Source organism: Halomonas sediminis (assembly GCF_044871105.1).
Classification (GTDB): domain Bacteria; phylum Pseudomonadota; class Gammaproteobacteria; order Pseudomonadales; family Halomonadaceae; genus Vreelandella; species Vreelandella zhuhanensis.
On sequence record NZ_CP085246.1, the window covers coordinates 628,150 to 685,820 of the forward strand.

The 57,671-nt window shown below is 58.6% G+C and carries 48 protein-coding genes and 1 pseudogene (2 of these 49 only partly in view); 31 read left to right on the forward strand and 18 right to left on the reverse strand.

The genetic code is table 11. The features are described 5' to 3' along the window. The 5 genes from LG290_RS03075 to LG290_RS03095 all read right to left on the reverse strand — a co-directional run. Positions 1-643, reverse strand: the start of a protein-coding gene (locus LG290_RS03075; protein ID WP_499836206.1) for a monovalent cation/H+ antiporter subunit D. The gene continues 881 nt to the left of window position 1, outside the view; only the first 643 of its 1,524 coding nucleotides appear in the window; its start codon is at positions 641-643; its stop codon lies off the left edge, out of view. Beyond that, a complete protein-coding gene (locus LG290_RS03080) occupies positions 640-978 on the reverse strand; it encodes a Na+/H+ antiporter subunit C (RefSeq protein WP_499836207.1) in 339 nt (112 codons plus the stop codon). Before LG290_RS03080 ends, LG290_RS03075 begins: the two co-directional genes overlap by 4 nt. Beyond that, positions 978-3,773: a monovalent cation/H+ antiporter subunit A gene (locus LG290_RS03085; RefSeq protein ID WP_499836208.1), complete on the reverse strand. Its 2,796-nt coding sequence runs from the start codon at positions 3,771-3,773 to the stop codon at positions 978-980. The genes LG290_RS03080 and LG290_RS03085 overlap by 1 nt, the downstream gene beginning before the upstream one ends. A 47-nt stretch (positions 3,774-3,820) precedes the next feature. After that, a complete protein-coding gene (locus LG290_RS03090; RefSeq protein WP_499836209.1) occupies positions 3,821-4,921 on the reverse strand; it encodes a pyridoxal phosphate-dependent aminotransferase in 1,101 nt (366 codons plus the stop codon). 140 nt (positions 4,922-5,061) lie between these two features. Beyond that, positions 5,062-6,270: an E22 family MetX-like putative esterase gene (locus tag LG290_RS03095; RefSeq protein ID WP_499836210.1), complete on the reverse strand. Its 1,209-nt coding sequence runs from the start codon at positions 6,268-6,270 to the stop codon at positions 5,062-5,064. A 180-nt stretch (positions 6,271-6,450) separates the two neighbouring features. Between LG290_RS03095 and LG290_RS03100 the strand changes: the two genes are divergently transcribed. After that, on the forward strand, positions 6,451-7,341 hold the full coding sequence (locus tag LG290_RS03100) for an NAD-dependent protein deacetylase (protein WP_499836211.1): 891 nt from the start codon (positions 6,451-6,453) through the stop codon (positions 7,339-7,341). Here the strand turns inward: LG290_RS03100 and LG290_RS03105 are convergent. Next, the gene (locus LG290_RS03105; protein WP_499836212.1) at positions 7,338-7,964 is read right to left on the reverse strand and encodes a DNA-3-methyladenine glycosylase; all 627 of its coding nucleotides are present in this window, start codon (positions 7,962-7,964) and stop codon (positions 7,338-7,340) included. The two genes, LG290_RS03100 and LG290_RS03105, sit on opposite strands and share 4 nt — an antisense overlap. A gap of 162 nt (positions 7,965-8,126) precedes the next feature. Here LG290_RS03105 and LG290_RS03110 point away from each other — a divergent pair, with 162 nt between their 5' ends. The 9 genes from LG290_RS03110 (at position 8,127) to LG290_RS03150 (ending at position 18,240) form a co-directional block, all read left to right on the forward strand. Beyond that, positions 8,127-9,620 (forward strand): protein adenylyltransferase SelO, encoded by a 1,494-nt coding sequence (locus LG290_RS03110; protein ID WP_160417434.1) that lies wholly within the window; start codon positions 8,127-8,129, stop codon positions 9,618-9,620. A 169-nt stretch (positions 9,621-9,789) separates the two neighbouring features. Further along, entirely contained in the window at positions 9,790-10,908 is a 1,119-nt protein-coding gene (locus LG290_RS03115) for an ABC transporter ATP-binding protein (protein WP_160417433.1), read from the forward strand. Between the two features lie 114 nt (positions 10,909-11,022). Next, positions 11,023-12,084 carry an ABC transporter substrate-binding protein gene (locus tag LG290_RS03120; protein WP_499836213.1) on the forward strand — a complete coding sequence of 354 codons (1,062 nt, stop codon included), beginning with the start codon at positions 11,023-11,025 and terminating at the stop codon, positions 12,082-12,084. Between the two features lie 94 nt (positions 12,085-12,178). After that, a complete protein-coding gene (locus LG290_RS03125) occupies positions 12,179-13,429 on the forward strand; it encodes an ABC transporter permease (RefSeq protein ID WP_499836214.1) in 1,251 nt (416 codons plus the stop codon). A gap of 3 nt (positions 13,430-13,432) precedes the next feature. After that, positions 13,433-14,257, forward strand: coding sequence for an ABC transporter permease (locus LG290_RS03130; RefSeq protein WP_499836215.1), 825 nt, complete (start codon positions 13,433-13,435; stop codon positions 14,255-14,257). 150 nt (positions 14,258-14,407) lie between these two features. Beyond that, positions 14,408-15,403 (forward strand): DNA polymerase IV, encoded by a 996-nt coding sequence (gene dinB, locus LG290_RS03135; RefSeq protein ID WP_499837012.1) that lies wholly within the window; start codon positions 14,408-14,410, stop codon positions 15,401-15,403. Positions 15,404-15,505: 102 nt separating this feature from the next. Further along, positions 15,506-16,318 (forward strand): alpha/beta fold hydrolase, encoded by an 813-nt coding sequence (locus LG290_RS03140; RefSeq protein ID WP_499836216.1) that lies wholly within the window; start codon positions 15,506-15,508, stop codon positions 16,316-16,318. 11 nt (positions 16,319-16,329) lie between these two features. Then, positions 16,330-16,581 carry a YkoF family thiamine/hydroxymethylpyrimidine-binding protein gene (locus tag LG290_RS03145; protein WP_114488745.1) on the forward strand — a complete coding sequence of 84 codons (252 nt, stop codon included), beginning with the start codon at positions 16,330-16,332 and terminating at the stop codon, positions 16,579-16,581. Between the two features lie 102 nt (positions 16,582-16,683). Beyond that, the gene (locus tag LG290_RS03150; RefSeq protein WP_499834726.1) at positions 16,684-18,240 is read left to right on the forward strand and encodes an IS1182 family transposase; all 1,557 of its coding nucleotides are present in this window, start codon (positions 16,684-16,686) and stop codon (positions 18,238-18,240) included. A 127-nt stretch (positions 18,241-18,367) separates the two neighbouring features. Here LG290_RS03150 and LG290_RS03155 read toward each other — a convergent pair whose 3' ends face one another. The 3 genes from LG290_RS03155 to LG290_RS03165 form a co-directional block, all read right to left on the reverse strand. Beyond that, on the reverse strand, positions 18,368-19,381 hold the full coding sequence (locus tag LG290_RS03155) for a sensor domain-containing diguanylate cyclase (protein ID WP_499836217.1): 1,014 nt from the start codon (positions 19,379-19,381) through the stop codon (positions 18,368-18,370). Between the two features lie 118 nt (positions 19,382-19,499). Next, positions 19,500-20,033 carry a hypothetical protein gene (locus LG290_RS03160; RefSeq protein ID WP_499836218.1) on the reverse strand — a complete coding sequence of 178 codons (534 nt, stop codon included), beginning with the start codon at positions 20,031-20,033 and terminating at the stop codon, positions 19,500-19,502. A 309-nt stretch (positions 20,034-20,342) separates the two neighbouring features. Then, positions 20,343-20,954 carry a LysE/ArgO family amino acid transporter gene (locus LG290_RS03165; protein ID WP_499836219.1) on the reverse strand — a complete coding sequence of 204 codons (612 nt, stop codon included), beginning with the start codon at positions 20,952-20,954 and terminating at the stop codon, positions 20,343-20,345. Positions 20,955-21,111: 157 nt separating this feature from the next. Between LG290_RS03165 and LG290_RS03170 the strand changes: the two genes are divergently transcribed. Next, positions 21,112-21,981, forward strand: a complete 870-nt coding sequence (locus LG290_RS03170) for a LysR family transcriptional regulator ArgP (RefSeq protein ID WP_499836220.1) — start codon at positions 21,112-21,114, stop codon at positions 21,979-21,981. A gap of 132 nt (positions 21,982-22,113) precedes the next feature. Here LG290_RS03170 and gabT read toward each other — a convergent pair whose 3' ends face one another. The 6 genes and pseudogenes from gabT to LG290_RS03200 form a co-directional block, all read right to left on the reverse strand. Beyond that, complete coding sequence (gene gabT / locus LG290_RS03175; RefSeq protein ID WP_499836221.1) at positions 22,114-23,388, reverse strand: 4-aminobutyrate--2-oxoglutarate transaminase; 1,275 nt, start codon at positions 23,386-23,388, stop codon at positions 22,114-22,116. A gap of 32 nt (positions 23,389-23,420) precedes the next feature. Next, positions 23,421-23,819 (reverse strand): annotated as a pseudogene (locus LG290_RS03180) (aldehyde dehydrogenase family protein); the annotation flags it as partial. 6 nt (positions 23,820-23,825) lie between these two features. Further along, positions 23,826-25,049 carry a CaiB/BaiF CoA transferase family protein gene (locus tag LG290_RS03185; protein ID WP_160417422.1) on the reverse strand — a complete coding sequence of 408 codons (1,224 nt, stop codon included), beginning with the start codon at positions 25,047-25,049 and terminating at the stop codon, positions 23,826-23,828. Positions 25,050-25,061: 12 nt separating this feature from the next. Next, entirely contained in the window at positions 25,062-26,240 is a 1,179-nt protein-coding gene (locus LG290_RS03190; protein ID WP_499836222.1) for an acyl-CoA dehydrogenase, read from the reverse strand. Positions 26,241-26,363: 123 nt separating this feature from the next. Continuing rightward, a complete protein-coding gene (gene csiR / locus LG290_RS03195) occupies positions 26,364-27,050 on the reverse strand; it encodes a DNA-binding transcriptional regulator CsiR (protein WP_160417420.1) in 687 nt (228 codons plus the stop codon). Positions 27,051-27,168: 118 nt separating this feature from the next. Next, positions 27,169-27,915 (reverse strand): sulfite exporter TauE/SafE family protein, encoded by a 747-nt coding sequence (locus tag LG290_RS03200; RefSeq protein ID WP_499836223.1) that lies wholly within the window; start codon positions 27,913-27,915, stop codon positions 27,169-27,171. 236 nt (positions 27,916-28,151) lie between these two features. Between LG290_RS03200 and LG290_RS03205 the strand changes: the two genes are divergently transcribed. The 3 genes from LG290_RS03205 (at position 28,152) to LG290_RS03215 (ending at position 31,755) form a co-directional block, all read left to right on the forward strand. After that, positions 28,152-29,111, forward strand: a complete 960-nt coding sequence (locus LG290_RS03205) for a TAXI family TRAP transporter solute-binding subunit (RefSeq protein WP_160417418.1) — start codon at positions 28,152-28,154, stop codon at positions 29,109-29,111. 131 nt (positions 29,112-29,242) lie between these two features. After that, a complete protein-coding gene (locus LG290_RS03210; RefSeq protein WP_499837013.1) occupies positions 29,243-29,686 on the forward strand; it encodes a DUF1850 domain-containing protein in 444 nt (147 codons plus the stop codon). A gap of 59 nt (positions 29,687-29,745) precedes the next feature. After that, positions 29,746-31,755 (forward strand): TRAP transporter permease, encoded by a 2,010-nt coding sequence (locus tag LG290_RS03215; RefSeq protein ID WP_499836224.1) that lies wholly within the window; start codon positions 29,746-29,748, stop codon positions 31,753-31,755. A 28-nt stretch (positions 31,756-31,783) separates the two neighbouring features. Here LG290_RS03215 and LG290_RS03220 read toward each other — a convergent pair whose 3' ends face one another. Further along, the gene (locus tag LG290_RS03220) at positions 31,784-34,312 is read right to left on the reverse strand and encodes a penicillin-binding protein 1A (protein WP_499836225.1); all 2,529 of its coding nucleotides are present in this window, start codon (positions 34,310-34,312) and stop codon (positions 31,784-31,786) included. 192 nt (positions 34,313-34,504) lie between these two features. Between LG290_RS03220 and pilM the strand changes: the two genes are divergently transcribed. The 12 genes from pilM (at position 34,505) to eno (ending at position 51,399) form a co-directional block, all read left to right on the forward strand. After that, positions 34,505-35,590, forward strand: a complete 1,086-nt coding sequence (gene pilM, locus LG290_RS03225; RefSeq protein ID WP_499836226.1) for a type IV pilus assembly protein PilM — start codon at positions 34,505-34,507, stop codon at positions 35,588-35,590. After that, positions 35,587-36,171 (forward strand): PilN domain-containing protein, encoded by a 585-nt coding sequence (locus tag LG290_RS03230; protein WP_499836227.1) that lies wholly within the window; start codon positions 35,587-35,589, stop codon positions 36,169-36,171. Before pilM ends, LG290_RS03230 begins: the two co-directional genes overlap by 4 nt. Continuing rightward, entirely contained in the window at positions 36,168-36,824 is a 657-nt protein-coding gene (locus tag LG290_RS03235; protein ID WP_160417413.1) for a type IV pilus inner membrane component PilO, read from the forward strand. The genes LG290_RS03230 and LG290_RS03235 overlap by 4 nt, the downstream gene beginning before the upstream one ends. Beyond that, the gene (locus tag LG290_RS03240) at positions 36,821-37,396 is read left to right on the forward strand and encodes a pilus assembly protein PilP (RefSeq protein ID WP_499836228.1); all 576 of its coding nucleotides are present in this window, start codon (positions 36,821-36,823) and stop codon (positions 37,394-37,396) included. The genes LG290_RS03235 and LG290_RS03240 overlap by 4 nt, the downstream gene beginning before the upstream one ends. Beyond that, positions 37,393-39,426 (forward strand): type IV pilus secretin PilQ, encoded by a 2,034-nt coding sequence (locus LG290_RS03245; protein WP_499836230.1) that lies wholly within the window; start codon positions 37,393-37,395, stop codon positions 39,424-39,426. The genes LG290_RS03240 and LG290_RS03245 overlap by 4 nt, the downstream gene beginning before the upstream one ends. Then, positions 39,426-39,974 (forward strand): shikimate kinase AroK, encoded by a 549-nt coding sequence (gene aroK, locus LG290_RS03250; RefSeq protein WP_499836231.1) that lies wholly within the window; start codon positions 39,426-39,428, stop codon positions 39,972-39,974. The genes LG290_RS03245 and aroK overlap by 1 nt, the downstream gene beginning before the upstream one ends. Next, entirely contained in the window at positions 39,971-41,077 is a 1,107-nt protein-coding gene (aroB, locus tag LG290_RS03255) for a 3-dehydroquinate synthase (protein ID WP_499836232.1), read from the forward strand. Before aroK ends, aroB begins: the two co-directional genes overlap by 4 nt. A gap of 460 nt (positions 41,078-41,537) precedes the next feature. Next, positions 41,538-45,980 (forward strand): glutamate synthase large subunit, encoded by a 4,443-nt coding sequence (gene gltB / locus LG290_RS03260; protein ID WP_499836233.1) that lies wholly within the window; start codon positions 41,538-41,540, stop codon positions 45,978-45,980. Between the two features lie 24 nt (positions 45,981-46,004). After that, on the forward strand, positions 46,005-47,423 hold the full coding sequence (locus LG290_RS03265) for an FAD-dependent oxidoreductase (RefSeq protein ID WP_499836234.1): 1,419 nt from the start codon (positions 46,005-46,007) through the stop codon (positions 47,421-47,423). 104 nt (positions 47,424-47,527) lie between these two features. Continuing rightward, positions 47,528-49,183, forward strand: a complete 1,656-nt coding sequence (pyrG, locus tag LG290_RS03270) for a CTP synthase (RefSeq protein ID WP_499836235.1) — start codon at positions 47,528-47,530, stop codon at positions 49,181-49,183. Positions 49,184-49,188: 5 nt separating this feature from the next. After that, complete coding sequence (gene kdsA, locus LG290_RS03275) at positions 49,189-50,055, forward strand: 3-deoxy-8-phosphooctulonate synthase (protein WP_499836236.1); 867 nt, start codon at positions 49,189-49,191, stop codon at positions 50,053-50,055. A gap of 51 nt (positions 50,056-50,106) precedes the next feature. After that, positions 50,107-51,399 (forward strand): phosphopyruvate hydratase, encoded by a 1,293-nt coding sequence (gene eno, locus LG290_RS03280; protein WP_499836237.1) that lies wholly within the window; start codon positions 50,107-50,109, stop codon positions 51,397-51,399. Positions 51,400-51,793: 394 nt separating this feature from the next. On the opposite strand, the gene fdxA is transcribed toward eno, so the two are convergent. Beyond that, complete coding sequence (gene fdxA / locus LG290_RS03285) at positions 51,794-52,117, reverse strand: ferredoxin FdxA (RefSeq protein ID WP_114486907.1); 324 nt, start codon at positions 52,115-52,117, stop codon at positions 51,794-51,796. A 146-nt stretch (positions 52,118-52,263) separates the two neighbouring features. Next, entirely contained in the window at positions 52,264-54,864 is a 2,601-nt protein-coding gene (mutS, locus tag LG290_RS03290; protein ID WP_499836238.1) for a DNA mismatch repair protein MutS, read from the reverse strand. On the opposite strand from mutS, the gene LG290_RS03295 reads away from it, so the two are divergent. The 5 genes from LG290_RS03295 to alaS form a co-directional block, all read left to right on the forward strand. After that, entirely contained in the window at positions 54,827-54,958 is a 132-nt protein-coding gene (locus LG290_RS03295; protein ID WP_268877316.1) for a hypothetical protein, read from the forward strand. The two genes, mutS and LG290_RS03295, sit on opposite strands and share 38 nt — an antisense overlap. 88 nt (positions 54,959-55,046) lie before the next feature. Continuing rightward, positions 55,047-55,568, forward strand: coding sequence for a CinA family protein (locus LG290_RS03300; protein WP_499836239.1), 522 nt, complete (start codon positions 55,047-55,049; stop codon positions 55,566-55,568). Positions 55,569-55,682: 114 nt separating this feature from the next. Then, positions 55,683-56,795: a recombinase RecA gene (gene recA, locus LG290_RS03305; protein WP_160417402.1), complete on the forward strand. Its 1,113-nt coding sequence runs from the start codon at positions 55,683-55,685 to the stop codon at positions 56,793-56,795. A 3-nt stretch (positions 56,796-56,798) separates the two neighbouring features. Beyond that, positions 56,799-57,251, forward strand: coding sequence for a regulatory protein RecX (locus tag LG290_RS03310; protein ID WP_499836240.1), 453 nt, complete (start codon positions 56,799-56,801; stop codon positions 57,249-57,251). Between the two features lie 126 nt (positions 57,252-57,377). Further along, positions 57,378-57,671: the start of an alanine--tRNA ligase gene (gene alaS / locus LG290_RS03315; protein WP_499836241.1), read on the forward strand. Its footprint extends 2,316 nt past the window's final position; only the first 294 of its 2,610 coding nucleotides appear in the window; it begins with the start codon at positions 57,378-57,380; its stop codon lies off the right edge, out of view.

Below are 57,671 nucleotides of genomic sequence, written 5' to 3' on the forward strand. Positions count from 1 at the left end.
CCAGCAGGATTAGGCTAGCGGCGGCGAGCAGCGGCGCATCTTCCGGCGGAGCCTCTGCCACCCTCAAGGCCAGGTCCGCCATGTTGAGGGTGCCGGAGAGGCCGTAGAGGGTGCCCAAGGCGATCAGGAAGAGCGCGGAGCCCACCAGATTGATGATTACGTAGTGGAGGCCGGCACGGCTGCGGGCGCGGCCGCCACCGTGCAGCAGCAAGGCATAGGAGGCGATCAGCAGGATCTCGAAGAATACGAAGAGGTTGAACAGATCACCGGTCAGAAAAGCGCCATTGAGCCCAGCCAGTTGGAACTGGAAGAGCGCATGGAAGTGTGCACCACGCTGGTCGGTGCCGCTGCTGGCATAGAGCAGGCAGCAGAGCCCCAGCACAGCGGTCAGCGCCAGCATGATGGCGGCGAGGCGGTCGAGGACCAGCACGATACCGAAGGGCGCCGGCCAGTCGCCGGCTTGGTAGATCAGGTAGTCGCCCGAGCCGGCCGTGGACAACGCCCAGATACCCATCAGCACCAGCCAGGCGGTGCTGGCGAATCCCAGCAGGCGTTGCAGGGCGAAAGGCGCCCGATAGAACAGCAGCTGACCGGCGCCGGTCAGCAGGGGCAGCAGGATGGGCAAGATCAGGGCGTGATTCATGCGCGATCTTCCTCAGGGTTCTCGCCGTCCACGTGGTCATTGCGTAACTCCACCGCGGCCTTGAGCGCCAGCACCACCACGAAGGCGGTCATTGCGAAGCCGATGACGATGGCAGTGAGCACCAAAGCCTGAGGCAGCGGGTCCGCCGAGCGCTGCGACAGACCGACAATGGCCGGGGCGCCAGCGACCAGGCGCCCCGAAGCGAACAGGTAGAGGTTGACTGCGTGGGAGAGCAGGGTGAGTCCCAGGATGACCGTGAAGGTGCGCGCCCGCATTAGCAGGTAGACCCCGCAGGTGGTCAGCACGCCGAGCGTGATTGCGTAGAGCAGTTCCATCAGCCGATCTCCTTGCCGGGGCCGGCCACCGTCATCAGCTTGCCGAGATTGGCCAGAATCAGCAGCGTGGCGCCGACCACGGTGGCGTAGACGCCAAGGTCGAAGAGCATGGCGGTGGCCAGTTCGAATTCACCAATCAGCGGCAGGTGCAGGTAACCGTGGGACGAAGTGAGAAAGGGAAAGCCGAACAGCCAGCTGCCCAGGCCGGTAAAGGTGGCGGTCAGCAGGCCGGCGCCGATCAGCGGCCGGAAAGGGGACAGCATGCGTTCCTGGGCCCATACCAGGCCGCCGGCCATGTACTGCAGGGTCAGCGCCGCTGCGGTGATCAGCCCGGCGATGAAGCCGCCGCCGGGCAGGTTGTGGCCGCGCAGGAAGATATAGGCCGAGACCAGCAGGGCAATGGGCAGCACCAGCCGGGCCACGGTACTGAGCATGATCGGGTGCGGCTCGGCCACCCAGTGGGCGGGATTGGTCTCGACCACGCGCGCCTTGAGGTGCAGGTCGTGGGTAAAGGCAAACACTGCTACGGCGGCAATGCCCAGCACGGTAATCTCGCCCAGGGTATCGAATCCGCGGAAGTCCACCAGGATGACGTTGACCACGTTGGTGCCCCCGCCGCCGGGGACGCTGTTGGCCAGGAAGAAGTCGGAGATCGTCTCCTGGGGACGGGTGAGGATGGCGAAGCTGAAGGCTGCCACGCCAAGGCCCATCAGCACGGCGATAGTAAGGTCACGGCCCATCCTGAAGCCGCTCGATTCCCTGGGCGAGGTTTGAGGCAGGAAGGAGAGTGCCAGCATCATGATCACCACCGCCATCACTTCCACCATCAGCTGGGTCAGGGCCAGGTCGGGCGCCGAGAAGCGGGCGAAGGTGACGGTGATGAAGAGCCCGGTGACGCCGAGCAGCAACAACGCCGGCAGGCGGCGATGGTGATGGACCGTCACGCCGATCGCCGCCAGGCACAGCAGGATGGCTGCCAGCAGGGTCAGGGGGTCGAGCGGGGAGAGCGCCACGCCGCCGTCCCAGTGGGTGACGGCGAGCAGCTCCATGCCGACCACCACCACCACAGTAGCCAAGATGAAGCTCAGGTAGCGCTGCAGGGAGCCGTTCTCGAGCTGGAAGACGCGGCGCTGGGAGAGAGCGATGGCGCGGCGCATGATCCAGTCGAAAATCTCCTTGGCATCGACCTCGGGCAGCCGCGCGTGCAGGCGGAACAGGGGGTCGCGGAAATGGTAGAAGAGCACGCCACCGGCCAGGGCGAACAGGCTCATGAGCATTGGCACGCTGCCGCCCAGTGTCGAGAAATCGTAGGAATCGACAAGCGCCTGACGCGCGGCGCTGAAGGCTGGCTGGATCAGGGCGGAATAGATGTGTTCCGGCACCAGCCCCACCAGCAGCGTGGCCAGGGCCAGCAGCACGATGGGCGAGAGGGCCGCCAGCCGCGGCGAGGCGGGCGGCCATACCGGAAGGTCGATCGGCCGACCGTTGAAGAAGACGTTATGGAAGATGCGGATCGAGTAGGCCACCGAGAACAGCCCGGCCAGGGCCACCCAGAGGGGAATCACCACAACCGCCCAGTCGGGGGTGGAGAGTAGCAGGCTCTCGGTGAACAGCATCTTCTTGCTCAGATAGCCGCTCATCAGCGGCAGGCCGGCCATGGCGGCGGCGGAGATGCCGGACAGCACCATCAGAACGGGCATGAAACGCCACATGCCGTTGACTCGGCGCATGTCGCGGGTGCCGGTAGCGCGATCCACGTAGCCCGCCATCATGAACAGCGGCGCCTTGAACAGTGCGTGGCATACCAGATGGAAGAGAGCGGCCGCCAGCGCCATGGGGGTGCCCAGGCCCAACAGCAGCATGATCAATCCCAGGTGGGAAACCGTGGAGTAGGCCAGCAGCCCCTTCATGTCGTGCATGAACATGGCCACGAAGGCGCCCACCATGAGTGTCAGCATGCCGGTCAGGGTGACCAGGTGGAACCACAGCGAGGTATCGGCCAGCGCCGGGTGCAGCCGAGCGAGCAGGAACAGTCCCGCCTTGACCATGGTGGCGCTGTGCAAATAGGCGGAGACCGGCGTCGGCGCTGTCATGGCGTGGGGCAGCCAGAGGTGGAAAGGGAACTGGGCGGACTTGGTAAAGGCACCGAGCAGGATCAGATTGAGCATCAGGCCGTAGTGTTCGTAGGCGCGGATGCGCTCGCCGGCGTCGAGCACTACCGAGAGCTCGTAGCTGCCGGCGGCATGGCCCAGCAGCACGATGCCGCCAAGTAGCGCCAGGCCACCACCGCTGGTGATCACCAGCGACATGCGGGCCCCGAGCCGGGCTGCATGGTCGTGAGTGTGGTAGCCGATCAACAGGAAAGAGACCAAGCTGGTCAGCTCCCAGAATACCAGCAGGAACAGCAGGTTCTCGGAGAGCACGATGCCCAGCATGGCCGCCATGAACAGCAGGATCAGGGTGAAGAAGCGCGCCGAGGTGTTACTGCCTTCGAAATAGTAGCGCGCATAGAACAGGACTAGACAGCCGATACCGGTGATCAGCAGAGCAAAGAGCAGTCCCAGGCCGTCGAGACGGAAGGCCACGTTGAGGCCCAGTGACGGCAACCAATCGAGCTGCTGGACCACGGTCTCTCCGCCACTCATGGCGTGGGGTAGCCAGCTGAGCAGCAGCAGCAGGGAGAAAAGGGCGGGGAGGGCCGAGACCGACGCCAGCAGGCGAGATGACTGACCCCGCATCAGCGTGGGGAGACAGGCGCCTGTGAGGGGCAGCAGGATGATCAGTGCAAGCGGCATGGGACTTGTCTCCCTCATGGTGCTTTAATCAGGATGCCCCGAATTTTTTATTTCAAGGCGTTTTCAAGTATCGCCAGGCGCCCCGGTTGCAGGGCGTCCTCAACTGCCGTGATACGCAGAATATGCCCCAAGGCTGGATTGACCGGGCGTGCGATCAAGCGTCCGGCATCGAGCAATTCACGGTTGATGCGCTCGGCCAGCGCCGCACTGGGCAGGCGAATGCCGATGAAGTTGGTGGCGCTGGGCAGGACATCGGCCCCCAACCCCTGAAAGTGCGCAGCTAACCGGGTGCGACGCGTCTTTACCGCCTGGATATGCGCCTTTACCTCCTCGGGGTGGTCGAGCACCACTTCCGCCGCGGCCTGGGTCAAGGTTGAAACTGCATAATGGATGCGGACTTTCATCATCATGGCCAAGGTGTCCGGTTCGGCAATTGCATAGCCGATACGCAAGCCGGCCAGCCCATGCGCTTTCGAAAGCGTGCGCAGGCGGATTACACCGGGAATCACTTCAGAGGCAAAGGGGCTTTCGGCATCATCGCGAAAGTCATGGTAGGCCTCATCCAACAGCAGCCAGCAATCCTTGGGCAAGTCGGCGCGCAGGCGGTGGATATCCTCGTCACGATGCAAGTGGCCGCTGGGGTTGTCAGGGTTGGCCAGATATACCAACCGGGCCTGTTCGCGCTTGGCGGTCTCCAATAGCGCATCGATATCCGGGGCCAGCACACCGGGGGCTTCACGATAAGGCGTTTCGACCAGACGGCAGCCTTGGCCCTGGGCAAAGTATCCGAAGGTGGGGTAGGTCCCTTGAGCGCTGACCACTGTTGTGCCGGGTTCGGCGACGGTGCGCAACGTCAGGGCAATCAGGCTGTCGGCACCGGCATCCACCAGCAGCGCATCGAACGGGATCGTCTGCTGGCGGCTTATCCGCTCGCGCACGCCCACGGCTTCCGAATCGCCATAACAATACACATGCTCGACCATGGCATCGCCGAAATGACGCCGAAGCGCGGCATGAGGCATGTCCAGACCTTCGTTCGACCCCAGGCGATGGGGAATCTCATGGCCGAGACGCCGCTCGAGCACCTTGATGCCGGGAAACGGATTGTTGGGGCCGGAGCCGGTCAAATGCGCGGGGTAACGGGGCATAATGCGATCCTGAATCTCATGAATGATGCAGCGGGGAATCTTGCCAAGGCCTCAGCCTAAGCAGTTCCCCGCTTGGCTTCAACGCCGCTAGCAGGGAGGGGGATGTCGTCACGCCAATCCTGTAGCGTTTTTAGCGGCGTTCAGTCCTGCTCCAGAAATTCACGCAGTTGCTCGCTTGCCTGGTCGATACTCACCACACCATCCAGATGGCCCCGGTTACCTTTCAAGGGTTGAATATCCACCTGGGTGCCGTCGGCTTCTATCAGTTCCGCCGTCCGGCGCACGCCTTCGGGAGTGAATATCAGGTCTTTCTCGCTGTACAGCATGAAGGTGGGTGCATCGATTGCAGCGAGGCCTTGTTCCAGGCTATCACCGTGGCCGGCAATGAACGCCTGGTTGGCTTGAACCAGATAGAGCAGATGATTGGCGTCGGACTGTTCCGCGCGAGCGGCGGCAAGCTCATCCAGGGTCTTCTCGAGGGCATAACGGGCGTTGATATTGCGTGCAGGGTCAGCGTTCTGTTCCGCCCAGCTGCGATCAAAGGTGTCGTTGAACCATTCCGGATGATTGGCATCGATGGTGACCAGCTTGAGTGCTTCCTTTAACCCATCCAGGGGGGGGTGATCATCGTAATAATCGCCTTCGTTCCAGTTGGCATCCAGGCGAATGGGCGCCGCCCAGGTGCCGAGCTTCGTCAGCAACCAAGGATCGGTGACGCCGGCGCCGATCACTGAAATCAAGCGTTCCACCTTGTCCGGGTAGGCACTGGCCCATTCGATGGCCTGCAAGGCCCCCATGGAGGCGCCCATCACGGCATGCAGTTGGTCGATATCCTGGCTTTCCAGCAACTCACGCTGCACCTCGACGAAATCGCGAATGGTGACCATGGGGAACGCCATCCCCCAGGGCTCGCCGGTAGCCGGGTTGATCGAGGCCGGCCCGGTAGTGGTGACATTGGGGTCGTGGGCATTGAGGTTGACCAGGGTATCCGAAGAGATAATGTAGTAGCGGTCGGTATCCAGCGGCTTGCCAGGGCCGATGATTGAATCCCAATAGCCGTTGTTGTCGCCATCCTCTTGGTAACGACCGGCGGCATGGCTGGTGCCGGAGAAGAAATGGGTAATTAAAATGACGTTGTCACGGGCTTCATTGAGAGTGCCGTAAGCTTCCCAGCCCACCTTGAGATCCTGGATGGTGTCACCGCCCTGCGTTGCGTATTCCTCCATCTCGAATAGCTGTTTTTCCACTACGCCGTCCCAGGCGTAGGCGGATTGGGAGGCCAGCAGACCGGCGCCTACAAGCATTCCCCATATCAACGACGCAGCCGGGCGCTGGGCAGAAAAATTCACATCATTCGCCAAACCGCTAGATCCAGAAAACCAGGCCATAATGGCTCCTTTCAGGTGATGAGCGTCGTGGTTGTTATCCCGTGATCCCAGCATAGTCGAGCCTGGGGATTCAGGTTCAACGCGAGCATTCAGTTAAAATGCCAGCTTTGGCACCTTGCGCCATGATCAGCTGTCATACAGATGAACTCCTATTGTTTCGAGGGCCATGTCTTGCCAGAGCCTAGCGCTTTTACTACCGATAACGTGCATGCGGCCAGCGAGGCCTTGGTGGAATTTGTGCAGCGCCATCCCAGGCTGTGGGTGATTACCGGGGCGGGCGTGAGTACCGATAGCGGTATTCCCGACTACCGCGATGCGGCTGGACAATGGAAGCGCCCGCCGCCGGTACAGCATGCTGATTTCATGGGTTCCCACAGCGTTCGTCAACGCTATTGGGCACGCGCCCTGGTGGGATTCAAGGCGCTGAGCGATGCCAAGGTGGGGGGTGCTCATCAGGCACTGGCGCAGCTGGAAGCCTTGGGCCATGTGGAGCAAGTGGTGACCCAGAACGTCGACCGCCTGCATCAGCGCGCCGGCTCGCGGCGGGTGGTGGACCTGCATGGACGAGCGGATCTGGTGGTCTGCATGCAATGCGATTACCGCATGATGCGCCATGCCCTGCATGCGGAAATGGCCCACTTGAACCCGGCCTTTGCCGCCCTGGATGCCGGCCATGCTCCAGACGGCGACGCCGACCTTGAAACCGACTTCAATACCTTCCAGGTACATGACTGCCCGCGCTGTGGCGGTATCTTCAAACCCGATGTGGTGTTTTACGGTGACGTGGTGCCGGCATTAAGGCGTGAACAGGCTCAAGCCGCACTCGACCGAGCCGATGCGGTTCTGGCAGTGGGCACGTCCTTGATGGTGTTTTCCGGTTACCGCTTCTTTCGCCATGCCCACGCCCGCAAGCTTCCCCTGGCCGCGCTCAATCTGGGGGTTACCCGCGCCGACCCCCTGTTATCGCTCAAATTGAACGCCCCCTTGACCCCGGTCCTGGAAGCGACGGTCAAATGCCTGCAGTCCACCTAGCGGGCTTTAGACACCCATTCATTGCCTTTTAACCACAACCGCCAAGGGGCTTCCCGATGTTCGGATTCGGCGTAACCGATACCCACCCTGGGGCCATGGGCGATCTGTGGTTTGAAACCAGCGGATCGAGGGCTGGCCCATAGCTGAGTTCCCAAGGTCAGGTCGTGGCCATAAAGCGATTTATCCACACCCAGCGCTCGTGTCAGCTTGCCCGGCCCATTGCTAAGTTGCTTGCCTTTGGCGGAGCGTAGCAGGCGCATTTGCGGCTCCCCCAGCACCGGTTCCACGGCACGCAGCAGGACGCCACACGGATAACCGTCACGCAAAGTGATGAAGTTGAGCATGTGGTGCATGCCGTAGATCAGATATACATAGGCATGGCCGGGTGGGCCGAACATCACTTCCGTGCGCGCGGTACGCCCCTTGGCGGCATGGCAGGCACTGTCATGCGGGCCCATGTAAGCCTCCACTTCGACGATACGTGCCATCAAATGCAGACCGCTTTCCAGCTCGCGAACCACATGACATCCCAGCAGATTCTCGGCGACCACCAGGGTGTCGCGGGCATAGAAGTCGCGCGAGAGCGGGGTCATATGGGGTGGTATCGCAAGCGTGGCAGGCATTTAAGCACTCCTTGGGAAACGGCTTTCTAGCAGTGACTCGTCTAGGCTGGGTACTTTTATTCCGCCTGATTTTTCTGGGACGGAAAGCCTGACTTGGCCACTCGGGTATGTCTGTTAGGCTAATGCGTATATGCACAGTCAATACGACAACAGGAGATGCTCATGTTCCTTGATTTCGAACACCATTATCGGCAGTTGCCACAGCGTTGCTGGACGGCCTGCGATCCTACCCCGGTGCCTGCGCCACGCTTGATTGCATTCAATGCACCGCTTGCCCAGCAACTGGGAATGAAAGAGTCGCCTGACCCCGAACAATTGGCCAAGTGGGTGAGCGGCAATCAACTGCCTCCCGGTGCCGATCCTTTGGCCATGGCCTATGCCGGGCATCAGTTCGGTACCTTCGTTCCTCAATTGGGCGATGGCCGCGCCCTGTTGCTGGGTGAGGTGCGCGATGGGGAAGGGCGGCTGCGTGACATTCAACTCAAAGGTGCCGGGCGCACGCCGTTCTCCCGAGGTGGCGATGGCCGCGCACCGCTGGGTCCGGTGCTGCGTGAATACCTGGTCAGCGAAGCCATGCACGCCTTGGGGATTTCCACCACTCGAGCGCTGGCGGCGGTGACCACCGGCGAACGGGTACATCGGCGAACCTTTGAGCCCGGTGCGGTGTTGACTAGGGTGGCCTCCAGCCACATTCGGATCGGCACCTTCCAGTTTCTGGCCTACGTAGGCGATGAGAAGAGCCTGCAGGAGCTGGCCGAGCACAGCATCGAACGTCATTATCCCGAGCTTGGCGAACTGCCGAACGATCAACGTTACCTAGCCTTGTTCGATGCCATTTTGCAACGCCAAGCGGCTTTGGTGGCGCAATGGATGGGCGTCGGTTTCATTCATGGGGTGATGAACACCGACAACATGAGCGTGGCTGGAGACACCATCGATTACGGTCCTTGTGCGTTCATGGACCGTTATCATGCCGAGACCGTCTTCAGCTCGATCGATGAAGGCAAGCGCTATGCTTACCACAACCAGCCGACTGTCGCCCAGTGGAACCTGGCTCGCCTGGCGGAAACCCTGCTGCCGCTGATCGATAATGACGGTGACCGAGCCGTGGAAAGGGCGACGCAGGTCCTTCAGAGCTTCCCCGAGCATTTTCAGGCGCAACGCCAGGTCATCATGAGCGCCAAGTTGGGCCTTGAAAAAGACGACCCTGAGGCGCTTTCCCTGGGTGATGACTTTCTGGAGCTCATGCAGGCCGGGTGGATGGACTTCACCTTGAGTTTCGATCGGCTATACCAGCTGGCAGCCAGCGAAGACGACAATGCCCGGCGGGCCGCCCATGAAGCCCTCTTGGCGCTTACCCAAGCCCCCGAGCCACTTGAAGCCTGGCTTTCGCGGTGGCAAACCCATCGTCAGGAACATGCCACCCCCACACCGGCCACCCTGGCTCGAATGCGCCACGCCAACCCTTTGATCATTCCGCGCAACCACCGGGTGGAAGAGGTGATCGCCGCTGCCGTGGAGCAAGAAGATTTCACTCCCTTCGAAACATTGTTGGCTTTGGTGACACGGCCGTTCGAAGATACTCAGCAGGCACGTGACTGGGCCGTTCCGCCTGCGCCCAGTCAAGAAGTGCTACGTACTTTCTGCGGCACTTGAATCAGGTGGTAAAGCGCTGACGCGGCCTTGCGTTGAAACACTGTAAAAGGAGCTGAGCTAATCTACTTGACGTCAGAGGTGTCGACGCTTAGCTTTTAATGTAGAAATTTTGCGTGATCGTCTGAATTTTATGACGTCACCGCGCCACCTTCACGCCGCGGGAAAATCGATGCCGACTAATACGAATCTTTCCAGTTCCGATCACTCGACACCCTTGGTTCGCTTTGACGCCGTACAGAAGACTTACGATGGCGAAAATCTGGTCGTCAAGGATCTCAATCTTTCCATTCATAAGGGAGAATTCGTTACCTTGCTGGGGCCTTCAGGCTCCGGCAAGACTACCTGCCTGATGATGCTGGCCGGTTTTGAAGTACCTACCAGCGGCGATATCTTCCTCGAGTCCCAGCGCCTCAATAGCGTGCCGCCCCATAAGCGTAACTTCGGCATGGTGTTTCAGAACTATGCGCTTTTCCCGCATATGACGGTGGAAGAAAATATTCGCTACCCGCTGAAAACCCGCCGCCTGCCTGCCGCCGAAATCGAGCGTAAGGTATCCGACATTCTCGACATGATTCAGCTCAGGGAATTCGCCAAGCGGCGCCCGACACAACTTTCAGGCGGCCAGCAGCAACGGGTGGCATTGGCTCGTTCGCTGGTGTTCGAGCCGCAATTGATCTTGATGGATGAGCCTCTAGGTGCCTTGGACAAGCAGTTGCGCGAGCGAATGCAGCTGGAGATAAAGCATCTTCACAAACAGCTCGGGCTGACGGTGGTTTTCGTGACCCATGATCAAAGCGAAGCCTTGACCATGTCCGACCGAGTGGCGGTCTTCAACGATGGCGTCATCCAGCAGATCGACACCCCTACCAATCTTTACGAATTCCCTGCCAACGCTTTTGTGGCCCAGTTCATCGGTGAGAACAATACGCTGCCCGGTCGTGTCGAGTCGGTACAGGGGCGTGATTGCCGGGTGAGTTTCGGCGAAGGTTTCAGCACCGGGGCGCTGCTCGGCCCGAATCTTGCGCAAGGCGATGCCACCCGGCTTTCGATCCGCCCCGAACGAGTCAAACTCAACGGTGCCGCGACCCAACTTCCCAATCGCCTCCAAGGCAAGGTGCACGAATTCATCTACCTGGGTGATCACCTGAGGGTGCGCTGCGAGCTGGCAGGCAACGATGATTTCGTGGCTCGCGTTCCCGTGGATGATTTTTCCAGCCGCTTGCAGCCGGGCGATATCGTGGAACTCGGTTGGCGAAACGAAGATGTTCGCGCCTTGAACGCTTCCTGATAGCTGGTTTTTTGTCTAACCGCTTAGCTTTACAGAACAAAAATTGTCCACCGCACGACTTCCAACGTGCACTTTCGATACCCATGAAAGGTCGCTTGCGACCAGGAGAATGGCATGAAAAAAAACAACCTTATGCGTACCCGTCTGGCCCGTAGTGTGGCGGTTAGTGGTTTATTGACAGCGGGGCTGGCAGCATCCGCCGGTGCGCAGGCATTGACCGTGATCTCCTTCGGTGGCGCCTCCGGCGATGCCATGCAAAAGGCTTACTACGGGCCCTTCGAGGAAAAGACCGGCATCGAACTCACCCCTGGCGATTATAACGGTGAGCTTTCCCGTATCCGCGCCATGGTCGAGACCGGTAACGTCAGCTGGGATCTGGTGGAAATGGAGTCGCCCGAAATGGTGCGCGGCTGTTTCGAAGGGTTGTTCGAACCTATCGACTGGCAGCGTCTGGGGCTTGGCGATGTATTGATCGATTCAGCCTTTGATGAATGCGGGGTTGGCTCCTTCGTGTGGTCCACGGTACTTGCCTACGATGCCGATGCCCTGGAGGCCGCTCCAGCTTCCTGGGAGGATTTCTGGAATGTGGAAGACTTTCCGGGCACCCGTGGCTTGCGTCGCGGTGCCAAGTACACCCTGGAATTTGCGCTGATGGCCGATGGAGTGCCCAACGAAGAAGTCTATGACGTCTTGATGACCGAGGAAGGCGTTGACCGTGCTTTCGCCAAGCTCGATGAACTCAAGGATCACATCCAGTGGTGGGAAGCCGGAGCTCAACCGCCTCAGTGGCTGGTCGCCGGTGACGTGGTGATGACCTCTTCCTACAACGGCCGCATCGCCGCCGCCCAGGAAGAGGGCAATAACCTGGAAATCGTCTGGGACGGCAGTCTCTACGACCTGGATTATTGGGCGATTGTCTCGGGCAGCGATAACGTGGATGAGGCCTATCAGTTCATCGAATTCGCCAGCCAGCCCGAAAATCAGGCGGTATATTCCAGCGAAATTCCCTATGGCCCGGTGCATCCGGACGCCATCGACCAGCTCGATGAAGAGCAAGCTCGGCGCATGCCGACGCATGCCGACAACCTGGAAGGCGCCCTTGCCATCAACACAGGCTTCTGGGTGGATTACGGCGAACAGTTGGAACAACGCTTCAACGCCTGGGCGACACACTGATTCAAGGCGCCTGCAGCGGTCTTCGGGCCGCTGCCCCTTCTCTTGAACGTCACGGCTCTGCCGGGGCGTCATCATATTCTTCGCTGGGGGTGGCATGAGCACAAATGCGGTAGCAGCGAGGCCGGAGGCTCCGCCTGAAGCTAATCTCAAAAAACAGCTCAAGCGTGCCGATCGGCTGCGCAAGTTCAAGGCCATCGGTCTGGTAGCGCCGCTCGCCCTGTTCTTGATCGTGGTCTTTGTGCTTCCCATCGGCAGCATGCTGTGGCGTAGCGTGGATAACACCGAGCTTGAATCGGTCATGCCAAGAACCGTGGCCGGGTTGCAGCAATGGGATGGCAGCGACCTTCCGGAAGAAGCCACCTTGGCGGCGTTCGCCGCTGAGTTGCGCGACTCACGGCGTGGCGGAGGATTGGGCAAGGTCGGTCGGCGTCTCAACTATGAAGATAACCAGTATCGCGGTTTGTTGATGCGTACCCTGCGGGGACTTCCGGCGAGCAGCGAGAACTGGACGCAGACCCTGATCGAGATCGATCCGGCATGGGGCGAAACCACCACTTGGCGCGAGATTCAGCGAGCGTCACCGCCGGTCACGGATCGTTATGTCCTGGCATCGCTGGACCTGGAGCGTGGTGCCGACGGTGAGATTCAGCGCATCGATGCTCAGGATCGCATCTATCAGTCGGTATTCAAGCGCACCATGGTGATTGCCGGTGGGGTGACCTTGATCTGCCTGGCGCTGGGCTTTCCGCTGGCCTATCTGTTGGCGACGTTACCGCCCAAGACCAGCAATCTGTTGATGATACTGGTGCTTTTGCCGTTCTGGACCTCGCTTCTAGTACGCACGGCAGCCTGGATCATCCTGTTGCAATCCAATGGCCTGATAAACCAGAGCTTGATCGCTACGGGGATAATCGACACGCCGTTGCAGTTGGTGTTCAACCGCATCGGGGTTTTCTTTGCCATGGTGCATATCTTGCTACCGTTCATGATATTGCCACTTTACAGCGTGATGAAGGGTATCTCGCCCAGCTATCAACGCGCGGCGGTATCGTTGGGGGCGCATCCTTTTGCCGCCTTCTGGCAGGTCTATGCGCCACAGACGATTTCCGGGGTGGCGGCAGGTACCATTCTGGTGTTCATTATGGCGTTGGGTTACTACATCACTCCGGCCCTGGTGGGTGGCCCAGCGGACCAGATGGTCAGCTATTACGTGGCCTACTATACCAATACCACCAATAACTGGGGCATGGCAGCGGCACTGGGTAGCATCCTGCTGGCGTTGACCTTATTGCTCTATCTGGTTTACCACCGTCTGGTAAACCGCAAACAGCTGATCAGGAGTTAAGTGATGGCCTTGCCTCCTTATGCCTCACCGGTGGAAAAGCTTTGGTTCTGGATATTCCGCGGTTCCTGCGGCCTGGTCCTGTTGTTTCTGATTGCACCGGTCTTCGTAATCATTCCGCTGTCGTTCAGCAGCGGCTCCTTTCTCACTTATCCGCTGCCCGGTTTCTCGTTGCGCTGGTACGAAGAAATTTTCAGTGACGGTCCGTGGATGGAATCGCTCAAGAATAGCTTGATCGTGGCGCCGCTGGCGACATTGCTGGCCATGACGTTCGGCACCTTGGCGGCGGTAGGGCTCAATCGTGCGGACTTCCCCGGCAAGGGCCTAATCCTCGCGCTTCTGATCTCGCCCATGGTGGTGCCGCTGGTCATCGTGGCGGTGGGCATGTATTTCTTCTTCGCTCAGGTGGGCTTGCTCAACTCCTACACGGGGCTGGTGCTGGCGCATACTGTCCTGGGGGTGCCTTTCGTGGTAATCACCGTGAATGCCACCTTGCAGGGGTTCGATTTCAATCAGATGCGCGCGGGGGCAAGCCTGGGTGCCAACCCGGTTCGGGTATTCTTCACCGTGGTGTTGCCGCAGATCGTGCCGGGCATGGTTTCCGGCGGGTTGTTCGCCTTCGCCACTTCCTTTGATGAAGTGGTGGTGGCGCTGTTCATTGCCAGCCCCACCGAGCGTACCCTGCCGATCCAGATGTTTTCCGGGATTCGCGAGAATATCAGCCCGGCCATCGCCGCGATGGCTACCATTCTGATCCTGCTTTCGACATTGCTGTTGATTACCATGGAGTTTCTGCGTCGGCGCAGCGAGAGGCTCAAGGCCGCGCCTTGATCAAGCTTGATTATGACGTCTCTTTCACTATTCCTGATTCGTGGTAGTCTGTGATTATGTACAGCTTGTCAGGGTCAGGGAGTGAACCAGGACGTTAGCCGGCGCAAGATCATTCATTGCGATTGTGACTGTTTCTTCGCCGCGGTGGAGATGCGCGACAACCCCGCGCTGCGCGATATGCCACTGGCAATCGGCGGGAGTATCGAGCGGCGCGGGGTGATTGCCACCTGCAACTATCCGGCGCGCCGGTTCGGTATCCATTCCGCCATGTCCACCGCCCAGGCGCTCAAGCGCTGCCCGCACTTGACCCTCATGCGCGGGGATATGGCCAAGTACAAGGCCGTGGCGCGTCAGGTTTTCGCCATCTATCGCGATGTTACCGAACTTGTCGAGCCACTGTCGCTGGATGAGGCGTTTCTGGATGTCAGTGACACGACGCTTTACCAAGGCAGTGCCACGCGAATTGCGCAGCTGATACGTCATCGGGTCGTAAGCGAAGTGGGCATTACTGTCTCGGCCGGGGTGGCGCCCAACAAGTTTCTGGCCAAGGTGGCCAGCGACTGGCACAAACCCGATGGCTTGTGCGTGATTCCTCCGGAGGAGGTAGATGCCTTCGTCCAGGCGCTTTCTGTCAAACGTATCAACGGGGTGGGGCCACGTACCGCGGAAAAACTCGCGGAATTGGGGATCGCCACCTGCGCTGATTTACGCCGCCGTTCGCTGGCTCAGCTGGTGGAGCATTTCGGTCGCTTCGGGCATCGCTTGCATGAACTCGGCTGGGGCCGTGACGACCAGCCGGTACGCACCTCGCGCGAACGCAAGTCGGTAAGCACCGAGCATACCTATTCGCAAGACTTGCCCGATCTGGCCGCCTGCCGAGCATGCCTGCCGGAGCTGCTTGCCGATCTGGATGCCCGCCATGGGCGACTTGCCCCGCCACGCGATATACGCGGACTGATCCTCAAGGTGAAATTCAACGACTTCACCCAGACCACGGTGGAACATGTTGCTCCAGTGTCGAGCCTGGCGCAGTTCGAGACGCTGTTGGAAGTGGGCTGGCAAAGAGGCAGCAAGCCGGTACGCTTGTTGGGAGTGGGCTACCGTCTGGCCGACGTGAGTGCCGAGGCGCAGCTTTCCCTGTTTTGACGACAGTTTTGACGATAATAGTTTTGAAGATAGTTTTTGAAGGCTGGCGTTAAAACAGTCGTATGATAGCCTTTGGATTCACTTGCCAATCACGAGTTCGCCATGACGTCTTCGCCTGCTTCTCCTCGGCCTCGGCTGGTATTCGCCCATGCCAATGGTTTTCCCGGCCTGAGTTATCGCAGCCTGCTGGCTCCTCTGGCCGAGCAATTCGATCTGCATCCGGTGGATCGTCTTGGGCACCATCCTCAATTTCCGGTCAACCACAATTGGGCCAATCTGGTGGATGAGTTATTGGCTCACCTGCCCGAGACGCAGGCACCGGTGCTGGGGGTCGGGCACTCGCTGGGGGGGACCCTGATGGCCATGGCTGCGCAAAAACAACCTCAGCGCTTCATGGGCGTCATCATGCTCGACCCGCCCTTGATGCTGGGGGTGGACGCCTGGGTCATGAAAGCCGCCAAACGATTCGGTTTCATTGATCGGATCACGCCCGCAGGCAAGACCCAGGGGCGGCGTACGTTATGGCCGAGCCGCGAGACCATGGCGATTTCACTGCGCAGAAGTGGGCTGTTTCGTCGCTTTACGCCCGAAGCACTTCACGACTACATTGAAGCAGGAACCCGAGTGTTGGATGACGGCAGAGCCGAGCTGACATTTGACCCAGCGGTCGAAATCGAGATATTTCGTCATTTGCCGGATCATCTATCGCGATTGCCCGAGCGCGCAGCGGTGCCGCTCCATGTGATTGCCGGTGATGAGTCGGACTTGTTGACGCCCGCGCGCATTAGGCGATTACGCCGATGTGGCGTGGCGCTCAGTATGGTGCCGGGTACTCATATGTTTCCGTTGGAACATCCAGAAGAAACTCGGCAGGCGTTGCTCAAGGCTTGGGAGCGCTTGAAAACTAGAAATTAAGGAGACGAATCATGTATCTTTCCGCGCAACTCAGCTATTACCCCCTGACCGACGATTTCAAACCCATCGTGAGCGAAATCGTCAAACGCCTGGAGCAAAGCGGCCTTGAGGTCTATCCCAACCGCATGAGCACGCAGGTATTCGGTGAGTTTGATGAGGTGATGCGAGTGGTTTCGGACACCATGAAATGGGCCTATGAAACCCACGGCAAGGCGGCGTTCACGGCCAATTTCATCGAAGGCGACCGCCGGCCAGGAAAGTGAAAGCCATTGACCTCCTCGCCGTCTAAAGAGGGTGTCGCGAAAGGGATAAAGCCGTAAAATGATTTCTCTTTTGCCTGAGAGCTTACCGTGACGACCGCATGTATGCCCACGCCTGATGACAGGCAGTTTTCGCTTTTTCAGGTGTCGCCTGCTTCGTCCACCCCATCCTCTCGCGTCACGGCAACCTCGTCGGGACGACGCTTTCTGCACGGTGATGCCACGGCGATCTTCCTGGGCATGACACCGCTTGAAGAGCATCTGAGGCAGGCCGGAATTCGCGCTCCTTTTGTGGTGGCCGACCTATTGGATGCCCAAGACTGGACACCCTTCGAGGATCGCTATGCCGCCACAGGACGTGCACCCTATGCGCCACGCGCGATGATGGGGCTGATTCTCTATGGGATAATGCACGGGGTCTCATCACTGCGGGCGCTGGAACGGCTGGCACGTGTCGACTTGGGATGCATGTGGGTGACCGGAGGCATCGCTCCCGATCATGCCAATATCGGGCGTTTTATCTGCCTGCATGAACAGGCCTTGGCGCAGGAGTTTTTCGAAGCGCTGACACGTACCGTTCTGGCCAGGACGGCGACATCCACCGCATGCCTGGCGGGTGACGGGACTGTGATCGAAGCTGCCTGCTCTCACTATCGTCTGCTCAGGGAGGAGGCGGTACGCACCCGGGTCAGTGACGCCCTGACACGCCATCAACAGACCCCTCTAGAGCAACAGGACGAGACCCGGCAGCAGCTGGATAGAGCGCACGCCTGTGAACAGGTTCTTGATGCGAGGATCGCGGCACGACGGCGCCATGGCAAGCGTACCGATACGGTTCGTGTCAGCCTGACGGAGCCAGAGGCCGCCATGCAGCGACAGAAGCGTGGACGCGGCTTTGCGCCGGCTTATACGCCCTCCGTCCTGGCCAATGAGGCACGGATCATCGTGGCACACGCCGTTGATCCCACGAGCGAGACGCGCGTGGTCGGTGAGCTGATCGATCAGAGCGAGCGCGTGGAACCCAAGACCCCACGCGAGCTTCTGCTGGATGCCGGCTATTTTGATGATGGCGTTATTAACGCGACACTGGCTCGTGATGTCAGCCTGCTTTGCCCGCCCAGGCCCAGTACCACTGACAAAGCGAAGGGCCTGTATCATAAAAACCTGTTCACTTACGATGCCGAACAGGATGTTTACTACTGTCCAGCGGGGCAGCGGCTTCAGCTCATCAGTCATACGCGAGCCTCGGCACGCTCGCGTGAGCAGTCGGTTTATGCCTGTGTCACCTGCGCGGACTGTCCGCAACGGATCGCTTGTACCCGTTCAGTCCGGGGGCGCCGAATCAGACGTTACCCGGAGGACGAGGCACGCCTGGCACTGCAACAGATCATGACCCACCCGGGTGCCCAGGCGGTATTCCGGCAGCGAAAGGCCATGGTCGAGCCAGTTTTTTCAGCGCTACGTCAGCAACAGGGACTGTCTCGCTTCCGGCGCCGTGGGCTGGCGGGTGTCAAACGCGAGTTTGCTTTGCATGCCCTGGCTTACAACCTGGCTCGCGCTGTAGCGCTGAGCCTTTATCATCGTCTCTGGGATCGGTTGTGGAGATGCCTGGGATTATCTTACCTAGCAACAAAGGAAATGATCGCGGCTGCCAGGGTGTGAGTGATGATGTCGTCCAGCCTTCGACGTCGCTGAGCATCGGTTTAGTTATGAGTCGTTAGGAGATTTGCGACAACCTCTAAAGGGCGGCGATTCTCGGTTATCACCTATCAGATTCAGCTTTTGGCCCTCATCTCTCGTCGATAGTGAAATAGTGCGTCCACTCGCCTTCAAAGAGGTGCGCTAAGGTTTCCTCGTCGTCGAGGCTGGCGGAAGCCACTTCAATATGACAGTAACGCCTTGTTTCGCCGGGGCGGCGCAGACCGTTCCAGCGCTGTAGGGCGGCTTTAAGCTGCGCGCACAGCAGCCTGATTTCCCCTAGGGTGGCATCCATTAACAACGCCGCGACCGTATCGTCGCCATAACGACCGATAACTTCGGCTTGAGAAGCGACCTTCGCCATGGTCTTACCCAACTGCTCAAGCAGTTGATGGCTCTCGTTACTACCAACTTCGCCGCCATCTTCATCACCATGAAGCTGACCGATTCGCGCCATGTTGAGGGTGCGTATTCTGATCAACACGGCATTGATGTCGTAACGTCGACATAAGGCGAGGGTGTTCGTGGCTCGGGGGGTAAAAGTTAGCTCGTCCAGGCACCCGGTAATATTATCCGTTGGATATTGGGTGCCAAGGGAAAACTCTTGTTCGACCAACAGCGCAATGTCTGAAAGTAGTTGCTTCTCTCGGGCCAGAAGCTGGCGTGGCTCCGGTTCTATCAGGCAGAGCGTGCCAATCCTCTCGCCTGTTGCCAGGTGCAATGGCTGGCCTGCATAGAAACGAACATACGGTGGGCCGGTCACAAAGGGGTTGTCGCGAAAACGCTCATCCAGGCGGGTATCGGGCACTTCCATGAGTTCGTCGTTCTGGATCGCCCAAGAGCAGAAAGCGATATTGCGTGGCGTTTCCCGAAGGCTTACCCCCTGGCATGACTTGAACCATTGACGGTCTCGATCCACCATCGATACCAATGCAATAGGCACCTCGAACAGACGATACGCCAGACGCGTTAGTCGGTCGAAGCGTTCTTCGGGCAGGGTGTCCAATAGGCCAGTGGCATGCAAGGCGGCGAGGCGCTGTTCTTCGGTGTGGTTTGGAAGATACGAGATAACAGGCGAGGGCTTCCCCCAGGAAAAATCAGGCATCAATGGCTCCATGGCATTTCGCAGCTGTTTCTATGGTGTGTCCGGCAACCGACAGTCGATTCTTTTGCCCACCGTGATAATGCCGGACAAGACCTTTTGTTTTATTTAGCCGTTTTCTTTAACCGGCGAGCTGCCTTAGGCTGTCTTGCACTTCCTCGAGAATACTGCAGGCATTTTTCTTTTGGGTGACGAATTCCTTTAGCAAGACATGCAGTTCCAGAGTGCTGCATGATTTCAACAGAAGCTCATAAAATTGATGAGAATGATGTGCTGCAGCCAAGGCATGGTTAAGTGCCTGATAGGCCATGTCTTCATTGACCACAAAAAAATGTTGTCTGCGCATTTCAGGCGGGATAACGCCATGCACCTCGCATTCTTCCAGGTCAACGCCTAGCTGAAGGTGTCCGGCAGTCTGGGCGAGGCTGGCCAGTCGTTGCTCGCACTCGAGCCCAAGCATCGCCATCAGTTGACTGGTGGCCGGGTTGAGAGGTAGGAAACTCAGCTCAAACCCCCGGTAACGGTGGCGTTCCTGGATTTCATGGTCTCTGGCCAGCAAGAATTGTTCTTCCGGCAAACAGGTACGAAAAGGTCTCTGGACGCTGGTGCTCGGCATTTTTCTTGAGGCAGTTTTTAGATTTTTTGTTGTGGTCATTAGCATTTGGCGACTCCTTCGTAATGCTTACAGCTTTAGGGCATTCCCTAGTCCCTATTAAGGTAGAGAGAGATTGCCTGAAAAACGTTGATGCAAGTTATAATAGAATAGGGAAAGGATAAAATAAGCTAACTATATTAAGATGCTCTTAGGTGTTTGGTGACTTTTGCAGTGCCTAAGTATTAGATTTTTTAATTATAAATTATTGTTTTAGTTAGCCTTTTATGAACTTTGCTAATCAAGTTCGAGGTAGATTTTATGAGTGTCTAGATGAGCGCGCTCAAGTTCATGCGGACATTGCGGCAATCGTTAACTCTCTAGACCACTGAAGGCGAGATGGAAGGCAATCGCTGCCATCATCAGGCCGATGGCCCCGTCGATCATGCGCCAGGCCCAAGGGCGCGAAAGCCAGGGCGAAAGTGCTGACCCGCCCCAGGCCAGCAGGCTGAACCAGAGGATCGAAGCGGTACCGGCACCGGCGACGAACACAGCCGCGCTCTCCTGCTGGGCGCCGACCGCCGGGATCAACAACAAGGTATCCAGGTAGACTTGAGGGTTGAGCACCGTTACCGTCAGAGTGGCGAGCAGCACCTGCTTCAGGCTGCGCTCCCCGGAGGCCGATAATGCCAGCCCCTGCCTGCCGGTAATCGCCCGGAAAAGGGCTTGGCCCGCCAGCCAGCCGAGAAACGCCACGCCCAGCCAACGCATGACTTCCATGGCATCGGGAAAGGTCAGCAACAGTGCTCCGACCCCGAACATGCCCGCGGTGAGCAGCAGCAGGTCACTGCTCATGCACAGGCCGGCCGACCACCAGTGGTGTTCACGGCGTACCGCCAGGCCCAGTACATAGGCATTCTGCGCGCCGATGGCCACGATGATCCCACCGCACACCAGCAGTCCCGTGAGATAACTTTCCAGCATTTCTCGTATCCTTGCACTCTTGGCAGCGACCCTGCGACGAAACAGGTCGCTCAGGGGGCGCGCCTGGGTTGTTGTGGCGGCAAGCATAGCGACAAGCCGTTATACTTAAAAATCATCTTGCTAATGGCACATCAGTTTTTCTTATATTGGGTACCGCATGCTGGACTACAAATTGCTCGAAGCCTTGGCCACGGTCATCGAGTGCGACGGTTTCGAGCGCGCCGGCGACGCGCTGGGACTTTCCCAATCGGCAGTTTCTCAACGCATCAAGGCCCTGGAAATTCGCCTGGGGCAACCGGTGTTGCTGCGCCACCCGCACCTGCAGCCGACACCGGCGGGACGCCGGCTACTCAACCATTACCAGCAAGTGCAACTGCTGGAGCGCGACCTGCGCGGTACGCTGCCCACCCTTGAAGAGGCCTCGCCACGCCTGCGCATCGCACTTAACGCCGATAGTCTGGCGACCTGGTGGGCTGATACGATCGGCCGCTTTTGCCAATCCGAGGGGCTGTTGCTGGATATCGTCATCGAGGATCAGGACGTCGGCTTGAAACGCTTGCGTGACGGTGATGTCGCGGCCTGTCTGTGTGCCAGTGCGCAACCCATCGCCGGGGCGCGCTGCGTTCCCTTGGGCAAGATGCTGTATCACCCCTGCGCCACGCCCGATTATATCGAGCGCTACTTTTCCCAGGGATTGTCGGCGGATGCCTTTCAGCGCGCCCCGGCCATCGTCTTCGGCCCCCACGACCAGCTCCAGCACCGCTTCCTGGCCCAGGTCGGCTACCACGGCGCATTCCCTTACCATCTCTGCCCCTCTTCAGAAGGGTTCCTCAGGCTGGCAGCCGCCGGTATGGGATATGGCATGATGCCGTGGATGCAGGTGGCCCCCTGGATGGAAAAAGGCCTGCTCGCCAGCCTCGCCCCGCAACAGCCACTCGAGATTCCGCTGTACTGGCACTTCTGGCGCCATAGTGGCCAGGTACTGGAACGCTTGACCCAAGTGCTTGGCGAAGCACGATTGCAGTGAGCCGAATCGCGACAATAACGGCAAGCCATTAAATTTCATCCGAAAAATAAAAAAACCGGCCGTGCCGCCTCGGCCCCAAGGAGGGCGTAGGCGACACGGCCGGTTCGGCAGCTTGTCAGACGCTTAGTCGTTTCAGACCAATTTTTTCAAGCAGGCTTCGAGGATATCCAGGCCTTCTTCGAGGATGTTGTCCTCGATAGTGACTGGCATCAAGAAGCGGATGGTGTTGCCGTACAAGCCGCAGGAAAGCAGTATCAGCCCATTCTCGCGAGCTTTCTTGCACAGGGCGCCGGCGAGGTTGGCATCCGGGGTGTGGTTGGCTTTGTCCGATACCAGATCAAATGCTGCCATGGCACCCATGTTACGGGCATTATCGATGCAGTCGTAACTTTCCTGCCACTTGGCGAAACGCTTGGCCAGCTTGTCGCCTAGCGCCTGGCTCTTTTCGAGAATGTTTTCTTCCTCGAATACTTCCATCACCGCCAAGGCCGCAGCACAGGCGGTCGGACTGCCGGTGTAGGTGCCGCCCAGTGAATTGGGGCCGGAGGCATCCATGTGCTTGTCGGTACCCACGATGGCCGAGATCGGCATGCCATCGGCCATGCTCTTGGCCATGGTGATGATGTCCGGCTCCACGCCGCTGTGCTCGATGGCGAACATCTTGCCGGTGCGCCCGAAACCGCTCTGCACTTCGTCGACGATCATCAGAATGCCGTGTTCGTCGCAAATCTCACGAATGGCTTTCAAGAAGCTTGTCGGCGCCGGATAGAAGCCGCCTTCACCAAGCACCGGCTCGAGAACGATAGCGGCGGTATCCTTGGGATTGGCATCGGTTTTGAGTGTCATCTTCAGGCCACGCAGGGCTTCATCTTCACTGACACCATGATACGGCACCGGATAAGGCGCGCGAAAAACGTTGCCCGGCATGCTGCCAAAGTCGGTCTGGTAGGGCGCGACCTTGCCGTTCATTGCCATAGTCATGAAGGTGCGGCCGTGGTAGCCGCCGTCGAAGCAGATCACGTTGTTCTTGCCAGTGGCGGCACGAGCGATCTTGACCGCATTTTCCAGGGCCTCGGCGCCGGAGTTGGCCAGCATCACCTTGGCGTGACCGCGCACCGGGGTGATATGGCTGAGTTTCTCCGCCACCTTCACGTAGCCTTCGTAAGGCATTACCGTCTGGCAGGTATGCATGAGTTTATCGAGTTGGGCCTTGATCGCTTCCACCACCTTGGGGTGGCGGTGCCCGACGTTCAGTACCCCGATACCGCCGGCGAAGTCGATAAAGCGTGTGCCGTCCGCATCCCAGAGTTCGGCATTTTCAGCATGATCGGCGAATTGGGTGGCAGGGCTGGCGGCGCCATGGGCGACATATTTCTGCTTGAGTTCGTTGAGCTGTGCGTTGTTCATCCTGACTCCTTGTTTGGAACGTGCTTGGGCGATCACAGACCGCCGATACAGACATATTTTAGTTCAGTGTATTCATCCAGGCCATGGTGCGACCCTTCGCGACCCAGGCCCGATTCCTTGACGCCACCAAAGGGCGCCAATTCGGTCGAGAGAATGCTCTCGTTGACTGCCACCATGCCATATTCCAGGCCTTCCATCACATGCCAGATATGCTTGTAATCGCGGGCATAGAAATAAGCGGCCAGACCGAATTCGGTGGCGTTGGCCATGGCGATGGCCTCGCCAACCGTTTCAAAGCGAAATAGCGAGGCCACTCGAGCGGCTAACTTTTCGGCAAAGGCGTCATATACCCCGGCCTGGATCAGAAAACGATTGGTGCATACGCAGGTCTGTCCCGAGTTACGAAACTTGGAAGCAATGGCACCTTCGATCAAGCGTCAGATGATGCCTTGTTGTTTCAGGGTGGCGATTTGTTGCGCATCGAGTTGCAACATTTCTTCAAGGACCTGCTGGGTATGTTGACCCAGGCCGGGCGGGGGCATGTCGGCATTCAAGGCAACATCATTGAAGCGAATCGGGTTGGAAACCAAGTCCACTTGTCCGGCTTGAGGGTGAGGCAAGGTCTGCTTGAGTTGGCGTGCCTTGACATGGGGGTCATCGAAGACCCGGTCCAGGGTGTTGATCGGCCCGCTGGGCACTCCTACGGCTTCTAGCGCCGCCAGCCAATGCGCGGTGTCATGACGCAAGAAGGCCGCCTGAAGGGTAGGTATCAGTTGTTCGCGGTTAGCCACTCGGGCGCCGTTGCTGGCAAAGCGCGGATCATGGGACAGTGCACCCAGTTCGAGCACCGTGCAGCAGCGTTTGAACTGGTCGTCGTTGCCTACCGCAAGGATCATATGGCCGTCCGCCGTGGCGAACGCTTGATAAGGCACGATATTGGGATGGGCATTGCCCAGGCGTTGCGGCACCTGATGAGAGGTCAGGTAGTTCAATGCCTGATTGGCGAGCACCCCGACTTGAACATCCATCAGCGCCATGTCGATATGGGTACCGCTATTGCTGCGTTCGCGTTGAAACAGGGCCGCGAGAATCGCATTGGCGGCATACAGGCCGGTAAAGATGTCGGCCGTGGCCACACCGGTTTTCACTGGCCCGCCTCCGGGAGCATCGTCCGGTTGGCCGGTCAGGCTCATGATGCCGCCCATGGCTTGAATCATGAAATCGTAGCCGGCACGGTGAGAATAAGGACTTTTTTGCCCGAAACCCGTGATCGAGCAGTAGATCAACCGCGGGTTTTCGCCCTTGAGACTCGGGTAATCCAGGCCGTATTTCGCCAGTCCGCCGACCTTGAAATTTTCCAGCAGGACGTCGGACTGGGCCACCAGCTGTTTGATCAACTGTTGGCCTTCGGGCCTGGCCATGTCCACCGTGACCGAGCGCTTGCCGCGATTGGCGGAGAGGTAATACGCGGACTCCCGGGTGCCCGGGAGCCACGGCGGCCCCCAGTGGCGGGTATCGTCGCCGCTGCCGGGGCGCTCGACCTTGATCACGTCGGCGCCCATGTCAGCCAGCAACTGGCCGCACCAAGGGCCGGCCAGCACTCGGGAAAGATCGAGCACCTTGACCCCGGCCAGCGGCTTGGGTGTAGAGGTAGCGTTCATGGGCTCATCCATTCAGAAAAACGCCTGAATGCCGGTCTGGGTGCGGCCCAGAATCAAGGCGTGAACATCATGGGTGCCTTCGTAGGTGTTGACCGACTCCAGGTTGACCATATGCCGGATCACGCCGTACTCATCGGAGACACCGTTGCCGCCGTGCATGTCGCGGGACTGACGGGCGATATCCAGCGCCTTGCCGCAATTGTTGCGCTTGATCAGCGAGACCATTTCCGGTGCCCAGTTACCGCTATCCATCAAGCGCCCGACCTGAAGCGCCGCCTGCAGACCCAGGGTGACATCGGTCTGCATGTCGGCGAGTTTTTTCTGGATCAGCTGGTTGGCGGCCAGGGGGCGGCCGAACTGCTTGCGGTCCAGGGTGTACTGACGTGCCGCGTGCCAGCAGAACTCAGCACTGCCCATCACGCCCCAGGCAATGCCGTAGCGTGCCTTGTTCAGGCAGCCGAAAGGACCTTTCAGGCCTGCCACCTTGGGCAAGAGGTTTTCTTCCGGGACGAAGGCGTTATCCAGCACGATTTCCCCGGTAATCGAAGCGCGTAGCGAGACCTTGCCTTCGATCTTGGGCGTGGTGAAACCCTCGGCGCCACGCTCGACGATGAATCCCTTGATCTGGTTGTCGTGAGCGGCGGACTTGGCCCAGACCACGGCGATATCGGCAATCGGGCTGTTGGTGATCCACATTTTCTGGCCGGTGAGGCGATAACCGCCGTCGACTTTCTCGGCACGGGTAATCATCGAGCCGGGGTCGGAACCATGGTCGGGTTCGGTCAGACCGAAACAGCCCACCATTTCACCGCTGGCAAGCTTGGGCAGAAATTTTTGCTTCTGCTCTTCCGAGCCATAGGCTTCGATGGGGTACATGACCAGCGAGGACTGCACGCTCATTGCCGAGCGGTAGCCGGAATCCACCCGCTCGACTTCTCGAGCGATCAAGCCATAAGCCACGTGATTGACTCCGGCACCGCCGTATTCGGGCGAGACCGTAGCGCCGAGCAAGCCCAGTTCACCCATTTCGGTCATGATTTCACGGTCGAAACGTTCTTCACGAAAGGCGCTCAGCACGCGGGGTTGCAGTTTTTCCTGGCAATAGTCATAGGCGGCGTCGCGGATCTGGCGCTCTTCCTCGCTCAGTTGCTGTTCCAGCAGTAGGGGGTCATCCCAGTTGAAATGGGTCATGGTGTAACTCCTTGGCGTGATCCAGGCAAAAGGATTCGGGTGACGATAAACCACCTCAAAACCCAGCATAGTATCAATGTATCGCTATTATTTTAAAATTTCTACATTTTTACCAGGCTGTTTTCAAGCCATGCCTTGGCGGCGCATGACCTCGGTGATGATGGGCACCGGCGTCATCAGGTGTTCCCGCATCATATCGGTTGCAAGCTGGGTATCTCGTGCCAAGATGACGTCGACCAGAGCGGCGTGTTCCTGGCGCTTTTTTTCAAGGGCGGCATCGGAAAATACCGTTTCCCGTAGCCAGAGGTGGCGATAACGCTCCACCTTGTCGAACAAGCCTTCGCGGACCTGGAGCAAATGCGGCGAATTGCACCCGGCGGCAATTGCACTATGAAAATCTTTATGCCGGGAATCCCATATCTCCAGGAGGTCATCCGGTGTGTTGACCTCGGTGACCTTGGCCAACGCATGGGCCTTGGCCAGAATTTGCGCTTCCCATATATCGTCACCGCGTTCGATGCCCAGCCTGAGAACCATGGCTTCGAGCTGGGCGCGGGCGTCGTAGATATCTTGCAGTTCGGCGAGCGACATGGGCGCGACTCGATAACCACGTTGGCTGATCGCCACCACCAGATGTTCCGCCACAAGTTGCGAAAGGGCTTCACGCAGTGGGCCAATACCTAAGTTGTAGGTATCTTTCAGGCGGCTCATCAACAGTTTTTCACCGGGTTGATAGACGCCTCTGATGATGTCGTTTTTCAACCAGCGGTAGGCACTGATGCCTAGATTTTGTCGGGGAGTGTTGTCCATAAAGGTATTGTGTCCATAAAACAGCAAATAACCGAAATTTTCCCACCATCATAATGGAACGCGCGTTCGGTTGGTAAGTAAGCTAGGCAAACTTACCGTTGTTGCCTGCATAATATCGTTAGCCGAGCAGTAAACGCAGCAAGATCGCGGTGATCACGGCTAGCGTCAGGCGCTTGATCCATAGCGCCCCCCTTGGGCTCATGTTGACTTTAACCGCAAGCCAGGCACCGGTCATGCTGCCCAGCGCCAGCAGCAGACCGTAATTCCAGCGGACCTGGTCGAACCATATGAATAACGCCAGGGCGGGAAGGCTGTAGATCAGGATGATGAAGACCTTGAACACATTCACCTGGGCCAGGTCGATCTTGAGCAGGCGGTAGAGCACGACGATAAACAAGAGCCCCACACCGACCTGAATGAAGCCACCATAGACGCCGATCAGAAACATTGCCGCGTAGATGGGTAGCGTCAGACGCTCGGGTGTCAATGGGCGTGTATCCAGCCTTGGCTGGGGCAATACCATCATTGCCGCGGAGCCGGCCATGACGGCGATCAGGATAGCTTCGAAGAGTACATCGCTGACGTGCAGCGCCAGCCAGGCCCCAAGGAGTGAACCGGCCACGGCGGGTACGGAAAGGCGCAAGCTCAGGCCGATATGCGAGGCCCCGGCACGCAGGAAATTGCCCGCAGCCGACACGCTTTGCAGCACGATCGCCACACGGTTGGTGCCGTTGGCCACCTGCGGTGGCAAGCCCAGAAACATCAGCAGCGGCAAAGTCAGCATCGACCCGCCGGCGGAAAGGACGTTGATGAACCCCGCGATAATTCCAATGCCCACCAGAGCGATAGCTTCCCAAGTCGTCATGGACAAGTGTCCATGCAATCTTTCCTCTTGAACATGCTTCTCTCCCGACGCACTACTCACTTAAATCATTGGTCATGTTAACGCAAGCCATTGGCATCCAACGCACAAGCCGTGCTAATTTCGAATCAAGGTGTTTCTTTGTCACCGCTTGATAGAAGGTGCGGTGATAGAAAATGTCTTCCCATTTCCTTTTCGTCATCGAAACCAACAAGTCCAATCAGGATGGAGGAAGCATAATGAGCGTTCTCAAATATGCAGCGGCGGCATCTCTTCTGGCCGTGGCGCTACCGGCATCTGCGCAGCAGCTTTCCATTGCCACGGGGGGGACGGGCGGCACTTATTACCCTTACGGTGGCGGCCTGGCCGAGCTTATCAACAACCACATTGAAGGAGTCAGTGCGGTTGCCGAAGTCACCGGCGCCTCCGTGGAAAACATGGGGCTTGTGTGGCGCGGCGATTCCGATATCGCACTAGCGCTGGCCGATACGGTGTATGCGGCCTATAACGGCACCGGCGATTTCGAAGATCGGCAGCTTGAAAACATCCGGGCACTGGCGTCCATCTACCCCAACGCCGTGCAGCTGGTAACCCTGGCCGACTCGGGTATCGAGTCGCTTTCCGATCTCGAGGGCAAGACGGTTTCCGTGGGCGCCCCGGGCAGTGGTACCGAGGTCAACGCTCAGACCCTGCTCGAGGCTAACGGCATCAGTTATGATGACTTCGACCCGCGACGCCTGAACTTCAACGAGACCGCAGATGCCCTTCGTGACGGCGATATCGCTGCCGGCTTCTGGAGCGTGGGTCCACCGACCAGTTCGATCCTCAACCTGGCGACCACCAGGGATATCCGCTTGGTCGGGCTTTCCGATGAAGAAATCGCCAATGCTAAGGAAGAAGAACCGGTATTTGCTGCATACGAGCTGCGCGCAGGCCTTTACGAGGGCATGGATGAAGCAGTTCAGACCGTCAGCATTCCCAACGTGCTGGTGACGAACAGCGAAATGGACGAGGAGCTGGCCTATCAAGTCACCAAGCTGCTGTTCGAAGAAACCGAAGACCTGATTGCGATTCATCCGGCGGCCAATGACACCACGGTGAAGTTCAGCGTCAACTCCACGCCGATTGCTTTTCATCCGGGAGCCTTGCGCTACTACGAAGAGGTCGGTGCTGAGATTGCCGACCATCAGCGCAAGTAAGCATGCCTGAACGTTCGACTCATCGTGGCTTCTTAAGCAGCGCGATGAGTCGCCTGGCCATCTTCAGCTTGCTAGTGGCTGGCGCCCTGTGGACCAGTGCTTTGTTGAATAGCGGCGGCGCCTGGGCGTCCATGGCGCAGTCGAAGGTTGAGGCGGCATTGGTGGTGCGCAATACGCAAGGGGATACGTTAGTCAGTATCCCCATGCCGGAAGGCGCGACCTGGTGCCTAGAGTGGAATCACTCCGTGACCGGTATTCGAGTGCAGGATTGCTATCGGCACCATGCCGGGCGCATGGTGCTTGAACGCAGCCACCAGCCTGACTTCGCCGCCGGCCTCGGCCATCTACTGGGCCGAGGCCGGCAGGTGTCGGATGGCGCCGGGGGTTACTGGATCGAAGAGATCAACGAACCCGTTCCCGGCAATCGCTATCGCTTGCGCGTCGGTTCGCTTGCAGTGAACCATCGCCTGCTGCATGAAGGGCGTCGGATCAGTCTTAGCGAGCAGGCTGCAGATCAGGCAGTGACGATTGAACTCCGGACAGGCCCGCTTGACACGACGCAAGCCGACCCTTGAAATTTCCCTTTTCGTTTGCCGGCGCATTCTGCCGGTAACAGCTCTTGAGAGGCTGCTGCATGAGTGATCTTTACCCTTCCACCGCCAGTGCCTCGGGGGGGCAAGTCCTGCAGCCCCGCCCGATCATGTGGGCGATCTCCCTAGTAGCCGTGGCCTTGTCACTGTTCCAGCTTTATTCCGCCGGTATCCAGCCATTGGGCCTGTTCTACCAGCGCAGCATTCACTTGATGTTGATCATGATGCTGGCGTTTCTGCTGTTTCCGGTGTTTGGCCCACGCCGTAAACGCGGCGTATTGGGTGGGGCAATCGATCTTGTATTTTTTGCCGGTGCCTTGGTTACCGGCGGTTATTTGGCTTTGTTTCTGGATGAGATCATCAGCCGAGCGGGTTTCTGGAGCCAGACCGATATCGTGGTGGGCGGTATCGCTGTGGTGACGGTACTTGAAGCCAGCCGTCGCGCAGTGGGGCTGGGAATGACTGTTATCGGCTTGACAGCGATTCTCTATGCCTTTGCCGGGCCACGCGGCGAGCTTCCGTGGCTGGGAACTTTCTTGCCCGGGATTCTCGAACATCGTGGCTATAACATTGACCGTCTGGTGGGCCAGCTCTATCTGGGCCAGGAAGGTATTTTCGGGTTACCGCTGGGTGTAGCGGCGACCTATATCTTCGTGTTCGTGTTGTTCGGCGCTTTTCTGGAAAGTACTGGAGCGGGAAAGTTCTTCATCGATATGGCGTATTCCGCCACCGGACGCCAGCGCGGTGGTCCGGCCAAGGCGGCGGTGTTGGCCTCGGCAGGCATGGGATCGATTTCCGGCAGCGCCATCGCCAATGTGGTGACTACCGGCGCTTTTACCATTCCGCTGATGAAACGCCTGGGTTACAAACCACATCAGGCGGGGGGAATCGAAGCGGCGGCTTCCACCGGTGGCCAGATCATGCCGCCACTGATGGGGGCCGGGGCTTTCTTGATCGCCGAATATACCGGGGTGTCGTACCTCGAGGTGGTCAAGGTCAGTATCCTGCCTGCGATCATGTATTTCACCACCGTCTATCTCTTCGTGCATATCATTGCCCTGAAACAGGGTATGCAAGGAATGCCGCGCTCCGAATTGCCGAAAATGCGCCAGGTGATGCGCGACGGTTGGCACTTTTTGTTGCCGCTCGGGGTATTGGTGTACCTCTTGGCGATGAACATGTCGCCGATGCGGGTAGGTTATTACGCCGTGGTCACGATGGTAATGGTGGCTGCGCTGCGTTATGCAGCGTGGTTCTTTTTCGTGGCGCCGACGCAAGGGCAGGCGGTGACGTTGCGTAGCACCCTGGATGTGGTGTGGGCGGGTATCGTCAAGCTCGTGCAAGGCCTGGAACTGGGGGCACGTAATGCGGTAGCGGTGTCTCTGGCTTGCGCCGTGGCCGGAATCATCGTGGGGGTGGTCGGCCTGACCGGGCTGGGGCTCAAGTTCTCATCCATGATGATGGCCTTTTCCGGCGGCAATATCGTTCTGGCGCTGCTCATGGTGCTGCTGGCCAGCCTAGTGCTGGGTATGGGGCTGCCGGTGACCGCAAGCTACATCGTGTTGATCGTGCTGGTCGGGCCTGCCTTGACCGCCGAGTTCGGTATTCCGTTGCTGATCGCGCATCTCGTGGTGTTCTGGTATTCCCAGGATTCCAACGTGACGCCGCCTATCGCCTTGGCCGGTTTCGCCGGGGCGGCGATTGCCGGAAGTAAGCCCATGGCGACCGGTTTCCAGGCCTGGAAGTTTGCCAAGGGGCTTTATCTGATTCCGCTGTTTATGGTCTTCAATCCGGAAATCATCATGGGGGGGGCCTGGCCGATAGTGATCTGGAACGGAGTGATCGCCATTCTGGCGTTAGGGGCCTTTGCCGCAGCTCTGGAAGGGTATCTGTTCACGCGGATGTCATTGATACCTAGGGTGCTGATCGTGCCGGCAATCGTTGGGGTGTTTTATCCCAACTTCCTGGCGGAAGTCGCGGGCGTTGCGGTGATGACAATCGCCATCGCTGGAAACTGGTTGGCCAGCCGGCGCGAGGTCGCGCCGGTGGCCTGAGACTGTCTTGCAGGTGCTCAGCAGCTTATTAGAAGATCGATTCAACGGTTCCCGACCCTTGGGAACCGCTGACTTCTTCCAGTTCGCGGCTGATGCCGCGCTGCTGAAACTCGGGCAGATGATCGCTATGGAATATCTCGGAAATGCCCCCGGACTGGTCGTTAGGTAGCCGGCGCCCGGTCGTGGGGTCGACACGGACCGTAACGATGTTCTCCGGGCGTTCTAGAACCGCTTCCGGGCGACCCTCGAGGGCTTCTCCCATGAAGTCGATCCACACCGGCAGAGCGGCATTGGCGCCGTATTCGGCTATGGTTTCGTTATTGTCCTTGCCGACCCATACGGTGGTCACAAGGTCGCTGTTGTAACCTGCAAACCAGGCATCGCGCTGGCCGTTGGTGGTGCCGGTCTTGCCCACGATATCGTCTCGTTCCAGGCTTAACGCGGCGCGCCCGGTACCCACTTCGATAACATCGCGCAGCATGTCACGCAGAATGTATACGGCGGCGGCATCGGCCACACGCGGGGCAACCGGGTAGTCGCGCCCACCGATGGTGACGGTTTCCTGGCTTTCGCTGCACTCAGGGCAAGCGACATGCGGAGTAGCCTGCTCGATAAGCTGGTCATCATTGATCCGCGTGACGCGCTCGATGATCCAGGGCGAAACCTTGTAGCCACCGTTAGCCAGAATGGCATAGGCGTTGGTCATTTCCATCGGAGTCAGGCTGGCGCTGCCCAGCGCCAGGGAAAGGCCGCGCGGCAAGCGCCCAGGGGCGAAGCCGAAGCCTTCCAGGTAGTTGATGGTGTGATCCAGCCCAATGGCCTGAAGCACGCGAATAGTGACCAGGTTGCGTGAACGGGCCAGCGCCGAGCGCAACCGGGTCGGCCCTCGGAAGTCACGGCTGGAATTGACCGGGCGCCACAGTTCGTCACTGCCATCCTGGAGTACCACGGGGGCGTCATTGACCACGCTTGCTGCGTTCATTTCCCCATCTTCCAGGGCCGCCAGGTAGATGAACGGCTTAAAGATGGAGCCGGACTGACGCTGAGCCTGAACGGCGCGGTTGAACTTGCTGGCGTTGAAGTCGAAGCCACCTTGCAAGGCCAGAATGGCGCCGGTGCGGGGGTCTTGAACCACGAGCGAACCTTCGACATCCGGCTGTTGAGAAAGACGGGCGCTGCCGTCTTCGTTGATCACCACCCGTACCAGGTCGCCGCGAGTCGCAATTGCTTCGGCTGAGGCGGGCTCGGCGCCTCGGCTATGAGGGCTAAGGTAGTCGCGTGCCCAGCTCAAGCCATCCCAGTCGATGGTGTGCAGCTCACCGCCACGCAACATGACTTGCATGTCACGGCCTTCGCTTTCCACCACCATGGCGGCCTGTAGCAAACCGTAATTGGGTGTGCGTTCCAGCACTTGCAACCAGTTACTGACATCGCCATCGATACCTTCCACATGGGTCTGGCTGCGCTCGGCTGCCTGGCGCGCGGTCTCGCGAATTTCCGGTGATTCGGAAAGCTCTTCCTCCAGGCCTTGCGTGGTGATCTGTTCCTGAGCTTCCACCAGGCTCGAGGCGATATCGCGTTGCTCCGGGCCGCGCCAGCCATGACGCAAATCATAGTCGAGTAGACCCCGAGACAGCGCCAGACGCGCAGCAGGTTGAAGTTCACTGTCGAGGGTGGTGTGAATGCGGTAACCGCCGGTATAGGCATTGTCGCCGAAACGCTCGATTGCATACTGGCGGGCCATTTCCGACACGTAAGCAGCCTCCACTTCGGCTTGCGTCCAGTGACGCTTGGCGCTAACCGGCTCTTGCACCGCCTCCTGATAAACACTCTCGTCGATATGCCCCAGCCCACGCATACGAAACAGGATCCAGTTACGGCGGATCAAGGAGCGCTCCGAGTTGGCCAGTGGATTGAATGCTGAAGGGGCCTTGGGTAGACCGGCGATCATCGCCGTCTGAGCCAGGCTGAGTTCTGCTAGGGGTTTGTCGTAATAGGTTTCAGCCGCCGCCGCGATACCGTAGGCACGGTTACCCAGGAAAATCTTGTTGACATAAAGTTCGAAGATTTCTTGCTTCGAAAGCAATTGTTCCATCTGCAGAGCTAACAGGATTTCCCGAATTTTGCGGGTGAACGTACGGTCCAGCGTCAGCATGTAGTTACGGGCTACCTGCATGGTGATGGTCGACCCCCCTGACTGGATATCCCCTCCGCTCTGCACAAGTTCGAAGGCTGCCCGCATGAGCCCGCGCGGGTCGACGCCGCGGTGTTCGAAGTAACTGCTGTCTTCGGCGGCAATCAGCGCATTCACCATGTTCTGGGGGATTTCATCGAAATCCACCGGCATGCGCCGCTCTTCGCCGAACTCGCCGATCAACTTGCCGTCGCGCGTGAAGATGCGCAGGGGGGTATGCAGTTCGAAATCCTGTAGCTGACGGACATCGGGTAAGCCTGGGGAGAAATACAACGCCGCACCGACCACCGACAGAGAGATGGCGCCCAGCAATGACACCAACAGCCAGAATAGGGAAAAAATCAGAGTTCGGAAAAACTTCATGAAAAAGTGACATCCATGGAAATAATGAGGGGTCAGCGCGCGCTGGCTGTCGGGTGACTCTACCGACAACCATTATAGAAAAGTGGCGAGTCGGTCACCAGCCTTGATATGCCACAATGAGGGTGGGTGTGAGTTCCCATAAAATCATGTAACCTCGAATTTACTCAATTATGCAGGCGGAGCCGAACCGAGATGCGCTTTCTCAGACCCAGTAAAGGGTTGATCGGTGTCGATATTACCTCGGCGACCGTCAAGTTGCTCGAATTGAAAAGTTCCGGCGATGGTTACCAAGTGGAAAGTTATGCCGTACGCCCGGTTCGTGAAGGCGCAGTGGTCGAACGTCGCATCCGCGACATCGATGCCGTGGCCAGCGTGCTCAGTCGTGCGGTGGAACATGCCAAACCCTCTACTCGTAAGGTGGCGGTCGCGGTGCCGGCGAGTGCTGCCATTACCAAGACGCTGAACTTTCCCATCTCGCTCGAAGAGGATGAAATCGAAGAGCGTATTGTGCTTGAATCAGACCGCCACATCCCATTTCCGTTCAACGAAGTGGCGTTTGATTTCCAGTGTCTGGGTCCTTCGCCGTTCGATGAAGAGCAGCAGCAAGTGATGCTGGTCGCATGTCGGCAACAGGATGTTACCCAGTTGACCGAAACCCTGGAGCGCGCTGGTCTTGAGCCGGCGGCGGTGGATGTCGAAACCTTTGCCATGGAGCGCACTTTCGACGCTTTGCGGCGCCAGTTGCTGGCGGGTGACGATCCGCATGCCAGCGTAGGGTTGGTAGACATCGGTGCCAACATGAACGCGTTCCATGTCATGCAGGACGGTCACATCGTGTATAGCCGGGACACCGTGTTCGGTGGGCGCCAACTGACCGATGCGATTCGTGAGCGTTACGGCATGAGCATGGATGAAGCGGGGTTCGCCAAGAAACGCGGCGCACTACCCGACGATTATCAGGAAAGCGTGCTCAATCCTTTCCTGGAAACCGTCGTCCAGCAGGTGGGACGTTCGTTACAGCTGTATTACACCGCAGGGCGCAAACAGGAAGTCAAGCAGATTATCCTGGCGGGTGGCTCCAGCGTGATTCCAGGGCTGGCCGAGCGCATTGCCGAGGACAGCGGTATGCAAGTCACTATCGCTAACCCTTTTCAAAACATGAAAATCAACAAGCGTCTCGATGTTCAAGCCTTGGCCAACGATGCTCCGGCGATGCTTACCGCCTGCGGGCTTGCCATGCGAGTAGGCAAAGGGCTTGTCAGGGAAGGGGATAAATGAGCGTGGATATCAATCTGCTGGGGTGGCGTGAAGCCCGACGCGAAAAACGCACGCGGCATGTTCATCTGTTGGTGGGGTTCATGGTGACGCTGGGGACCATCATCGGGTTCGGCGTAGCCCAAGGCTACCAAATGGCACTGGATAACCAGCAGCAACGTAACACCCATATCACTCGTCAAGTGCGCCAGCTGGAGGCGGATATACGCGCCATCCAGGATTATGAAAGCAATTTGAATCGTCTCGAGAAGCAAATCATGGTGTTCCAGGAGCTTCAGTCAGGGCGGACGCAAGTGGTGCAGGTCTTCAATAACCTTGCCGAAAGCTTGGTTGATGGCGTGTATTACACTCACCAGGAACTCATTGGTCAGAGCTTGAATGTGACGGGCCTTTCTGCCAGTAATCGCCAAGTTTCCGACCAGCTGCGTAGCCTGGCGAACGCCCCGGCCTTCGATGTGCCCAAGTTATCCGAGGTGGAAAGCGAATCCGGAGGCGCCGGGCGTCGCTTTCGCCTTTCGGTCATCTTGAAAGCCCCGGATTCATTGTTGGTTACCGAGGAAGACAGCGGGGAGAATGAGGCGTGAATCTCAATGCCCAATGGGAGCGGTTGGCGGAGGAAGGACGACGCCTGAAAAATACCGACTGGCGTGAGCTGGATGTCAAGGAAGCCGGTTCATGGCCTTTGCTGCTCAAGATACTATGTTGCGTGCTGGGACTGGTTGTCGCTTTGGCGGCAATGGACTGGTTCGTGATCAGCGAACGACGCGATACGCTGGAAAGCGCCCAGCGTCGTGAGGCCAGCCTGCTTGACGACTATCGCATGAAAGCGGCGGAAGCGTCGCATTTGCCGGAGATGCAGGAACAGCTGATGTCACTTGAAACTCAGATGCAACGTCTACGCGACATGTTGCCTACCACTGCCGAAGTGCCTTCATTACTTGACAGTATTAGTGATGCCGCTATCGATAACCGTTTGATGATCGATGCCATTCGGTTGCGCTCTTCAATAGCCCGCACGCATTACGTCGAACAGCCCTTCGATATTCAGGTGCGTGGGGGGTATCACCAGATTGCCAACTTCATTGCCGATATGGCCGCCTTGCCGCGCATTGTGACTCAGCACGATTTTACCTTGGAGCCAGTGGCACGCCAGGGTGATCAATCACAGGGTGATGAGTTGCGCCTATCCATGTTGGCACGCACTTACAATTACCGTGCCGAGGAGAAGGCTGAATGATGAACTCCCGGCGGGTGATGGGGCGACTTCTGTGCGGTGTGCTCCTGGCGGGAATTGGGCTTTACGGCTGTGGTGACCCCCAGCTAGGCCAGCTTGACCAACGCATGCAGAAAATTCGCGAGATGCCGGGCGGGCCGCCGCGAATCGTGATCCCCGTGGTACCTGAATACCAGCCACTGGAATATCGTAACGAGGCGTTACGCAGCCCATTTCTACCTCGCAAAGCGATCCTTTCCGATCCAGATGAATCGTTTGACGAGCGATTGGCCCCAAACCAGCAGCGCCCTGAGGAGCCATTGGAGCGTTATCTCCTCCAGGAGCTCCGGCTGGTGGGTACGCTGCGCATGGGTAGCCGCCATGTGGCGTTGATCACGGCGCCAGGCGGCGAGGTTTTTTCGTTGAGCGAAGGCAACTATCTGGGTACCCATCATGGACGTATCAAGCAGATCGATAGCAATGCCATCTTGATTGCCGAGCGGGTATTTACCCAACACGATGGCTGGCGTGAGCGTGAGGTGGAGTTGATGCTTGAAACCAACGCAATGAACAATAACGCGGAAGATGACCAATGACCTTGATGACCCGCAGTGTTGTGATGCTGGTGCTTATGTTAATGCCAGCGTTGGCATCAGCGACCTCGGTGCTGACCGACCTGGATGTGCGTCGGACAACCGCCGGCGACGTTGAGATCGACTTGTATTTTTCCGGCCCACTGCCCGAGCTCCGTGGTTACCGCCTGGATGAACCACCGCGCCTGGCGCTGGACCTTGCCGACACCTCCAGTGCATTAAAGCAGCGCCGACAGGAAGTGGGCGTGGCGGGAGTCGAGCGTATTACCGCCCTGGATTCCGGTTCGCGCACACGCTTGGTGGTGGAGTTGGCCCAGGCGCATCCTTATGTGACCAGCCAGCATGAGAGTCACTTGCGAGTTTCGATCGGTCCGGGAGCCGCTGTGAGCGCTGATCAGTCGCCGCCTGTCGAAACGCTAGAAACCGCAATAGGACCGCAGGTGGAGGCGATCGACTTTCGTCGCGGCGATGATGGTGCCGGACGCCTGGTGGTAACCTTTGATCGTGCAGGGGTGGATGCACGGGTGCGCGAAGGCGCGCGTAATCAGATTGTGGCTGAGCTTCGCCATGTCTCGATCCCGGATTCGCTCAATCAGGTTTACGATGTGACGGATTTCGGCACCCCGATCGTTCGCGTTACCCCGCGTCTCGGGCGGGAAGCGGCAATGCTTGAGCTTGAAACCCAAGGCCCCTATGCGATGGTGTCCTCACAAAGCGGGCGACAGCTGGTGATCGAAGCGCAACCGGTCAGCGAGGCGCCGGTCGAACAGCGCCGGCAAGAGCGGGAGGCTTACACCGGCGAGCGCTTGAGTCTGAATTTTCAGGATATCGAAGTGCGCGCGGTGCTGAACGAAATCGCCGAGTTCACCAACCTGAATCTGGTGGCCAGTGATAGCGTTACCGGGCGAGTCACCTTGAACCTTAATGAAGTGCCCTGGGACCAGGCGTTGGATTTGATTCTGCAAAGCCAGGGGTTATCCAGCCGTCAGCAGGGCAATGTGATTGTGGTGGCGCCGGCCACGGAACTTGCCGAACTCGAACGCCAGGAAATCGAGGCGCGCAATCAGCGTGAAACGCTGGCGCCATTGGTGACGGAATTCATCGAAGTCAAATACGCCCGCGCGGAGGATCTTGCTACCTTGTTGCGCGGGGCTGACGGCTTCGGCCTGTTGACCGAACGTGGCAGGGTGAGTGTCGATCAGCGCACCAATACGCTTTTAGTTCAGGATACCGCCGATCAGGTGCGGGATATTCTACGTACCCTGGATCGCCTGGATGTGGCCGTGCGCCAGGTGCAGATCGAAGCGCGGATCGTGATCGCACGGGATACCGCCTCGCGTGAGCTGGGGATCAATTGGGGCGCCGACACCACGCGTGGCTTTGAGCAGGAGGGTGGCACTTACAGTCGGCGAGATATCAACCCCGGTGGCATCAACCGTGCCATGGGTGGTTTGGAGGTGAACCTTGGCCAAGGTGCCGGAGCGGGTACGGGATTCAGTTTCGGTTATCTGTCCGGGGATATTCTGCTCGACCTGGAGCTGCGCGCCCTAGAGACGGAGGGGAAAAGCCAGACCATTTCCCAGCCGCGTATCATTACCGCGAACCAGCGCACAGCGACAATCAGCCAGGGCGAAGAGCGAGCCTATCAGACAGTCAGTGACGATATTCCCCAGACGGAATTCAAGGAGGCGTTGCTGTCGCTTGAGGTCACGCCGCAGATTACCCCGGACAACCGCATCATCATGGATCTGGTAATCACCAACGATAGCTTTCGCGAAACGGAATTCGGCGGGGAACCTCCGGTCGATACCAATACCATTGAAACGCAGGTGTTGGTAGATAACGGACAAACGGTGGTGCTGGGAGGTATTCTGACTACCGAAGAGCTGCGCCAGCTGAGCAAAACCCCTTTCCTGGGTGACATTCCGCTGCTGGGCAAACTCTTTCGCTATACCGATGAGCGCAATGAAAAGGTAGAGCTACTGGTTTTCATTACTCCACGACTACTCGACGATGGCTTGGCGGTTCCCTGATGCAGGATTTACCCAACCTTTTCCTCATCGGCCCCATGGGGGCTGGTAAAAGCACAATCGGCCGACTGTTGGCGGCCGAACTATCACGCGAGTTCTTTGACAGCGACCACGCCATACAGGCTCGCTGTGGTGCCGATATTCCGTGGATCTTCGACGTGGAAGGTGAACAGGGCTTTCGCCAGCGCGAGATACAGATGATCGATGAACTGACCCAGCTTTCCCAGGTGGTGGTAGCCACCGGTGGGGGTGCGGTGTTGCGTGAAGAAAATCGCTGTGCCCTGCGTGAACGCGGCACCGTGGTCTATCTGCTCACCACGGTGGAACAGCAGCTTAAGCGCACGGCGAAAGACCGTAATCGTCCACTACTGCAGTGTGATAATCGTGAACAGGTACTCAACGACATGTTCGCTTTGCGTGACCCTCTCTACCGTGCCACCTCGGATATTACGGTACGTACCGACAGGCGTAGCCCTCGTGCCGTGGTCAATGAAATTATCCGACGGGTACGCCGTCTCGTCGATCCTCTCCAATCCAAGGTTTCCCCATGACGCAGGTTGTTGATGCGGTACGCACGCTGAGCGTGTCGCTGGATGAACGTAGTTACCCTATCCACATCGGTTCCGGGATTTTGGGTGAGCCGCGTTGGCTGACGCCCTATCTGGCGGGTCGGCAGGTCATGATAGTCACCAACGAGACGGTGGCGCCGCTTTATCTTGAGCGTTTCAAGGCGGGGTTGTCCGACGAGCTTGAAATGCGCGAATTAGTGTTGCCCGACGGTGAACAGTACAAGTCCCTCGAGCAGGTGAGTCGTATCTGGGATGCCTTGCTGGAAGCGGGTTTCAATCGCCGTTGCACCTTGATCGCCTTGGGAGGCGGAGTGATCGGCGATATGGTCGGCTATGCCGCCGCCTGCTATCAGCGCGGGGTAGCGTTCATTCAGGTGCCGACCACGCTCCTGGCTCAGGTGGATTCCTCGGTAGGCGGCAAGACCGGCGTCAACCATCCTCGCGGCAAGAACATGATCGGGGCGTTCTGGCAGCCCAAGGCCGTGCTGATCGACACTGCTACCTTGACCACTTTGCCGCCGCGTGAGTTTTCCGCCGGGCTTGCCGAAGTCATCAAGTACGGCCTGATCCGCGATGTGGCATTTCTAGGCTGGCTGGAAGACAAAATGGCGGCGCTTCGAGCCTTGGATGACGAAGTCCTGGTCGTCGCCATCGAGCGCAGCTGCCGGCTCAAGGCCGAGATCGTTGCCGAGGATGAAACCGAGCAAGGCGTTCGGGCTTTGCTCAACCTGGGACACACTTTCGGCCATGCAATCGAAGCTCACCAGGGATACGGCAATTGGTTGCATGGTGAGGCGGTGGGCGCCGGCATGGCCATGGCCGCTGAGCTTTCCCGAGCCCTGGGATGGTTGAATGAAGGCGATGTGGCGCGTGTCCAGGCCATTATCGAAGGTGCCGGGCTTCCCCTTGAGATCCCTAACGATATGAATGCCGAAGATTTTCTCAGTCGCATGCGTCTGGACAAGAAAAATATCGATACACGCCTCAGGCTGGTATTGCTCAAGTCGGTAGGGGATGCCTGTGTATTCGATGCGACACCCAGCGCAACGCTGCAGGCTTTGCTGGAAGACTTTCCGCGTCGTTAAGCTTACGTCGTAAACGTATTAACTTTATTGCCCGCTTTTGCGGGCTTTTTTTGCCTGGGAGCAGGCTTCAGAAAAACAAGTTAAGCAATAATCCGCATGCCTTATGCGCTATCGGCATGGGGTGAAAGGACATTTTTAGACCAAAGTATAGATATCGATAATTTTCGTTTAAATATCGTTTGCCTAGTTTGCAAGTCGTTGAACTGTATGTTTTTTTTTAAAACTGCTGGTGCGCAAGTCTTGGATTTTCGGGGGTTTTTTAGAGAGGGAGGAGTAGTGGAGATTGCGCGAAAGGCCTGGGAATCGCTATGCTGAGCGGCCATTTTCGCCATGCAGCTAGCATTTCACTGGCACCTTAGGGGTGCGCTTGAACCCGGTAAAGTCAGCTCGAAAAATAGATTAACCGGCCTTTTTATCATAAAAAGCTGCGAAAAAAAATACGCTTATGAGAGGCACGCCCATGAACAGAGGTCTTCACCAGCCCGGCGAGTTTCGCGACAATTGTGGCTTTGGCCTGATCGCCCATATGCAAGGGCAGGCCAGCCACGACTTGCTCAAGACCGCCATTGAATCCTTGACTTGCATGACTCACCGCGGCGGGATTGCCGCTGATGGCAAGACCGGTGACGGCTGCGGGCTGTTGCTCAAGATGCCGACCGCTTTCATGCGTGAGGTGGCCAAGGATGCCTTGGGCGTCGAGTTGCAGGAGCGCTTCGCCGTCGGCGTGGTATTCCTGCCCAACGATGATAGTCGTGAGGCGCATGCGCGCCAGACCTTTGATCGTGAGCTGGAAGCGCGTGGACTTGACGTAATCGGTTGGCGCGACGTACCCACCGACTCGAGTGTCTGCGGCCCCATGGCCCTGGATTGCCTGCCGCGTATCCGTCAGGTATTCGTCTCGCCGGGCAAGGGCGAACATTTTGACGTGGATCTTTACATGGCGCGTCGCCGTGCCGAGCAGGCGCTGCGCGACGATGAAGACTTCTATGTCGCTTCGCTGTCTTCTGAAGTGATGTCTTATAAAGGCCTGGTGATGCCGGAGGATTTACCGGCGTTTTACCATGACCTGAACGACCCGCGCCTGGAAACCGCCATCTGCGTTTTCCATCAGCGCTTTTCGACCAACACCGCACCGCGCTGGCCGCTTGCTCAGCCGTTCCGCCTGCTGGCGCACAACGGCGAAATCAACACCATCGAAGCCAACCGTGGTTGGGCCAACTCGCGCAAATCCAATTTCGTCAATGAGCGACTGCCGGATATCGCCGAGCTCGATGAAATCGTCAATACCACCGGTTCCGACTCCTCGAGCATGGACAACATGCTCGAAGTGCTGCTTACCGGGGGCATGGAGCTGCATCGTGCGGTACGCATGATGGTGCCGCCGGCCTGGCAGAACGTGGAAACCATGGATGCCGAGCTGCGGGCTTTCTATGAATACAACTCCATGCATATGGAGCCATGGGATGGGCCTGCCGGTGTGGTGATGACAGACGGTCGCCAGGCGGTATGCATGCTCGACCGTAACGGTCTGCGCCCGGCTCGCTGGGTGATTACCAAGAACGGCTATATCACCCTGGCCTCGGAAACCGGAACCTACGGCTACCGGCCGGAAGATGTGGTGGCTAAAGGGCGTGTCGGTCCGGGTCAGATGTTGGCGGTGGACACCCATACCGGGGAAGTGCTGCATACCCAGGATATCGACAACCGCCTGAAGTCGGCCTACCCCTACAAGCGTTGGTTGAAGCAAGAAGCCAGCTACCTGGAGTCGGCCCTCACGGAGCTTGCCAGTTTCCAGAACCTGGATACCGATACCCTTAATATCCAGCAGAAAATGTTCCAGGTGAGTTTTGAGGAACGCGACCAGGTGCTGCGCCCGCTGGCCGAAAGTGGCCAGGAAGGCGTGGGTTCCATGGGCGACGATACCCCGATGGCGGTGCTTTCCACCCAGCCTCGCTTGCTCAGCGACTTTTTCCGCCAGAAATTCGCCCAGGTGACCAACCCGGCGATCGACCCCTTGCGAGAATCGATCGTCATGTCGCTGGAAGCCTGCTGCGGGGCCGAGTTGAATGTGTTCCAGGCAACCCCTGGGCATGCACATCGCTTGATCCTCACCACACCGGTGCTGTCGCCGCGCAAGTTCACCGCCTTGGTGACTCAGGACGACCCGGCGTTTGCCAGCTATACGCTGTCGCTGGGCTATGACCCGGAACAACAAAGCCTGCCGCAAGCACTCAAGGCGCTGTGTGAGACGGCCGAGGCCCAGGTGCGCGCTGGCAAGGTTATCTTGACGCTGAGTGATGCCGGACTGCCCCGCGGTGAAATTCCGATCCAGGCGGTACTCGCCGTGGGTGCGGTGCATACTCATCTGGGCCGCCTGGCGCTGCGCCCCAATGCCAATATTGTGGTGGAAACCGGTTATGCCCGGGATGCTCATCAGATGGCGGTGCTCTTCGGCGTCGGCGCCACGGCGGTGTATCCGTGGCTGGCCTATCAGGTCATGGCGGACATGCATCGTACCGGTGAACTGACCGGTAACCCGGCGGATGCACGCGAGAACTATCGTAAGGGCATGCAAAAAGGTCTGTTCAAGATCCTGTCCAAGATGGGCATCTCGACGCTGGCCTCCTACCGTGGCTCGATGTTGTTCGAAGCGGTGGGCTTGTCCTCAGAAATCATGCAGATGTGTTTCCCCGGCATGGCATCACGCATCGAGGGTACCGGTTTCAGCGAGCTGCAACTGCAACAGGAGCTGTTGGCGCGGGATGCCTGGCTGCCGCGCAAGGGGATTACTCAGGGCGGGATGCTGAAGTACGTGCATGGTCATGAATACCACGCTTACAATCCGGATGTGGTGACGACCCTGCAGCAGGCGGTGCAGGAGGGCAGCTACGCAAAGTGGAAGAAATTCGCGCGCCTGGTTAATGAACGGCCGGTCGCCACGATTCGCGACATGCTGGCGCTCAAACCTGCCGCCACACCTCTTCCGCTGGATGAAGTTGAGCCTGTCGAAGCCTTATTGCCGCGTTTCGACAGTGCCGGCATGAGCCTCGGCGCCCTGTCGCCGGAAGCCCATGAGGCCTTGGCGCAGGCGATGAACGAAGCGGGCGGTCGCTCCAACTCAGGTGAAGGCGGGGAAGACCCGGCACGTTATGGCACGGTGCGTTCTTCCAAGATCAAGCAGATCGCCTCCGGGCGTTTCGGGGTCACGCCGCATTATCTGGTCAATGCCGAGGTGTTGCAGATCAAGGTTGCCCAGGGCGCCAAGCCGGGGGAAGGTGGCCAGTTGCCGGGGGGCAAGGTCAACGCCCTGATCGCTCGCTTGCGCTATTCGGTGCCCGGGGTGACCTTGATTTCACCGCCTCCGCACCATGATATCTACTCGATCGAGGATCTGGCACAGTTGATCTTCGATCTGAAGCAGGTCAATCCGGATGCCCAGGTATCGGTGAAGCTGGTTTCCGAGCCGGGCATCGGCACCATCGCTACCGGGGTGGCCAAGGCGTATGCCGACTTGATTACTGTCTCCGGCTATGACGGCGGCACGGCGGCCAGTCCCCTGAGCTCGATCAAGCACGCTGGCTCTCCCTGGGAGTTGGGCTTGCCCGAAGTGCATCAGGCGTTGCGGATCAACGGCTTGCGCGACAAGATTCGCCTGCAGACCGACGGCGGCCTGAAAACCGGCCTCGACGTTATCAAGGCGGCGATTCTCGGCGCTGAAAGTTTTGGCTTCGGTACTGCTCCGATGGTGGCATTGGGCTGCAAGTACCTGCGTATTTGTCACTTGAATAACTGCGCCACCGGCGTCGCCACTCAGGACGATTACCTGCGTGGCGAACACTTCCGCGGCACCGTCGACATGGTCAAGCACTACTTTCGCTTCATTGCCGAAGATGTGCGGGAACTGATGGCCGTGCTGGGTGCGCGCCAGTTGACCGACCTGATTGGCCGTACCGACTTGCTCGAAGTGATCGAAGGCAAAACATCTTCTCAGCGCAAGCTGGATCTGTCGCCGCTTTTGAGCAACGATTTCGTGCCGGCGGATGCCCCTCAGTTCTGCCAAGTCAGCCGCAACGTACCGCATGACCCGGGTGCCAAGAACCAGGAAGTGCTCGAAGCCTTGAAAGGGGCCATCGAGTCAAAGTCCGGCGGTGACTTCGAATTTAGCATCACCAACTGTGACCGCTCGGTGGCGGCATTGACCTCCGGCACCATCGCCAAGCGTTATGGCGAGGCAGGGCTCGAGGACGCGCCCATCAATGCGCGCTTCACCGGCGTGGCCGGGCAAAGCTTTGGCGTATGGAATGCTCGCGGCCTCAATCTTTATCTTGAAGGCGATGCCAACGACTACGTGGGCAAGGGCATGAATGGCGGCAAGATCGTCATTGTGCCGCCCAAGGTCAGTACCTTTGAAAGCCACGCGACCGCGATTGTCGGCAACACCTGCCTGTACGGTGCGACCGGCGGCAAACTGTTTGCCTCAGGTACCGCCGGTGAACGTTTCGCGGTACGTAACTCCGGTGCCACAGCCGTCATCGAAGGCGCAGGGGACCATTGCTGTGAATACATGACCGGCGGCTTGGTCTGCGTGCTGGGTGAAACCGGAGTCAACTTCGGCGCGGGGATGACCGGTGGTTTTGCCTACGTGCTGGATGAAGATCGCACTTTCGTGGACAAGTACAACCATGAGCTGGTGGAGATTCACCGAGTCAACACCGAAAGCATGGAAGCGTACCGGCGACACCTGCGTGAAGTCATCGAAGACTATGTAACGGAAACCGGATCCAAGCGTGGCGCCGCCATTATCGAAGATTTCAGTGATTATCTTCGTCACTTCTGGCTGGTGAAGTCCAAGGCAGCAAGCTTGACCAGTCTGCTCGACGAATCGCGTAGGCGGCCCGAGTAAGCCGGATTTCCAGGAGAGACGAACATGGCTAACCGATTGAATAACGATTTTCAGTTCATTGATGTGGGGCGTAATGACCCCCAGAAGAAAGAGGCGCGCAAGCGCGCTAAGGAATTTGCCGAGATCTATGAGCCGTACAAGCCCACTGAGGCGGCCAGCCAGTCGCACCGTTGCCTGCACTGCGGCAACCCTTACTGCGAATGGAAGTGCCCGGTACACAACTATATTCCCAACTGGCTGCAGCTGGTTGCCGAGGGCAACATTCTTGAAGCGGCGGAACTGTCGCACAAGACCAACACCCTTCCTGAAGTATGTGGCCGGGTGTGTCCTCAAGACCGTCTCTGTGAAGGCGCCTGCACCCTGAATGACGGCTTCGGCGCGGTCACCATCGGCTCGGTGGAGAAATACATTACCGATACCGCCTTTGCCATGGGCTGGCGGCCGGACATGTCCAAGGTGGTGTGGACCGACAAGAAAGTTGCGATCATCGGAGCAGGGCCGGCGGGTCTGGGCTGTGCCGATATTCTGGCGCGTGCCGGGGTCAAGTCCGTGGTATTCGATCGTTATCCGGAAATCGGCGGACTTCTGACTTTCGGTATTCCGGAATTCAAGCTTGAAAAGAACGTCATGAAGCGTCGCCGGGCGGTATTCGAGGAAATGGGTATCGAGTTCCGTCTAAATACCGAGATCGGCCGGGATGTCGAGTTCGATACCTTGCTGGCGGAATACGATGCCGTCTTTCTGGGGATGGGTACCTACAAATACATGCAGGGCGGTTTTCCCGGCGAAGACCTGCCTGGCGTCTACAAGGCACTGGATTATCTGATCGCCAACGTCAATCACTGCCTGGGCTACGAAAAGAATCCCGAGGATTACATCTCGTTCAAGGACAGGCGCGTGGTGGTGCTGGGCGGTGGCGATACCGCCATGGACTGTAACCGCACCGCGATTCGTCAAGGTGCCACCGAGGTGACCTGCGCCTACCGGCGTGATGAAGAGAACATGCCCGGTTCGCGCAAGGAAGTCGCCAACGCCCGCGAAGAAGGGGTGGAGTTTCTGTTCAATCGCCAGCCGGTAGCGGTGGTGGGTGAAGGCAAGGTGGAAGGGGTCAAGGTGGTACGGACACGCCTAGGCGAGCCGGATGAAAACGGCCGCCAGCGCCCGGAAGTGGTGCCCGGCTCCGAGGAAATCATCCCGGCGGAGGCGGTGATTGTCGCGTTCGGCTTCCAGGCCAGTCCCGCCTCTTGGTTCGAAGGAGCCAATATCCAGGTGGATGAGCGTGATCGGGTCAAGGCGCCGGAACATGGCGCTTACGCCTTTCAGACCACTAATCAGAAAATTTTCGCCGGTGGCGATATGGTGCGTGGCTCCGACTTGGTGGTCACGGCCATTCACGAAGGTCGCCAAGCGGGCGAAGGCATTCTCGACTACCTGCAAGTGTAAAAGCGGCAGTGTAATTGAGCCGTTAGACGTAATCTGCTAGTCTGTCGACCCATCCTGGCGCGGTTTCCTGCCGCGCCTTCTGATCACGTTTCGACAGGTTATCCATGACACGATATATCTTCGTGACCGGCGGCGTTGTGTCCTCTCTCGGAAAGGGCATCGCCTCCGCCTCGCTGGCGGCGATTCTCGAGGCACGCGGCCTCAAGGTCACCATGCTCAAGCTCGACCCCTATATCAATGTGGACCCGGGCACCATGAGTCCTTTTCAGCATGGCGAGGTTTTCGTGACCGAAGATGGCGCCGAAACTGACCTGGACCTGGGGCACTACGAACGCTTTATCCGTACCAAGATGACCCAGCGCAACAACTTCACCACCGGTCGCGTTTACGAAAATGTACTACGCAAGGAGCGCCGGGGGGATTACCTGGGCGGTACGGTGCAGGTCATTCCGCACATTACCGATGAAATCAAGCAGCGTGTTTATGCCGGTGGCGAAGGTTTCGATGTGGCACTGGTCGAGATCGGCGGCACTGTCGGCGATATCGAGTCCTTGCCGTTTCTGGAATCGATCCGTCAGATCAGAAGTGAGCTGGGCGCGACCCGGGCGATCTTCATGCACCTGACGCTGGTGCCCTACATTAAGACCGCCGGCGAGACCAAGACCAAACCGACCCAGCATAGCGTCAAGGAGCTGCGCTCGATCGGTATCCAGCCGGATATCCTGATTTGCCGCAGTGAAGTGGAGCTCGAGGAGAGCGAACGGCGCAAGATCGCCTTGTTTACCAATGTCGAAGAGCGTGCCGTGGTGCCGCTGCAGGATGCCGATACCATCTATCGCATCCCCATCATGCTTCACGAACATGGGCTCGATGAGATCGTCTGCGACAAGCTGCGCCTGGAAGCCGGAGAGGCCGATCTTTCCGAGTGGATCAAGGTACTCGACGCCAAGCTCAATCCGCTCAAGTCGGTAAGCATCGCCATGGTCGGCAAGTACATGGACTTGCTGGATGCCTACAAGTCACTCAATGAAGCGCTGATTCATGCCGGTATTCAGGATCGTATCAAGGTCAACGTCGACTATATCGATTCGGAACATATCGAACACCACGGTACCGAACGTCTGGCGGGCAAGGATGCGATCCTGGTGCCGGGGGGCTTTGGCGAGCGTGGGGTGGAAGGCAAGATACTCGCCGCCCGCTACGCACGTGAAAATGGTATCCCTTATCTAGGCATCTGCCTGGGTATGCAGGTGGCGGTGATTGAATTCGCCCGCAACGTCGCGGGGTGGAAAGATGCCAACTCCACCGAATTCACCCATGATACCCAACATCCCGTGGTCGGCTTGATTACCGAGTGGCTCACCCCCGAAGGCAAGATCGAACTGCGTGATGCAGGCTCGGATCTGGGCGGCACCATGCGCCTGGGCGGCCAGGTTTGTCGTCTCAAGGAAGGTTCTCGAGCACGTAAGGCTTATGCCACTGACGAAATCGTCGAGCGCCATCGTCACCGCTTCGAGGTCAACAACCAGTTCGTCGAGCAACTCGAACAGGCGGGTTTGGTGGTGTCGGGCAAGAGTGTCGACCAGTCGCTGGTGGAAATGATCGAGCTACCGGACCATCCTTGGTATGTAGCCTGCCAGTTCCATCCGGAATTCACCTCCACACCGCGTGACGGTCATCCACTGTTCTCCGGGTTCGTCAATGCTGCAGTGGAGCACAAGGCCGCACGTACCCGTGCTCAAAATCCTCCTCAGGAGTGAGCGAGATGTCTGCACCTGAACGACAAATTCTCGAGCGTGATGTAACAGTGGCCGGCCTTCAGGCCGGCAACTCATTGCCGCTGATGCTTTTGGGTGGCATGAATGTGCTTGAATCACGGGAAATGGCCCTTGAAGTGGTTCAGCGCTATGTCGAGGTGAGCAGCAAACTTGGTATTCCCTATGTATTCAAGGCCAGCTTCGACAAGGCCAATCGTAGCTCGATCCACTCCTATCGCGGCCCCGGTCTCGAGAAAGGCCTGGAGATTCTGGCCGAGGTGAAGGCGCGCTTCGATGTGCCGATCATCACCGACGTACATGAACCCTGGCAGGCTGAGCCTGTCGCTGAAGTCGCCGATATCATCCAGTTGCCGGCGTTTCTTGCGCGCCAGACCGACCTGGTCGTGGCCATGGCCAAAACCGGCGCCGCGATCAATATCAAGAAACCACAATTTCTCGCCCCCCATGAAATGCGCCATATCCTCAAGAAATTCGAAGAAGCCGGCAATGACCGCCTGATGCTGTGCGAGCGTGGCACCAGTTTTGGTTACAATAATCTGGTGGTCGACATGCTGGGCTTGGGTGACATGAAGCAAACCGGTCGCCCGGTATTTTTCGATGTGACCCATGCGCTACAGCGTCCTGGCGGGCGTGCCGATAGTGCCGGTGGTCGGCGTGCCCAGGTTGCTGAGCTTGCCCGCGCCGGTGTCGCGGTCGGCTTGGCGGGGCTCTTTCTGGAGGCACACCCCGAGCCGGATGCCGCCCTGTGCGACGGCCCCTGTGCCTTGCCGCTCGACCAGCTCGAGCCGTTTCTGACCCAACTGGTCGCCCTGGACCGTCTGGTCAAAGGCTTTGCGCCGCTGGAGATAACCTGAGACGGCGCTGCTGCCGTTGACCTACTTGATTAAGATAAAAAGGATCATTTGATGACCAAGATTGTTGATGTCAGCGCCCTTGAGGTGTTGGATTCGCGCGGCAACCCCACGGTAATGGCCAAGGTTCGCCTGGAAAACGGCGCCGTGGGCGAGGCGTTCGCCCCCAGCGGCGCCTCCACCGGTTCGCGTGAAGCGCTGGAGCTGCGCGACGGCGACAAGACGCGCTACTTGGGCAAGGGCGTGCTCAAGGCGAAAAATGCCATCAATGGCCCGATCGGCAATCGCCTCCTGGGAATGAATGCCGAGGATCAGCGTGGTCTGGATAACGCCATGCTCGAGCTGGACGGCACCGACAACAAGGCCAACCTGGGCGCCAATGCGATCTTGGCGGTTTCGCTGGCCGCCGCCAAGGCCGCGGCCAAGGCCAAAAATCTTCCGCTCTACGCGCATATCGCCGACCTTTACGGTCAGCCGGGTCAGTTCTTGATGCCGGTACCCATGATGAACATCCTCAACGGCGGCGAGCATGCCGACAACAACGTGGATATTCAGGAATTCATGGTGCAGCCGGTCGGAGCCGAGAATTTTCGCGAAGGCCTGCGCATGGGCGCGGAAATCTTCCACGCCCTGAAAAAGGTGCTGTCCGCCCGCGGCCTGTCGACCTCCGTGGGCGACGAAGGCGGTTTCGCCCCCAGCCTGGCCTCCAACGCCGAGGCTTTGGCGGTGATCAAGCAGGCGGTGGCGGACGCTGGCTACAGTCTGGGCAGCGATGTGACCCTGGCGCTGGACTGCGCCTCCAGCGAGTTCTACCAGGACGGGCAATACAACCTGGCGGGGGAAGGCAAGGTCTATGACGCCGCCGGTTTCACCGACTACTTGGCCGGGCTGTGCGACGATTATCCCATCGTCTCAATCGAGGATGGCATGGACGAGTCCGACTGGGACGGCTGGAAAGCATTGACCGACAAGCTGGGCGATCGCGTGCAGCTGGTCGGCGATGATCTGTTCGTCACCAACACCCAGATTCTCAAGCGCGGCATCGACGAGAAAATCGGCAACTCGATCTTGATCAAGTTCAACCAGATCGGCTCGCTTAGCGAAACGCTGGACGCGATCCGAATGGCCCAGGATGCCGGCTTCACCGCGGTGATCTCGCATCGCTCCGGCGAAACCGAAGACACCACCATTGCCGATCTGGCCGTGGGCACCTGTGCTGGCCAGATCAAGACCGGCTCGCTGTGCCGCTCCGACCGGGTGGCCAAGTACAACCGCCTGCTGGTGATCGAAGCCGAGTTGGGTGATCAGGCGGGCTATCCGGGGCTGAAAGCGATCAAGGGCCAATAAAGCGAAATATTGACGCTGCGTAAGAGATGTCCCCATTTCTTGTAAGACATCTCTTACAAAGAGCGAAGAGAAACGCTATTTTTGAAGGATGGCTTCAGCATGATTTGCTATTAACTACATGTTTTATAAGTGTTAAAAAATCAAGAACGAGCCGACGAGACTCGCTCTTCGTCGCCGGGACCGTCTTGAGTTAATGCCCCAAGCTGCCAGAATAGCCACAGGAGAAAAGAGAAGCAGGGACGCTTCGGGCAGGATGCGACGGGATGCAAGCAGGTTTGGTGCGCCGGGTGAAACAGGAGGTTAACCTTGGCAAGGAAGGCACCCAGGGATGTCGGCAAAGGGATATTGCAAGAAAAGTTTGGAGCGGGCGGCCTAAGGGCCGCCTTTTTTTGTTTCAACGTTCGAGTTTTTCCAGTTTGCCCGGTTTGCCATCCCATTCTTCCGCGTCCGGCAAGGGATCTTTCTTTTCGGTGATGTTGGGCCACACTTCAGCCAGCTCGGCGTTAATTTCAGTAAAGCTTTCCTGATTTTCCGGTAGCTCGTCTTCAGAGAAGATAGCCTCTGCCGGACACTCTGGCTCGCACAGGGCGCAGTCGATGCACTCATCGGGGTGAATGACCAGGAAATTCGGCCCTTCATAGAAGCAGTCGACCGGGCAGACTTCCACACAGTCGGTGTATTTGCATTGGATGCAGTTTTCGGTAACGACAAACGTCATCTCGATATCCCTCTTGCTTGGCCGGGCAGGGTTGCCGCCCGTCAGTCGTGAATGGTGAGTATGGTTATAAAACGATAGGTTTTTATAAAGAAAAAATTTATCGCCCCATTCTAGTCGGGGGGCTATCCCGGCGGCAAGCTCTATCCCTACAGTAGGTCGCGCCATTGATACAGCATGGTCAAGGCCTCGCGTGGGCTCAGGTCATCCAGCACCAACTGGGACAATGATTCCACTACCGGGTGGGGGGCAATGGCAAACAGGTCTGCCTGATGCGGAGAAGCGACACTCCCCGGTTCTTTCCCAAGGTCATTAACCAAACTTTTTGGCGCCAGCGTATCCTGGTCGATTTCCCGTTGCTCGAGCGTCACCAGCTTTTCCCTTGCCCGGGCAATTACCGGCGACGGCACCCCGGCGAGTTGCGCCACTTGCAGGCCGTAGCTCTGGCTTGCCGGCCCCGGCTCGATACGGTGCATGAACACGATACCTTCGCCGTGTTCCGTTGCGGTCAGATGCACATTGGCCACCCCCTCGATATGCTCAGGCATCGTAGTCATTTCAAAATAATGTGTGGCGAACAGGGTCAGTGCCTGGGTTTGGGCGAGGTGCTCGGCACTTGCCCAGGCTAGCGAAAGGCCGTCGAAGGTGCTTGTGCCGCGACCGATTTCATCCATCAGTACCAGGCTCTGGGCAGTGGCATTATGCAGAATATTGGCGGTTTCGGTCATTTCCACCATGAAGGTGGAGCGTCCACCGGCCAGGTCATCACTGGAACCAATACGGGTGAAGATGCGATCAACCGGCCCGATTCGGGCTTCATCGGCCGGAACGAAGCTTCCTGCATGCGCCAGCAGGGTGATCAATGCCGCCTGGCGCATATAAGTCGATTTACCCCCCATATTGGGGCCGGTAATGATCAGCATGTGCTGTTGCTGATCCAGGCTCAGATCATTGGGTACGAAGGGCGTTTCGCTGACCTGCTCGACCACGGGGTGACGCCCGGCCTTGACCTCTATGCCCCCGTCCTCGCTCAGCGTGGGGCGTACCCAATGCAGAGTCTCCGCCCGTTCACTGAACGCACAGAGGACATCCAGTTCCGCCACGGCGCGGAAGGTGGCCTGAAGCGGATGGAGTGTTTCATTGAGCTCGCTCAGCAAGCTGTCGTAGAGCCATTTTTCCCGCGCCAGGGCGCGGGACCTTGCCGATAAGGCCTTGTCCTCGAACTCCTTGAGCTCGGGAATGATGAAACGCTCGGCATTCTTGAGCGTCTGGCGGCGAATATAGTCGGCGGGCGCGCTCTGAGCCTGGGCGCGGGGCAACTCGATGAAATAGCCGTGGACCCGGTTATAACCCACTTTCAAGTGGGCAAGCCCGGTGCGCTGGCGTTCACGGGTTTCCAGCTCCACCAGATAGGCACCGGCGTTTTCCGCCATGCCGCGATGCTCGTCAAGCTCGCTATCGTAGCCCTCGGCAATCACACCGCCATCGCGAATCACCACCGGAGGGTTGTCGATCAAGGCGCGCTGCAAGGTGGCGCTAAGCTCGGGAAAAGGGCGGATATGCGTCTTGAGCACATCCAGAGCGCTGCCAGGCTCGACTTCCGTCAGTTGCCGTTCAAGGTCGGGGAGAACGGCCAGGGCATCGCGCAGGCGGGCCAGATCGCGTGGCCGGGCGCTGTAAAGCGCGACACGCGCCAGAATGCGTTCCACGTCGCCTACCGCGCTCAATGTTTCGCGCAAGGTCATGTAGGCAGCCTCGAGCGCAAGCAATGCCACGGCGGCCTGACGTGCGGTGACGACATCGCGTTGACGCAAGGGCCGGTTCAGCCAGCGTTTGAGCAGACGTGACCCCATGGCAGTCATGCAGGTATCGAGGACGCTGGCCAGGGTGTTATCGGTGGTGCCACCGAGGTTAATGTCGATTTCGAGATTGCGGCGGCTGGCGGCATCGATGACCACGGTGTCGTCGCGGTTTTCCACGGCGATGGCGGTGACATGCGGCAGGCGCGAGCGCTGGGTGTCGCGGGCGTAATCGATCAGCACACCGGCGGCGACGAGTGCCGTTTTCAGGTGGGCGCAGCCGAAGCCGCGTAGATCCTGCACCTCGAATTGATCGCATAGGCTTCGAATGGCGCTTTCCAGGTCGAATAGCCATTCGCTCTGACGGCACACGCCACGTTGCTGGGCAAGTGCACCGGGCAGTGCCAGATCTTCCGGAACCAGCAACTCGGCAGGTGCCAGGCGGGTGAGTTCAGCCAGCATTTCGGCATCGCCTTCCACTTCCAGCACGCTGAAGCGGCCACTGGAAAGCTCCAGCCAGGCCAGGCCCCAATGCGGTCCTTTGGAATACAAGGCGGCCAGGACATTGTCGTGCCGGGCGTCGAGCAGAGCTTCATCATGCAGAGTGCCCGGGGTGACGATACGCATTACCTTGCGCTCCACCGGTCCCTTGGTGGTGGCGGGGTCACCCACCTGTTCGCAGATCGCCACGGATTCACCGGCTGCCACCAGTCGCGCCAGATAGCCCTCGGCGCTGTGGTAGGGTATTCCTGCCATGGGAATCGGTTTGCCGCCGGACTGGCCGCGCTGGGTGAGCGTGATATCCAAGAGTGCGGCGGCGCGCTTGGCATCATCGAAAAACAGCTCGTAAAAATCCCCCATGCGATAAAACAGCAGAACCTCGGGGTGGTCGCGTTTGATCGAGAGGTATTGTGTGATCATCGGCGTATTCGCTGGACTGGCCTGGGACATGAGCTTCCTGATTGAGCGTGGCGCCCGGCAGCACGATCTGGCGGTGGCGGGCGGCATGTTCTGTGGGCAAGGAGAACGCGGTATTCTACGCTGAACTGATCATCGAGATGAAGCTGTCGCTATCATGTATTCTCAGTTCCTGACCCTCGCCAATATGAGCGCGTCATCATCAAGGAGTCGCCATGCCACGCCCATCCAATACATTTCCCGGCTACGAATCGGAGCCGGGGGCGCTGGCCGAGCAGCTGGGGCGGCTATGCCGCGAGCATCGAATAGAGGTGACCACGGCGGAATCCTGTACCGGCGGTGGGATTGCCGCCGCGATCACGGAAGTGGCGGGGAGTTCGACATATTTCACTACAGGCTACGTCACCTATGCCGATGCGGCCAAGACACGCCTGTTGGGGGTAAAGCCTGCGCTGCTTGAAACCCATGGGGCGGTCAGTCGGGCCGTGGTGCAAGCCATGGTGGAGGGTGCCTGTCGTGATAGCGGGGCGCAATTGGCGGTAGCGGTGAGTGGCGTGGCAGGGCCGGGCGGCGGCAGTGACGCCAAGCCGGTGGGCACCGTCTGGCTCGCCTGGGGTAATCTGTCGCACCAGCAGGTGGAGTGCTTTCACTTTCCGGGGAGTCGACAGGCGGTACGCGAGCTGGCGGTGCATCAAGCCCTTGCCGGGCTGATATTGTGGATCAAGACCATGGCATGAGCAGCGAAAACACAACAGAGATTAAATCGGTTTGCTAAGCGATATGCGTTTTTTTGCGCAGCAATGTTTGGCATAATACTGGCTAATTATACAGCTTATGATGAGGAGCCTTGAATGGCACAGGATGACAACCGCGCCAAGGCGCTGAATGCAGCACTCAGCCAGATTGATCGCCAGTTCGGTAAAGGCACCGTCATGCGCTTGGGTGATACGCCCCGCGTGGTCATGCCGTCGGTTTCCACGGGTTCATTGGGTCTGGATATCGCCTTGGGTATCGGGGGGCTGCCCTATGGCCGTGTAGTGGAAATCTTCGGCCCGGAATCCTCGGGCAAGACCACGCTGACCCTGGCCGTGATTGCCGAGGCCCAGAAGCAAGGCAAGACCTGTGCCTTCGTTGACGCCGAGCACGCCCTTGATCCCAGCTATGCCGAAAAGCTCGGCGTTAACCTGGACGATCTCCTGGTGTCCCAGCCGGATACTGGTGAGCAGGCCCTGGAAGTCACCGACATGCTGGTGCGTTCCGGCGGCGTTGACGTCATCGTCATCGATTCGGTGGCGGCACTTACGCCGCGAGCGGAAATCGAAGGTGAAATGGGCGATACTCACGTCGGCTTGCAGGCACGCTTGATGTCTCAAGCATTGCGCAAGATTGCCGGTAACATCAAGAATGCCAACTGCCTGGTTGTTTTCATCAACCAGATCCGCATGAAAATCGGGGTGATGTTCGGCAGCCCCGAAACCACTACCGGGGGCAATGCGCTGAAGTTCTATGCCAGCGTGCGCCTGGATATTCGTCGCACCGGCTCGGTGAAGGTCGGCGATGAAGTTACCGGCAACGAAACTCGCGTGAAAGTGGTCAAGAACAAGGTGGCGCCGCCATTCCGTCAGGCGGAGTTCCAGATTCTCTACGGCAAGGGCATTTATCACGCCGGTGAGGTGATCGATCTCGGTGTGCAGTGCAATCTGGTCGACAAGGCCGGTGCCTGGTACAGCTACAAGGGCAAGAAGATCGGCCAGGGCAAGGCCAATTCGGCGCAGTACCTGGAAGACAACCCGGCGATCATGGAAGAAATCGAAGCCCAAATTCGCGCCCAGCTGCTGGCTCCCGTGGAAACGAAAAAAGACAAGGAGGCTGCCAAGGGCAAAGAACCTGCCAAGGGTAAGAAAGAGCCTGCCATTTCTCCCGCCGACACATCCGTCGAGCCTCCCGAAGACGACCTGATCTAACCCATGGCCGGTGCAGCGACACCCCGCGAGGCTGCCATTGTTCTGCTGGCTCGGCGCGAGTATTCGCGTGCCGAGCTACGGCTACGGTTGGCACGCAAGGGGCATGCAGCGGACGAGATAGAGGCTTGCCTGGATACCCTGGCTGAGCAGGGGCTGCAGTCGGATACGCGCTTTGCTGAAAGCTTCGTGCGCTCTCGCGTGATGCGAGGTCAGGGGCCAATTCGTATCCGCGGCGAGCTTTTTCAACGAGGAATCGACAAAAACCTGGCTCGCGACGCCATCGATGCCGTGATCGAGCAAGAGCGAATCGATTGGTTCGCCTTGGCCGGACAGACGCTGTCACGGCGCTTTTCCATGCCTGGCGACACACCCAAGGAACGGGCCCGGCGTGAGCGCTTTCTGGCCTCGCGGGGGTTCGATTTCGAACAGATTCGCTATGCGCTTGATTGCCTGTAGCGCTTCTTCTCCTTCTCATGGCTTTAGTCATTTGCCAACTGCGCTATAATACCTGTCTTTCTTTGCGACCCCGACGGGTAGTGGCTCAAGCGCCCTGGGGCATCATGTTTCTTTTTTGGATACCCTATGAAAAGCGCAGACATCAGACAGGCCTTTCTGAAATTCTTTGAAGAACAGGGACATACCATCGTTCCAAGCAGTTCGTTGGTGCCGGGCAACGACCCGACCCTGCTTTTCACCAATGCGGGTATGGTGCCGTTCAAGGATGTATTTCTGGGGCGTGATCCGCGCCCCTATGTGCGTGCAACCTCGGCCCAGCGCTGCGTGCGTGCCGGTGGTAAGCACAACGACCTGGATAACGTGGGGTATACTGCCCGTCACCACACCTTCTTCGAGATGTTGGGCAACTTCAGCTTCGGC

What these genes read in the sequence shown, in the direction of transcription:
- LG290_RS03080 (WP_499836207.1), bottom strand. Translation starts at nt 978, where the DNA reads ATGGAACTGCTCTACGCAATCACGCTCGGCGTGCTGACCACCTGCGGG.
- LG290_RS03085 (WP_499836208.1), bottom strand. Translation starts at nt 3,773, where the DNA reads ATGCCGCTTGCACTGATCATCCTGCTGCCCCTCACAGGCGCCTGTCTC.
- LG290_RS03090 (WP_499836209.1), bottom strand. Translation starts at nt 4,921, where the DNA reads ATGCCCCGTTACCCCGCGCATTTGACCGGCTCCGGCCCCAACAATCCG.
- LG290_RS03100 (WP_499836211.1), top strand. Translation starts at nt 6,451, where the DNA reads ATGAACTCCTATTGTTTCGAGGGCCATGTCTTGCCAGAGCCTAGCGCT.
- LG290_RS03105 (WP_499836212.1), bottom strand. Translation starts at nt 7,964, where the DNA reads ATGCCTGCCACGCTTGCGATACCACCCCATATGACCCCGCTCTCGCGC.
- LG290_RS03110 (WP_160417434.1), top strand. Translation starts at nt 8,127, where the DNA reads ATGTTCCTTGATTTCGAACACCATTATCGGCAGTTGCCACAGCGTTGC.
- LG290_RS03115 (WP_160417433.1), top strand. Translation starts at nt 9,790, where the DNA reads ATGCCGACTAATACGAATCTTTCCAGTTCCGATCACTCGACACCCTTG.
- LG290_RS03120 (WP_499836213.1), top strand. Translation starts at nt 11,023, where the DNA reads ATGAAAAAAAACAACCTTATGCGTACCCGTCTGGCCCGTAGTGTGGCG.
- LG290_RS03125 (WP_499836214.1), top strand. Translation starts at nt 12,179, where the DNA reads ATGAGCACAAATGCGGTAGCAGCGAGGCCGGAGGCTCCGCCTGAAGCT.
- LG290_RS03130 (WP_499836215.1), top strand. Translation starts at nt 13,433, where the DNA reads ATGGCCTTGCCTCCTTATGCCTCACCGGTGGAAAAGCTTTGGTTCTGG.
- dinB (WP_499837012.1), top strand. Translation starts at nt 14,408, where the DNA reads ATGCGCGACAACCCCGCGCTGCGCGATATGCCACTGGCAATCGGCGGG.
- LG290_RS03140 (WP_499836216.1), top strand. Translation starts at nt 15,506, where the DNA reads ATGACGTCTTCGCCTGCTTCTCCTCGGCCTCGGCTGGTATTCGCCCAT.
- LG290_RS03145 (WP_114488745.1), top strand. Translation starts at nt 16,330, where the DNA reads ATGTATCTTTCCGCGCAACTCAGCTATTACCCCCTGACCGACGATTTC.
- LG290_RS03150 (WP_499834726.1), top strand. Translation starts at nt 16,684, where the DNA reads ATGCCCACGCCTGATGACAGGCAGTTTTCGCTTTTTCAGGTGTCGCCT.
- LG290_RS03155 (WP_499836217.1), bottom strand. Translation starts at nt 19,381, where the DNA reads ATGCCTGATTTTTCCTGGGGGAAGCCCTCGCCTGTTATCTCGTATCTT.
- LG290_RS03160 (WP_499836218.1), bottom strand. Translation starts at nt 20,033, where the DNA reads ATGACCACAACAAAAAATCTAAAAACTGCCTCAAGAAAAATGCCGAGC.
- LG290_RS03165 (WP_499836219.1), bottom strand. Translation starts at nt 20,954, where the DNA reads ATGCTGGAAAGTTATCTCACGGGACTGCTGGTGTGCGGTGGGATCATC.
- LG290_RS03170 (WP_499836220.1), top strand. Translation starts at nt 21,112, where the DNA reads ATGCTGGACTACAAATTGCTCGAAGCCTTGGCCACGGTCATCGAGTGC.
- gabT (WP_499836221.1), bottom strand. Translation starts at nt 23,388, where the DNA reads ATGAACAACGCACAGCTCAACGAACTCAAGCAGAAATATGTCGCCCAT.
- LG290_RS03185 (WP_160417422.1), bottom strand. Translation starts at nt 25,049, where the DNA reads ATGAACGCTACCTCTACACCCAAGCCGCTGGCCGGGGTCAAGGTGCTC.
- LG290_RS03190 (WP_499836222.1), bottom strand. Translation starts at nt 26,240, where the DNA reads ATGACCCATTTCAACTGGGATGACCCCCTACTGCTGGAACAGCAACTG.
- csiR (WP_160417420.1), bottom strand. Translation starts at nt 27,050, where the DNA reads ATGGACAACACTCCCCGACAAAATCTAGGCATCAGTGCCTACCGCTGG.
- LG290_RS03200 (WP_499836223.1), bottom strand. Translation starts at nt 27,915, where the DNA reads ATGACGACTTGGGAAGCTATCGCTCTGGTGGGCATTGGAATTATCGCG.
- LG290_RS03205 (WP_160417418.1), top strand. Translation starts at nt 28,152, where the DNA reads ATGAGCGTTCTCAAATATGCAGCGGCGGCATCTCTTCTGGCCGTGGCG.
- LG290_RS03210 (WP_499837013.1), top strand. Translation starts at nt 29,243, where the DNA reads ATGGCGCAGTCGAAGGTTGAGGCGGCATTGGTGGTGCGCAATACGCAA.
- LG290_RS03215 (WP_499836224.1), top strand. Translation starts at nt 29,746, where the DNA reads ATGAGTGATCTTTACCCTTCCACCGCCAGTGCCTCGGGGGGGCAAGTC.
- LG290_RS03220 (WP_499836225.1), bottom strand. Translation starts at nt 34,312, where the DNA reads ATGAAGTTTTTCCGAACTCTGATTTTTTCCCTATTCTGGCTGTTGGTG.
- pilM (WP_499836226.1), top strand. Translation starts at nt 34,505, where the DNA reads ATGCGCTTTCTCAGACCCAGTAAAGGGTTGATCGGTGTCGATATTACC.
- LG290_RS03230 (WP_499836227.1), top strand. Translation starts at nt 35,587, where the DNA reads ATGAGCGTGGATATCAATCTGCTGGGGTGGCGTGAAGCCCGACGCGAA.
- LG290_RS03240 (WP_499836228.1), top strand. Translation starts at nt 36,821, where the DNA reads ATGATGAACTCCCGGCGGGTGATGGGGCGACTTCTGTGCGGTGTGCTC.
- LG290_RS03245 (WP_499836230.1), top strand. Translation starts at nt 37,393, where the DNA reads ATGACCTTGATGACCCGCAGTGTTGTGATGCTGGTGCTTATGTTAATG.
- aroK (WP_499836231.1), top strand. Translation starts at nt 39,426, where the DNA reads ATGCAGGATTTACCCAACCTTTTCCTCATCGGCCCCATGGGGGCTGGT.
- aroB (WP_499836232.1), top strand. Translation starts at nt 39,971, where the DNA reads ATGACGCAGGTTGTTGATGCGGTACGCACGCTGAGCGTGTCGCTGGAT.
- gltB (WP_499836233.1), top strand. Translation starts at nt 41,538, where the DNA reads ATGAACAGAGGTCTTCACCAGCCCGGCGAGTTTCGCGACAATTGTGGC.
- LG290_RS03265 (WP_499836234.1), top strand. Translation starts at nt 46,005, where the DNA reads ATGGCTAACCGATTGAATAACGATTTTCAGTTCATTGATGTGGGGCGT.
- pyrG (WP_499836235.1), top strand. Translation starts at nt 47,528, where the DNA reads ATGACACGATATATCTTCGTGACCGGCGGCGTTGTGTCCTCTCTCGGA.
- kdsA (WP_499836236.1), top strand. Translation starts at nt 49,189, where the DNA reads ATGTCTGCACCTGAACGACAAATTCTCGAGCGTGATGTAACAGTGGCC.
- eno (WP_499836237.1), top strand. Translation starts at nt 50,107, where the DNA reads ATGACCAAGATTGTTGATGTCAGCGCCCTTGAGGTGTTGGATTCGCGC.
- fdxA (WP_114486907.1), bottom strand. Translation starts at nt 52,117, where the DNA reads ATGACGTTTGTCGTTACCGAAAACTGCATCCAATGCAAATACACCGAC.
- mutS (WP_499836238.1), bottom strand. Translation starts at nt 54,864, where the DNA reads ATGTCCCAGGCCAGTCCAGCGAATACGCCGATGATCACACAATACCTC.
- LG290_RS03300 (WP_499836239.1), top strand. Translation starts at nt 55,047, where the DNA reads ATGCCACGCCCATCCAATACATTTCCCGGCTACGAATCGGAGCCGGGG.
- recA (WP_160417402.1), top strand. Translation starts at nt 55,683, where the DNA reads ATGGCACAGGATGACAACCGCGCCAAGGCGCTGAATGCAGCACTCAGC.
- LG290_RS03310 (WP_499836240.1), top strand. Translation starts at nt 56,799, where the DNA reads ATGGCCGGTGCAGCGACACCCCGCGAGGCTGCCATTGTTCTGCTGGCT.